A 57,671-nucleotide genomic window follows, 5' to 3' on the forward strand; every position below is an offset into this window, starting at 1 on the left:
TTCTATAACCCCAAGCGTCGACACAGCAGTGCTATGCAGCTGTCGCCAGTAGAGTATGAGAAACGCTATTTTCTGAGCTTGGAGAGTGTCTAGGGAACCCGGGGCGATTCAGTGTGGGCTGATGGGGACGTTTCAAGTTTCTAACCACTGCTACCGGATGACAACTGACATAAATGCTAGGTTTGTACGAAAAGCCTTGATACGTGGTCATGCTGCGTTGAAAACAGCCTCGGAATGCTCATTTACAACCCGTAAACTCCGCTTCCTCGGTTGTTTTCGCCTTGCCTGACCTGCGTCTCAAGATTTTTCATACAGAGCCTAGGTAATCCACCAGCTTGAGCAACATCGCATCACACCCCTGCAACTGCTCGACACTGACAAACTCATCCGGCTTGTGCCCCTGGTCCATGCTGCCAGGCCCGCACACCACGGTCGGGATACCTGCCTGGTCAAACAACCCGCCTTCTGTACCAAACGCCACCGTACCGAATTCATCGGTACCACTGAGCAACGCCACCAGCTGCGCCGCCTCACTGTCGGCAGGTGTCGCCAGCCCCGGGTAGGCGCTCAGCGGCGCCAGGCGAATATCACTGGCCGCATTGACCTTGCGCATACGTGGCAGCAACTCGGCTTCTGCATAGGATTGCAACTGGTCGGCCACTGCCTGCGCCTCAAACCCCGGCAAGGCCCGCACTTCGAAGTCGAACTCGCACTCCGCCGGCACGATGTTCAGTGCCCTGCCCCCTTTGATCACCCCGGTCTGCACCGTGGAGAACGGTGGGTCGAAGCGCTCGTCGTGATGCTGTGGCAAGGCCAGTGCGTCACCGATGTCACCCAGTTTGCCAATCAGCTTCGCCGCATACTCGATGGCATTCACGCCATAGGGCGCATAGGCCGAGTGGCAGGCCGCGCCATGCACCTGGCAGCGCATCGCCAACTTGCCCTTGTGTCCCAGCACCGGCTTGAGCTCGGTGGGCTCGCCAATGAGGCACAGGCGCGGCTTGTGCGGGCGCTGTTCCAATGCGGCCAGCATCGAGCGTACACCCAGGCAGCCCACTTCCTCGTCATAGGAGAATGCCAGGTGCACCGGCATGCGCAGAGGTTGAGCGAGGAACGCGGGCACGGCGGCCAGCACCGAAGCGATAAAGCCCTTCATGTCGGCCGTGCCACGGCCATACAGGCGCCCATCACGTTCGCTCAGGGCAAACGGCTCGACGGTCCAGGCCTGCCCATCCACCGGTACCACATCGGTGTGCCCCGACAACACCACGCCGCCAACGTTTTGGGGGCCAATGGTGGCGAACAGGTTGGCCTTGGTGCCTTCCGGGTTGTGAAACAGCTCGCACTCCACCCCCAGCTCGGCCAGGTAATCGCGGATGAAGCCGATCAACTCAAGGTTGGAGTCCCGGCTGACCGTAGCAAAGCCGATCAGCCGGGCCAGCAGCGCGCGGCTGGCAAATTCACTCATCGCCCGGGACCCCATAGCTGGGTGCAGCGGTCGGGTTGAGGGCGCGGGTGACGTAATCCTGCATTTGTGGGCGATAGGCCTGCCAAAGACCGTCGAGCACGCCGATCGGGTCGGTATCAGCCCAGTCCACGCGCAGGTCCACCAATGGCCAGGTCAACTCGCCGGCAATTTTCAACGCCGCCGAGTGCACCGGCCCGGCTTCACCACCCGCAGCCATCGCCGCGTGCATGGCGGCCAGCAAGCGGTCGGCCAGGTGGCCGCCAGCCTGCTCGAACGCCACGACCATCGCTTCGATCACCTGGGTCGAGGACAACAGATTCCCGGCCGCCGCACACTGTTCACCGGCCACAGCGTTGTGCGTGCCCAATGCCTCGCGCCCGGTAAACAGCGCCACCTGCCCCTGGCTGTCGATCACGGTAACCTGGCGGTACTCGCTCCAGCCATTGGCGCTGAGCACCCGGTCCAGCGCGGCGGCGGGTGGCAACTGGCCCTGTTCAAGGGCATCGAGAATCTGCGGGCCAAGCGCCGGCAAGGTGATGTTCTGGGTGGAAACGGCGCCAACACCGGCACGCACCCAAGGGCAACGGGCACCCACGGCAATGCTCGACGAACTGATGGCGATGCCAACCTGGCCGGTTTCCTGGCAGCGGCCAATGATGGAGAAGGTCATGGTAATGCTCCTGTTGTCCTGTGCGATGCAGGGCATTCTGGGTGGAACCTTTCGGTAGGCGAAACCAACTTTTTCCGAGGGGTTAGACAGGAAAAAACTTTGCTCAGGCAGAGAGCGAACGCCGCCCGCGCGGCGCATCGCGAGCTGCGCTCGCTCCTACGTTTGTTTCAGGCCAGTTTCTCCTGTGCGAGGCCACAGAACTCGGGGCCTTCGCCGTTTTATCGGCAAGCACCAGCTAAATACTATTTTCGCCATTTGTGCCACATCCCTAGTCTGGCCCCAGGCAACGGCGGTCCTCCAAACCGACCTGACAAAAACCGCCTGAACAAGGGCTCGGACATGACACTGAACAACCTCGAAATCGACACCCTCGTCGTCGGCGCCGGCCAGGCCGGCGTGGCCATGAGCGAACACCTGAACAAGCTTGGCGTGCCGCACCTGGTGCTGGAGCGCAACCGCATCGCCGAAGCGTGGCGCACTGGCCGCTGGGACTCGCTGGTCGCCAACGGCCCGGTCTGGCACGACCGCTTCCCGGGCCTGGCATTCAACCTCGACGCCGACGCCTTCGCCGGCAAGGACCAGGTGGCTGACTACTTCGAGCAGTACGTACGCAAGTACAACCTGCCCGTGCGCACCGGCATTGAAGTGAAGCGCGTGGTACGCAACAGCGACCGCCCGGGCTTTACCATCGAAACCAATGAAGGCGTGATTCGCGCCAACCGTGTGGTTGCGGCAACCGGCCCGTTCCAGAAGCCGGTTATCCCCGCCATTGCGCCAAAGGACAGCAACCTGCACCAGATCCATTCCGCCGCCTACTACAACCCTCAGCAACTGCCAGAAGGCGCAGTGCTGGTGGTAGGTGCCGGCTCCTCTGGCGTGCAGATCGCCGAAGAGCTGATGCGTGCGGGCCGCCAGGTGTACCTGTCGGTCGGCGCCCACGACCGCCCGCCGCGTGCCTACCGCAACCGCGACTTCTGCTGGTGGCTGGGCGTGCTGGGTGAGTGGGACGCAGAAATCGCCAAGCCTGGCCGCGAGCACGTGACCATCGCCGTCAGCGGCGCCCGTGGCGGCCACACCGTAGACTTCCGCGCCCTCGCCCATCAAGGCATGACCCTGGTCGGCCTGACCCAGTCGTTCGAGAACGGCGTGGCGCGCTTCCAGGACAACCTGGTCGAGAACATCAACCGTGGCGACGAAAACTACCTGGCCCTGCTGGATGCCGCCGATGCCTACATCGAACGCAACGGCCTGGACCTGCCAGAAGAGCCCGAAGCCCGCCAGCGCCTCGCCGACCCGGAGTGCATGGTCAACCCGCTGCAGCAACTGGACCTGGCCAAGGCCGGTGTCAGCAGCATCATCTGGGCTACCGGTTACGGTGTGGATTTCAGCTGGCTGCAGGTAGACACCTTCGACGCCAACGGCAAACCCCAGCACCAGCGTGGCGTAGCTCGTGAGCCCGGCGTGTACTTCCTGGGCCTGCCGTGGCTGTCGCGCCGTGGCTCGTCGTTCATCTGGGGCGTGTGGCACGACGCCAAGCACGTCGCCGGCCACATCGCCACGCAACGCACCTACCTGGCCTACCGCGACCGCGAACAGCGCGACGCGGATGAGCAGCAAGACAACACCATCAGCAACGTCAGCACCCTCGGAGCCCACTGATGCCTACTCATACCCGCATCCGCATGTTCAACACCAAGGAAACCTACCCCAACCAGACCCTGGACAACGACCTGTGCCAGGCCGTGCGGGCCGGTAACACCATTTATGTGCGCGGCCAGGTCGGTACCGACTTCGAAGGCAAGCTGGTGGGCCTGGGCGACCCTCGGGCGCAGACCGAGCAGGCGATGAAAAACGTCAAGCAACTGCTTGAAGAAGCCGGCTCGGACCTGTCGCACATCGTCAAGACCACCACCTACATCACCGACCCGCGCTTCCGCGAGCCGGTGTACAAGGAAGTGGGCAAGTGGCTGAAGGGTGTGTTCCCGATTTCCACCGGGCTGGTGGTGGCCGGGTTGGCCCAGGCCGAATGGCTGATGGAAATCGATGTGATCGCCGTGGTGCCGGATCAGGCGTGACCGGCAACACCGATGCCATCCAGCGCGCTGGATATTTCGCGGGCACGCCCACAGGTACACCGTAGGCTTAAGGCTTGTGCAGTCCCTGTGGGCGTGCCTGCGATGGGCCGCAAAGCGGCCCCCAACGATCTGCTGACAAGTATCAAGCTCTAGGCAAACCCGAACAATCGGCGGGGTGTGTCCCACATCACTGCACGGCGCGTGCGGGCATCCGGCATCAGGCACTCGGCCAGTTTCAGCAACGGGCCGTAGTCCACCCGCGAGCACTGGCGAATGAACGGCCAGTCCGAACCCCATACGCAGGCCTCGGGGCCAAAGGCTTCGAGCAGGGCGTGGACGTAGGCACTGCTCTGCTCCAGCAAGGCATCGACGGCGGCGAACTTCTGCATGCCCGACAGTTTCACGCTGGCCCGGCCACTGTCGGCCAGCCGCAGCAAGGCCTGGAAGCCAGTTTGCTGCACCCCGGCGGCTACATCCGGGCGGCCACAGTGATCGATCAACAGACGTGCCCGGGAGCCTTGCAGCAGACCATGCAGGTCCAGCAACTGGTCTTCGCACACCTGAATCTGGGCAAACAGGCCAAGCTCGGCGACCTTGCCGAGCAACCCGTCAACGTTCTTGAGGCTGGCCACCCCGTACAACGCGGGGTTGAAGGCGATACCGACCACCCCTTGCACCTGCAGCGCAGCCAGCGCATCGAGAGGGATACTTGCCTCGACCACCGCCACGCCCTTGAACCGCCCTTGCCCGGTGGCCAGGGCGTGCAGCAGGCAGCGGTTGTCGGTGTGGTAGCCGCTGTTGGGGCCGACGAGCAAGGCATGCTGTACACCGTAGGCGTCCATCACCCGGGTGAACTGCTCCTGGGTCGCCACCTCCTGGCCAGAGGGCGCATAGGGTGCTTCGGGGTGGTAAGGGAAACGGGCGGGGTCAAACAAATGGTTATGGCAATCGATCTTCGGTTCGTCAAAGATGTTCACGCAGCACTCCCGGCAAGCACCGCTGCGCTTGCCTACAGATCTTGTTATTGTTCGCCGCCAGGGCGATTGGGCTGTGTTCAAGATACTGCGTGGCCGGGTTTGACGCTCATACCCAGATGGCGAAGACCATAACCGAAGGTAATAGACATGCTGCTTGGCAACGAAGGCGCAGACGCGAGCCCCATGGTGTTCAAACTGCGGCACATGGAAGTGTTCCGTGCGGTGATGCTGACCGGCTCAATCAGCGCGGCGGCCAAGCTGCTGTACGTGTCGCAGCCGGCCGTGAGCAAGCTGATCCAGTACATCGAGGGGCGCCTGGCTTATCGCCTGTTCGAGCGCATCAACAACCGCCTGGTGCCCACCGCCGAGGCGCAGGTGCTGTTCCGTGAGGTCGAGCGGGTGTACCAGGCGGCGCTGGAGGTGAATGAGTGTGCGCTGTCATTGGGTGCCGGCGGCCACCACAAGCTGCGTATCTCTTGCAGCGCCTCGCTGTCGACGGTGGTCATCCCGATTGCCCTGGCGCAGCTCAAGCGCGAGGCGCCTTCGCTGGACATCGAGTGGCAAACCTCGCTGATGGGCGAAATGCCCAACCAGATCCTGTCGAAAAAGGTCGACCTGTCGATTGCCGCCCTGCCCGTGGTGCACGATCACCTGCATTCGCAAGCCTTCATGCGCGGGCGCATGGTGGTGGTGATGCCACCCGACCACGCCTTGGCCGGGCATGGCTCGCTGACCTTGCAGCAGCTGGAAGGCCACCCGCTGCTGCTGTTCAGGCCCGACATGCCGTTTGGCAAACTGCTGGCCGGGCACATCGAGCGGCGCGGGCTGCAATTGAAATCACTGTTGTCGTTCACCAACGCCAACGAAGCAGTGGCCCTGGTGAAGCAGGGCATGGGCATCAGCGTGATCGACGAATTCGTGGCGCAGGACAGTGGGTTGGCGGTGGTGCCGCTGGCCGATGAAATTCACTTTGATATCAGCTTTGTCTATTCGCGGTTCGAGCCGCCGTCGCATGCGGCGATGCATTTGATGCGGGTGTTGCAGGGACAGGCGCAGAAGCTGGGGCGGGCGATTGCGCCGAACTGACACAAGTGTTGGGGCTAACACACCCCTGTGGGAGCGGGCTTGCCCGCTCCCACAGGTTCCGCAAAAGACTTGCCGGACGTGTTCAGAAACCGACTGTAGCCGACAACAAGTAGGTACGCGGCGTGGATAGGGTCAACCCCGGCTCACTGTCATCCGAAGCCCCCGCCGAGCTCCAGTAACGATCATCCAGCACATTCTCGACACTGGCCCGTAAGGTCACCTCGGTAGCGTCCACCTTGAAGGCATAGCGCGCGCCCAGGTCGTAACGCTCCCAGCCATCAATCTGCTTGCTGTTGTTCTGGTCCAGGTACTGCGAGCTGGAATGAATGCCCCGCGCCGTCAGGGTCAGCCCACTCACACCGGGCACGTCCCATTCGGCGCCGAGGTTGACGTTGTACTCGGGCGTGGCCGGCGCGCGGTTGCCATCGTAGGCACCACCCACGGTATCGGTCAGCTCGCTGTCGATGTACATGACCCCACCCAGCACCCGCACGCCTTGCACCGGTTCGCCGAACACGCTCAACTCGATACCACGGTTGTCACGCTTGCCATTGGGCCCGAACACCCGCGAGGTGGCGTTGGTCTCGTAGGCCGGCTGGCGAATGCGGAATGCGCTGGCCGTGAACGCAACCTGGCCCAGGTCGTACTTGGCCCCTACCTCAACCTGCCGGCTGGTGAACGGCGGGAAGATCTGGTCTTCGTTGATCGACGTCGACGGCGCGATCTTGCCCTGGCTCAGGCCTTCCATGTAGTTGGCGTACAACGACAGCTGGTCGGTGACCTTGAGCAGCACGCCGCCCGAGGGCGAGACCTTTTCTTCGTCGTAGGCGGTCTCACCTTTGACGCCGTCGCTCCAGTCATCCACCTGCACCCGCTGCCAGCGCGCGCCCAGGGTCAACAGCAGGCGGTCGTCGAAAAAACCGAGGGTGTCGGCCAGGGCCACACCGGAGAAGCGGTTTTCTGTGTAGACCTCGGGATCGATGCGGGTGGGTGTGCCCGGGGTCGGGGTCGCCACCGGGTTGTAGAGGTTGCTGGGCGCCGAGGCATAGCGGGCGCCGCCGTTGGTGAAGTCCATGTAGAAGTAGGTGGCGGCCAAGTTCAACTCGTGGCTGACCGGCCCGGTGTGAAACCAGTTGCGAAGGCCGGCCATGGCGGTACGCACCGACTCGTCCCGGGTGAAGTCACGCGGCTGCACGGTGAAGTCGCCGGCATCGTTGGTGATGGACACGTTGTGCCGCAGGAAATCATGGTTGCTTTCACGCGCACCGACCGCGCCATAGGCCAGCAGCGACTCACTGACGTCGTATTCGGCATGCAGTGCGCCAAAGGTGTCGTTGGTGCGCGCCTTGCTCCAGGCCTGGGCGTAGTTGCGCCGCACATCGTCGGCTTCCGGCACCTTGGCGTTGGCGCCGATCAGCACGCGCTCCTGCGGCGCATCGGTGTCACGCTCGGTATGGCCAAGGTCTGCCGACAGGCGCAGGCGCTCACCGCGAAAATCCAGGCCCAGTACCGCCATTTCGCGATCGACACGTTGGTGGTCCCATTCGGTATCGCCCGCCTGCTTCACAGCATTCAAACGCACGCCGAACTGCTGGCCTTCGCCAAAACGTCGGCCAACATCCACCGCGCCACCTGCTTGGCCAGCCGATGCATAGCTGCCGGTAAACTCGGTGATCGGCTTGTCTGTGGCCCGCTTGGGCTGCACGTTGATACCGCCGCCCACGCTGCCACGCGGCGAAATGCCGTTGATCAACTGACTGGGGCCTTTGATGATATCGACCCGATCGGCCATTTCCATGTCGATCGAGTAAGTCGGCAAGATACCGTACAGGCCATTGTAGGCCACATCACTGTTGAACAGGCTGAAACCGCGAATGGTGAATTGCTCGAAACGCCCGCCCGCCGGGTTGGTAGCGCGCACCGACGGGTCGGTGGCGATGAGTTCGCCCAAGGTCCGCGCTTGCTGGTTCTTGACCAGTTCGCTGGTGTAACTCGTGATGCTGAACGGGGTTTCCATGAAGTCGCGCGAACCCAGCAGGCCCTGCGCGCCCTGGCGTGCCACCTGGCCACCGGCGTAGGGTAGCGTTTCGCTGCCAGCCGCCCGGCCACCCACGATGCTGATCGGGGCAATTTCCAGCGCACCGCTTGCATGCGGCGCCGGCACCAAGGTGAAGGCACCCTCACCTACCGGCAGCAACTGCAGGCCGCTGCCACGCAGCAGTTGCATGAAGCCTTCTTCGACACTGTAGCTACCTGACAGGCCGCTGCTCTGCCGACCCTGAACCAGCGCAGGGTCCAGCGAAAGGCTGACACCGGCCTGGTCGGCAAAGCGGGTCAGTACGGCGCCCAGGCTCGCGGCCGGCACCTCATAGGCACGCCGCGCCGGCTCATCGGCCCAGGCGGGCGCAGACAACAACAGGCTCATGGCGAACAACGGACGCATTGCGCGCGCCAGCGGGCGCAGGCGGCAAGACATTACTGCAGACATTGAACAAGGCTCCCCTTTGTTTTCTTCTACCGGTAATGACCGGCGAGTGAAAAAAAGGGGACAGCCTCACGCACGATTTTCTCGTGCGCCCAGGCTCACCCAGTAACGCGTGCGTGTTCGCACCTGTAACGGCAGGCTGGCGGCCAGCAAGGCCAGCACCCGGTCGGTGTCGTCAAGGCGGAAGGTGCCGGTCACGCGCAGGCGCTCCAGTTCCGGGGCCCAGCGCAACACGCCAGGGCGGTATCGGCGCAGTTCATGCAGCAGTTCGCCCAAGGGGCGGTCATCCAGACGCAGCACACCTTCGCGCCAGCCCAGTCGCCATTCGTCCAGGCCTGTCACCGGGCCGAAGCCGGCCACGTGCAGGTTGGCCTGCTGCCCGGCTTGCAGCACCTGTGCCGGGCCACGCAGCGGCTGCAGGCTGGCTACACCTTCGACGATCGATACCCGGCAAGCCTGATCGATCAGCCGCAGGCATACCTCGCCGCCACCGAGTACTACCTGGCCATAGGGCACCTGCAACGTCAGGCTCAGGTTAGCGGGCACCTTGATCGCCACTTCGCCGCGCAGCAATGTCAGGCGGCGTGCCCCCAGATCGATATCCACTGCACTGTCGGTGTTCAGTTGCACGGAGGTGCCATCGCTCAATAGCACCTGCCGACGTTCGCCTACCGAGGTGTGCATGTCGGCAGTCCAGGCGTCCAGAGGCAGCTCACGGCTGACCAGCCAGGCTGTCGGCAACAGTGCGGCGATACCCAAGGCTTGCTTGAGCAGCGCGCGGCGGCCGGCGTCCGGGCGGTCAAGGGTGGCCATGGCCAGTGTGCCGGGTAACGCGGTAAAGCGCTGGCGCAACAATGATGCCTTTTGCCAGACGTCTTCATGCAGGCTGCTGCTGGCCCGCCATTGTGCCAGGCGCAGCAAGTCGGTCTCGCTAGCGTCGCCAGAGTCCAGCAGCGCCAGCCAGCGAGCGGCAGCACGCACAGCTTCGCGGGTTTCGGGGGAATGGGGGATCATTGCAATTCGGCCAGCAGGCAATGTTCGTAAGCCTGCGCCATGTAGCGTTTCACCGAGCGCTCGCAAACGCCCAGGCGCTTGCCGATTTCGGCGTAACCCACGCCTTCGAGCTGACTCCAGAGAAAGGCCTTGCGTACCGGTGCCTTCAGGCCATCGAGCAATTCGTCGAGTGCTTGCAGGGTTTCCAGCAATATCCAGCGTTTTTCTGGCGAGGGCACATGCTGCTCGGGCAAGGTGGCCAAGGCATCGAGATAAGCCTGTTCCAGGCTACGTCGCTGGTGGAAGTTGCTCAGCAGGCGCTTGCCGACTGTCAGCAGATAAGCCCTTGGCTCACGTATGTCTGCCAAGGGCTGGGCACTGGCCAGTACCCGCAGAAAAGTATCCTGGCTGAGATCGGCGGCATCCCAGGCATTGCCCAGGCGCCGGCGTAGCCAGGTTTCGAGCCAGCTGCGGTGCTCCCGGTACAGGGCAGGCAGGCTAGGGTCCGTTGGCGGCGCGGCGTCGATCATGAGGATGGCCCTGCGGCGGCGTAAATAGGATTCATTCTAATTTACGTTGCGACGCAGGGCCAAGCGGTTTGTTACCTGTCAGGCAATCGCTGCATCCACCAGCACCTGCGCTTCCTGCACCAGACGCTGCAGGTGCGCCTCGTCGATGAAGCTTTCGGCGTAAATCTTGTAGATGTCTTCAGTGCCCGATGGGCGCGCAGCGAACCAGCCATTGGCGGTCATCACCTTCAGCCCGCCAATCGCCTGGCCGTTGCCCGGCGCGTGGCTGAGGATCTGCACGATAGGCTCACCGGCCAGTTCGGTCGACTTGACCTGCTCTGGCGCCAGCTTGCTCAGCAACGCCTTCTGCCGCGCATCGGCCTTGGCTTCGACCCGGGTAGCGTATGGCTTGCCCAAGGCTTCGGTCAGATCAGCATAAGCCTGGCTCGGGTTGCGCCCGGTGCGGGCGGTCATCTCGGCAGCCAGCAAGGCCGGGATCAGCCCGTCTTTGTCGGTGGCCCAGACCGAACCATCGCGGCGCAGGAACGACGCACCGGCACTTTCTTCGCCACCAAAGCCCAGCGAGCCGTCGAACAGCCCTTGGGCAAAGAACTTGAAGCCCACCGGCACTTCGTACAGCTCACGGCCCAGACGCTGAGTAACGCGGTCGATCAGGCCGCTGGACACCACGGTTTTGCCAACGGCTGCATCGCTGCGCCATAGCGGGCGGTGGCGGTACAGGTAGTCGATGGCCACGGCCAGGTAGTTGTTCGGTTGCAGCAGGCCGTCCGGGGTGACGATGCCGTGGCGGTCGTGGTCCGGATCACAGGCGAAGGCCACGTCGAAACGCTCGCGCAGGCCGATCAGGCCCTGCATGGCGTAGGGCGAGGAAGGGTCCATGCGGATCTGGCCGTCCCAGTCGACGGTCATGAAGCGGAAGGTGGGGTCTACCTCGGTGTTCACCACTTCCAGGTCCAGCTTGTAGTGTTCGGCAATGGCCGACCAGTAGCGCACCCCTGCCCCACCCAGCGGGTCGACGCCCAGGCGCAAGTTGGCGCTGCGGATGACGTCGAAGTCGATGACGTTTTCCAGGTCCGCTACATAGCTGCTGACGTAGTCGTGACGCTGAGTGGTCGGTGCCTGCAGCGCCTGGGCATGGTCCATGCGCTTCACGCCTGCCAGGTTCGCTGCCAGCAGTTCGTTGGCCTTGGCCTCGACCCACTTGGTCACATCGCTGTCGGCCGGGCCGCCATTGGGCGGGTTGTACTTGAAGCCACCGCTTTGCGGCGGGTTGTGCGACGGGGTGATGACGATGCCGTCGGCCAGGCCCTGCTGGCGGCCACGGTTGTGACAGAGGATGGCGTGGGACACAGCCGGCGTGGGCGTGTATTCGTCGTCCTTCGACAACCTGACTTGCACGCCGTTGGCCGCCAACACTTCCAGCGCGCTGGCCGTGGCCGGGGCCGACAGGGCGTGGGTGTCGGCGCCGATGAACAGCGGGCCATCGATGCCCTTTTCCTGGCGGTACAGGCAGATGGCCTGGGTGATGGCCAGCACGTGGTATTCGTTGAAACTCAATTCAAGCGAAGTGCCCCGGTGCCCCGAGGTGCCGAAGGCCACCCGCTGAGCCGCCACGGCAGCGTCAGGGCGGCCGGTGTAATAGGCGGTGAGCAGTCGGGGAATATCGACCAGCACGCTGGCCGGAGCCGGCTTGCCTGCCAAAGGACTGAGCGTCATGCAAAAACCTCGAGTTCAACAGATGTTGGTGTTGGAACGTGCAGTGTACTGAGAGTTGCAAGGGTGTGCGATGGGTGCCAGCAAAGAACAAGCTAGAGTAGAGACCATACCCACCGTGAATGAGGCCCCATGGCTTTCCACCGCCTGACCCGAACCCACCCCCGCCTGAGCTTCGCCGCAGCGGCAGGCCTGATTGGCGCCTGGCTGATCCCTGCCGGTGACGCCGTGCAACACATCCTCGCTGGCTGGAACCTGGGCGTCTGGCTGTACCTGTTGCTGGTGCTGTGCCTGAGCTGGGGCGCCAACCCGGAAAAGGTCCGCAAGGTTGCCCGCGTCGAAGACGAAAACGCAGGCCTGGTCCTGCTCACCGTTTGCATTGCCGCCATCGCCAGCCTCGCCGCAGTCACCCTGCAACTGCTGTCCAGCCGTGGGCTGCAAGGCGCAGACCTGGCCCTGCACTACCTCTACACCGGCCTGACCGTGGCCGGTTCCTGGCTGCTGATTGGCTGCATCTTCAGCCTGCATTACGCCCGGTTATTCTACACCGGGCAGAACCATGAACCACCGCTGCGCTTCGCCGATGGCGAGCGCAACCCGGACTATTGGGACTTTCACTACTTCTCGTTCACCATCAGCGTGGCCGTGCAAACGTCTGACGTGGGCGTTGCCGGGCGGGGGTTGCGGCGGGTGGTGCTGGCGCATTCGCTGGTGGGGTTTGTGTTCAATACGGCGATTTTGGGGTTCACCATCAACATTGCTGCAGGCTTATTGGGATGAATCGACCTGGCATATTTGCCAGTAGACAACCTGCAGAGCATTTGCAAACTATAAGGCTTGGTATCTCCACAATGGACCAAGCCCCATGCAAAACTACAACTATCCAGATAGATTATTTTTTTATGGCCAGAAGCACCTCGCCACCATTACCGGAACTGCCCCAGTGCAACTTCTTCGCACCGACATGACCGTGCTGGCCGAGCGCTACGAAGCGACATCCACTACTTCAATAATCCAAAGCGATCGCGCCTCCAGTGTATTAGGCACTTCCTTAGCGCATTTAAATCGAACCTATACCCCCTATGGACTCGATCATACGGCACCAACTTTCTTGGGTTTCACCGGCCAACCAACCGACCCTGTCACTAGGTGCTATCCACTTGGCAATGGACATCGCTTTTACAATCCTGCAATGATGCGCTTTCATCAGCCAGATACGCTTTCTCCTTTCCATCGTGGAGCAACTAACAGCTATACCTATGCCTTGGGTGATCCCGTGAACCTGCATGACCCTAGCGGACAACTCCCACAATTCATCGTTACAGGTGTAACGAGGACGGTTCGATTAATCAAACGGGTTTTAAGAGAAGCCATAAACCAAGCACTTGCCCCACCTGCAATAGTCAAAGATTATTTACAACCTATTTTAAGTACGATTGTAGCAACGGCAGAAAACGCCTCACGTCAATTGTTACCTGCAGCTACACCACTGCCCCTAAGGCTAGCCGTACAAACTGGAGTTGCGGCCGGAGTAGGTGCCTCGATTGCTACAGCAGCGATTTCATATTCACAAACTGGGACGATGTTGAGTGTGTCGCCATGGGAAGCAATCGGAATCTGGTATATGGGCAGCGCCACTCCAGAGCAACAGATAGCTCTCGGGTTCCAAATCCGACAACCTCAGGTCCCTGACCACATGAACAAGTTCTTGGCTTCTTGAAACCGGCTGCATCAAGCTAATACGATGCGCACATCTACAGCTTCCTAGCTGTTCATCCTACCGCTCGTCCGAAAAAGCAATGTGCACCAGATGTCGACGACCATGGCAGATCGGGTTGGCTTAACTGCCTCAAGCCTGCGAAGAAAACGTTTGCCTTTCTAATGGTAACCAAACGCCAGCCATCACAAGGTTGTGACCCTCGTCATGAATTAGTACATTTGTCGTATTTGCAGCCGAGAATCGCGCGTGGCAGGTGCTATGTTTACCTTCCCGGCGACCGCATCGATGTGGCCACCCGTTCACCACGTCCAGGTACGGACAAGGAGGCTGGCATGAACAAAATGACGTTCCCCAACGCCTGCCAGGTGATGCGCTGGCATTTTCACCCGCTGGGCTTCGAGGCGATCATGGATGCGCCACGCAGCATGGTTGCACGGCTGTTCGACCGCGCCACCGGCGAAACGCTACTGGCCATAGCCGGTATCCCCTGCACGGCAGTCATGGCTGCCGCCGACGTTGAACGCATCATCGAAGCCGTCGAGGCGGAGATGGACGCGTTCATACCCAGCTTCACCTTGCGCGATGCCGTTTAACCCGTGGCGGTATCTTGCGGCCGCAATGCTTGCAACTTGCTCATGAACTGTTCGGCGGGCACTGGCTGGCCCAGCAGGTAGCCTTGCAGCGAATCACACCCCAGTCGGGTCAGGAAGTCTTGCTGCTTGTCGGTCTCCACCCCTTCGGCAACGATGCGCAGGCCCAGCGCCTGGCCCAAGGCGACGATGGCCGAGACAATCGCCGCATCGTCACTGTCCTGCTCCAGGTCACGCACGAAGCCACGGTCGATTTTCAGTTCGTTGGCCGGCAGGCGCTTGAGGTACATCAGGCTGGAGTAGCCGGTGCCAAAGTCATCGATGGACAGGTCCACCCCCATGTCGGACAGGCGTTGCAGCACGGTCAGGCTGGCATCGGCGTCGTGCATGGCGGTGGTTTCGGTGATTTCCAGGGTCAGGCAGTTGGCCGGCAGGCCGTTCTGTTGCAGGGCCCGGGCCACGCTCTCGACCAGCCCGGCATGGCAAAACTGGATGGCCGACAGGTTCACGGCCATGCGCCAGCCTTGGTGCCCTTGATCCAGCCACTGGCGCATCTGCCGGCAAGCTTCGTCCAGCACCCACTCGCCGATCGGGATGATCAGGCCGGTCTTCTCCGCCAGGCCGATGAAGCGGTCGGGCAGCAACAGCCCCTGCTGCGGGTGCTCCCAACGCAGCAAGGCTTCGGCACCAATAGGCTCGCACGCCTGGGCGTCGAACTTTGGCTGGTAATGCAAACGGAACTGACGGTGCTCCAACGCCTGACGCAGGTCTTGCAGCAGCTGCAATTGCTGGCGGGCGTTACTGTTCATCGACACATCAAAGAAGCTGTAGCCGTTCTTGCCGGCGCTCTTGGCGTGGTACATGGCGGCGTCGGCATTGCGCAGCAGTTCGTGCTGGTCCTGGCCGTTTCCGGGGTACAGGACGATGCCCAGGCTCGCCGACAGTTGCAGGTCGTGTTCGGCCACGCGGAATGGCCGCGACACCAGGTTGACCTGCTTGACCGCCACGTCCATGGCATCGTTCGGCTCCTGCAATTCCACCAGCAGCACGAACTCGTCACCGCCGATGCGCGCCAACGTGTCCTGGCTGTGCAAGTGGCCGCGCAGCCGCCCCGCCACGGCCTTGAGCAGCAGATCGCCAATGTGGTGACCAAAGGCATCGTTGACCGGTTTGAAACCGTCCAGGTCGATGAACATCAGGGCAAAACAGCCGCCCTGCTCCGCCACCTTGGCGATAGCCTGCTCGATACGGTCGGCCAGCAAGGTACGGTTGGGCAGGTCGGTGAGCGTGTCGTGCAGCGCCAGTTGGGTAAGTTCCTGGTTGGCCAGGGTCAGCGAACGGGCCAGTTCGGCGGTGCGTGCTTCAAGGCGAGCGTCCAGCACCGAGGTGAGCAAGGCCACGGCCAACACCGCCAAGGTAGTGATCAACACCAGGTAAACCAGGCTGTCGCCCTGCAACCCGCCTGCCAGTGCACCGCAGAAACTGCCTTCGGGGAAGTTCGCCGCCGCCATGCCGGTGTAATGCATGCCGACGATGGCAAACCCCATCACCACTGCCGCCAGCCCGCGGATCTCCCGCACGTAGGGGGTGTGTTTGCGCAGACGGAAGGCGATCCACAACGCCGCCGCAGACGCACCCACGGCAATCAGCAGCGAGGCGCCAAATAGCGTCGGGTCATAGTCGATGCCCGGCAGCATGCGCAGCGCGGCCATGCCGGTGTAGTGCATGCAGGCGATGCCGGCACCCATGATAAGCGCGCCGAAGGCCAGTTGCAGGCACGGGAGGCTCGGCTGGCTCACCAGCCACAGGGCAAAGCCCGAGGACAGCACGGCGGTCAGCAGCGAGAACGCGGTAAGCGCCAGGTCATAACCCAGGTCGACAGGCAGGCTGAAGGCGAGCATACCGATAAAGTGCATCGACCACACGCCGATGCCCATGGCCAACGCGCCGCCCCCCATCCACAAGTAGGCAGCCCGGCCCTTGGCCGTGGCGATGCGGCCGGTCAGGTCAAGGGCGGTATAAGACGCCAAAATCGCCACGCACAGCGAAATCAGCACCAGCGAAGAGGAGTAGCTACCGGTCAGCATTGGGAGTTCCAGCGACGGGACAGGGGGCCCGGCAAAAGCTGACGATTGTACTCAAGCTTAAGCGAAACGCACGGGGTTTTTGCGAATGGGAATGGATCCAATAGTTCGGCCCAACATTCTCCCTGTGGGAGCGGGTTCACCCGCAAACACCGCCGAAGCCGGTGCCATAAAACGCGCTGGCTTCTTCGCGGGTAAACCCGCTCCCACTGGATGTTTGCAAGTTTGCAGAAACCGATCAATCCTGCTCGGCAAATGCCTTTTCGGCGTCCCAGCCGCCTCCCAGCGCAGCCACCAGCTGCACACTGGCCACCAGGCGCCCTTGCAGCAGGTTCAACACACTGCGCTCGTTGCTCAACGCCGTAGTCTGCACGTTCACCACATCCAGGTAGCCGATCAACCCTGCGCGGTACTGGTTCTCGGTCAGGCGCAGCGACTCGCGGGCGGCATCCAGCGCTTCCTGGCGCACCACCGCCTCATCGCCGTACACCTTCAACTGCACCAGCAGGTTTTCCACTTCCTTGAAGCCGTCGAGCACGGTCTGGCGGTATTGCGCCACGGTCTGGTCATACGCGGCCACCGTGCGGTCCACCTCGGCGCTGCGCTTGCCGGCGTCGAACAGGGTCAGCGCCAGTTGCGGGCCTACCGACCAGTAGCGGTTGGGCAGCTCGATCCAGTTGCTGAAGCTGCTGCTGGAATAGCCGCCGCTCATGCTCAGGCTGAGGTCCGGGAAATACGCCGCCCGCGACACGCCGATGTTGGCATTGGCGGCCATCACGTTACGCTCGGCGGCAGCGATATCCGGGCGCCGTTCCAGCAACTGCGAAGGCAGCGAAACCGGGATTTGCGGCAGCGCGGGAATGTCCTTGCTGTCGGCCAGCGCAAAGTCGGCCGGGGTTTTGCCCAGCAGCACGGCAATGGCATTTTCGAACTGCGCGCGCTGCCAGATCAGGTCGATCAGGTCAGCCTGGGTGCTCTTGAGCTGGGTACGAGCTTGCGCCACGGCATCTGGCCCGGCGACGCCGGCGCGATACTGGTTTTCGTTCATCCGCAACGAGCGCTCGTAGGCCGCCACAGTGGCTTCCAGCAGGCGCTTTTGCTCGTCTATCACCCGCAGTTGCAGGTAGTTCTGCACCAGCTCCGATTGCTGGCTCAAACGAATCGAGGCGAGGTCGGCGAAGCTGGCTTCGGCACTGGCCTCGTTGGCATTCATGGTTTCGCGCAGCTTGCCCCACAGGTCGATTTCCCAGCTCACGCCCAACTGCGCGTTGTAGGTGTTGCGAATACCGCTGCTGTTGTTGGACAAGCTCGAACTGGAACTGCCGGTGCCCTGGGCCGAGCGGTTCTTGCTGGCGTTCAGGTCCAGGCTGGGGAACAACGCCGCGCGGCTGCTGCGCACCAGCGCTTGGGCCTGGCGGTACTGGGCTTCGGACTGCGCTACGGTCTGGTTGCTGCGGTTCAGTTCCTCAACCAGCGCATTGAGCCCGGCATCGCCGTAGATTTCCCACCAGGCGCCGCGGGCGATGGCGTCGGATGGCGCGGCCTGGGTCCAGCCTTCGGCGTGCTTGAACTGCGCCGCCGAGCTGTTCAGTTCGGGGCGATGGTAGTCCGGGCTCAAGGTACAGGCACTGAGCAGGGCTACGCACAACCCGGCGCCGAGCAGGCGCGAGCCACGCCCACGGGTCAGCGTTTGCAGGGCACGATGAAGTGGGGTCTGGGCAAAAGTCATAGCGGGTTTTCCAGGGCGGCGTCGGTGCGCACGCCGCGCCAACGGTTGAAACGGTGGCGCAGGCGGTCCAGGTACAGGTAGACCACCGGCGTCGTGTAAAGGGTGAGGATCTGGCTGAACACCAGGCCACCAATGATGGTCAGGCCCAGCGGCTGGCGCATTTCCGCGCCCTCGGCGTGGCTCAGCAGCAGCGGCAAGGCGCCAAGGATGGCCGCCAGGGTGGTCATCAGGATCGGCCGCAGGCGCAGCAGACAGGCCCGGCGAATCGACTCCTCGGGTGACAGCCCCTGGTGGCGCTCCAGCTGCAAGGCCAGGTCGATCATCAGGATGGCGTTTTTCTTCACCACGCCAATCAGCAGGAACAGCCCCAGCAGCGAGATCAGGCTGAACTCGCCCCCCGTGACGTACAACGCGAGCAAGGCCCCGACACCGGCTGAGGGCAGTGTCGAAAGAATGGTCAGCGGGTGAATGTAGCTTTCGTACAGGATGCCCAGCACCAGGTACACCAGCACCAGCGCACCGAGGATCATGAACGGCTGGCCTTCCTGGGTCTTGGCAAAGGCATCGGCAGTGCCCCCCAGCTTGGCGATCACTTCCTCAGGCAAGCCCAACTTGGCCACCGCGCGCTCCAGCGCAGCCATGGCCTGATCAGGGCTGTAGCCTTCCGCGACGTCGAAGGCAATGTCTTCGGAGGCGAACTGGCCTTCGTGGCTGACGCGGTCGTTGGCCAGGCTGTTCTCGTAGTGGGCGATGGTGGACAGCGGCACACGGGCGCCGTCGGCGGTGATCACCTGCACTTGCTCCAGGGTACTTGGGTCCCAGGCGTATTTCGGGTTGATTTCCAGCACCACCTGGTATTGGTTGAGACTGTCGTAGATGGTAGAGATCTGCCGCTGGCTGTAGGCGTTGTTCAACACCGTGGTAACCATGTCCATGTCGATGCCCAGGCGCTTGGCCTGGTCGCGGTCGACCACCAGGGTCACCTGCTGGGTGCCGGCACCGTCACGCGCATCGATAGCGGTGAGCTCCGGCAGTGCACGCACGGCTGCGACCACTTTCGGGAACCACTCACGCAGCGCTGCCAGGTCGCCACTCTGCAGGGTATACAGGTACTGCGACGAGTTCTGGTCACGGCCACCGCCGCCCAGTTGCAGGTCCTGGTCGGCCATCAGGAACAGGCGCCCGCCAGGCACTTTGGGCATTTCCTTGCGCAGGCGCTCGATCACCTTCTGCGCATCGATCTTGCGCTCGCTGATCGGTTTCAGGCGCACCAGCACCATGGCGTTGTTGGTACCGCTATTGCCACCGATGAAACCTGCAACGCTCTGCACTGCCGGGTCAGCGAGCAAAGCACGGCGGTAAATTTCCATCTTCGGCTGCATCACGGTGAACGACAGCCCGTCGTCACCACGGATGAAGCCCATCAGCTGGCCGGTGTCCTGCTGCGGCATCAACGTCTTGGGCACCACTACATACAGCGCGATGTTGATGCCGATGGTGGCCAACAGGCTGAGCAGGGTCAGGCGCTTGTGGCGCAGGGCCCAGCCCAGGCTGCGGTCGTAGACGTTAACCATGCGCTGGTGCAGTTTGTCGCTCCAGCGTTGCAGGCGTGTCTGCTCGGCCTGATGCGGTTTGAGCCAGCGGGCGCAGAGCATGGGCGTCAGGGTCAGCGATACCACCAGCGACACGATGATCGCCGTCGCCAGGGTGATGGAAAACTCCTGGAACAGGTTGCGCACAATGCCGCCCATGAACAGGATGGAGACGAACACCGCCACCAGCGACACGTTCATCGACAGCAAGGTGAAGCCTACTTCCTTGGCGCCGAGGAAGGCCGCCCTCATCGGCGGCTGGCCGTCCTCGATGTGCCGCGAGATGTTTTCCAGCACCACGATGGCATCGTCCACCACCAGGCCGGTGGCCAGAATCAGCGCCATCAGCGACAGGTTGTTCAGCGAGAAACCGCACAGGTACATGACCGCGAACGTGCCCACCAGCGACACCGGCACGGCCAGGCTGGGGATCAGCGAGGCGCGCAGGCTGCCGAGGAACAGGTACACCACCAGGATCACCAGCACCACCGCAATCAGCAGGGTGTGCTCGGCCTCTTTCAGGGTGGCCTTGATCACGGGCGAGCGGTCCATGGCCACGTTCAGTTGCACGCTGGCTGGCAACAACGACTGCAGGGCCGGCAGCTGTGCCTTGATCTGGTCAACCGTTTCGATGATGTTGGCGCCGGCCTGGCGGTTGACCACCAGCAGCACGGCCGCCTGGTCATTGAAGAAGCCGCTGTTGTAACGGTTCTCGACGCCGTCGGTGATGGTCGCCACGTCGGACAGGCGCAGGATGGTACCGTTTTGCTGGCGGATCACCACCGGCTCGTAGTCCTTGGCCGTTTCCAGCTGGTCGTTGGCGCGCACCTGCCAGTTGCGCTCAGCGTCCTCGACAAAGCCCATGGGGCGACGCTGGTTGGCGTTGGACACCGCCGTGCGCACTTCGTCCAGCGACAGGTTGTACTGGTTGAGCAGTTGCGGCTCGACGGCGATGCGCACCGCCGGCAGCGAGCTGCCGCCGATCTGCACCTCCCCTACCCCCGACACCTGGGCCAGGCTCTGCGCCAGGATGGTGTCGGCCAAGTCGTACAACTGGCCTTTCTGCAGCACATCCGAGGTCAGCGACAACACCATGATCGGCGCCTGGGACGGGTTGATCTTCTTGTAGGTGGGCATGCTGCGCATGCCGCTGGGCAGCAGGTTGCGGGTAGCGTTGATCGCCGCCTGCACCTCGCGCGCCGCACCGTCGATGTCCCGGCCCATCTCGAAACCGATGATCACCCGGGTCGAGCCCTGGTTGGAGCTACTGGTCAGCGTGGTGACGCCGGCGATGCTGCCCAGCTTACGCTCCAGTGGCGTGGCCACGGTAGACGCCATGACCTCAGGGCTGGCCCCGGACAGGTTGGCCGACACCACGATCACCGGGAAGTCCATTTCCGGCAGCGGCGCAACTGGCAGCAGCTTGAAGCTGACGCCGCCCAGCAGCATGATCGCCAGGCTCAACAGCATGGTCGCCACCGGGCGACGGATGAAAGGACCGGACAGGTTCATGCCTCGGCCTGCTTCGCGTCAGTGGCCGGGCGCCAGCGGCGGGCCAGGCGGTCGAAGTAGAGGTAGATGACCGGGGTGGTGAACAGCGTCAGCACCTGGCTGACCAGCAACCCGCCCACCATCACCAGGCCCAGAGGCTGGCGCAGCTCCGCGCCGGAACCGGTGGCGAGCATCAGCGGCACAGCACCGAACAGCGCGGCCAGGGTGGTCATCAGGATCGGCCGGAAGCGCAGCAGCGCCGCCTGGTAGATGGCATCGCGCGGGCTCATGCCTTGGTGGCGCTCGGCCTCCAGGGCGAAGTCGATCATCATGATCGCGTTCTTCTTCACGATACCGATCAGCAGGATGATACCGATGATGGCGATCATGCCCAGGTCGTTGCCGCTGATGAGCAGCGCCAGCAAAGCGCCCACTGCTGCCGACGGCAAGGTCGAGAGGATGGTCACAGGGTGAATGTAGCTTTCGTACAGCACGCCCAGCACGATGTACATCGTCACTACCGCCGCCAGGATCAGCAGCAAGGTGCTCGACAGCGATGCCTGGAAGGCCTGCGCCGCACCCTGGAAGCGGGTTTGCACACCCAACGGCATGCCGATGTCCTTCTGCACCTGCTCGATCACCTGCACGGCTTCACCCAGCGATGCGCCGTGGGCTAGGTTGAACGACAGGGTCACCGCCGGGAACTGGCCGATGTGGGCAATGGCCAACTGGGCCTGGCGCTGCTCGATACGCGCCAGCGCCGACAGGCGCACCTGGCCGCCATCGGTGGCCTTGACGTGAATCGACTCCAGCGCTTGCGGGCCGATAACTGCCGCGTCCTGCGACTGCAGTACCACACGGTACTGGCTGGCCTGGGTGTAGATGGTGGAGATCTGCCGTTGGCCAAAGGCGTCATACAGGGCATTGGTGATCTGCGACACCGTGATGCCCAGGCGGCCGGCCATGTCACGGTCAATCACCAGGTAGACCTGCAAGCCCTTGTCCTGCAGGTCGCTGGCCACGTCGGTCAGTTCGGGGCGTTGCTGCAGCGCCTGTACCAGCTTGCTGCTCCATTGCGCCAACAGGTCGGCGTCGGGCGACGACAGGCTGAACTGGTACTGGGTGCGGCTGACACGGTCTTCGATACTCAGGTCCTGCACCGGCTGCATGAACAGGCGGATGCCCACCAGCCGGTCGAGTTGCGGCTGCAGACGGCGGATGACCTCGCTGGCGGTGACATCCCGTTCGCCATGGGGCTTGAGGTTGATCAGCACGCGGCCACTGTTGAGCGTAGCGTTGTCGCCGTCGACACCGATGTAGGACGACAGGCTTTGCACCGCCGGGTCCTGCAGGATCACCTTGCTCAGGGCCTGCTGGCGTTCGCTCATGGCGGCAAACGAGGTGGATTGCGGCGCTTCGGAGATACCCTGGATCACCCCGGTGTCCTGCACCGGGAAGAAGCCCTTGGGCACCACCATGTACAGGAACACAGTCAGCGCCAGGCTGGCCACGGCGACCAGCAGTGTCAACGGCTGGTGCTTCAGCACCCATTGCAGGGCACTGCCATAGTGCTTGATCAGCCAGTCGATCCAGGCACCACTGGCACGGTAGAAGCGCCCCTGCTCTTCTTCCTTGGGCTCGCGCTTGAGCAGCCGGGCGCACATCATCGGCGTCAGGGTCAGCGACACCACCAGGGAAATCAGGATGGCCACCGCCAGGGTAATGGCGAACTCGCGGAACAGCCGGCCGACGACATCGGCCATGAACAGCAGCGGGATCAGTACCGCGATCAGCGAGAAGGTCAGGGAAATCAGGGTGAAGCCGATTTGCCGGGCGCCCTTGAGCGCTGCCTGCATGGGCGTCTCGCCCTCTTCGATATGCCGTGAGATGTTTTCCAGCATCACGATGGCATCATCGACCACAAAGCCCGTGGCGATGGTCAGGGCCATCAGCGTCAGGTTGTTGACCGAGAAGCCGGCCAGGTACATGACGCCGAAGGTGCCGATCAGCGACAAAGGCACGGCAATCGAAGGGATAATGGTGGCACTGAAGCGGCGCAGGAAGAGGAAGGTGACCATCACCACCAGGGCGATGGCGATCAGCAGTTCGTGCTGTACGTCCTTCACCGCAGCGCGGATGGTCTGGGTGCGGTCGGTGAGCACCGACACATCCAGACCGGCCGGCAGGTTGTCGGTGATCGACGGCAACAGTTCCTTGATGCGGTCGACCACTTCGATCACGTTGGCGCCCGGCTGACGCTGGATGTTCAGCAGCACCGCATGGTTTTCGTTGGCCCAGGCGGCCAGGCGCTCGTTCTCCGCGCCGTCGACGATTTCGGCCACGTCTTTCAGGCGCAGCGGCGCACCGTTGTTGTAGGCCAGGATCAGGTTGGCGTATTGCTCGGGGGAACGTAGCTGGTCGTTGGCATCGAGCATCGACACCCGGGTCGGGCCGTCGAAGTTGCCCTTGGGCTGGTTGACGTTGGACGCGCCAATCAGCGTGCGCACGTCATCCAGGTTCAGGCCGTTGGCGGCCAAGGCATCGACGTTGACCTTGATGCGCACTGCCTGGCGCTGGCCGCCGGCAATGCTGACCATGCCCACGCCACTGATCTGCGCGAGCTTTTGCGCCACGCGGGTGTCGACCAGGTCGTTGAGCTTGGGCAGCGGCATGGTTTTGCTGGAAATGGCCAGGGTCAACACCGGGGTGTCGGCCGGGTTGACCTTGTTGTACACCGGTGGTGCTGGCAGGTCGCTGGGCAGCAGGTTGCTGGCGGCGTTGATCGCGGCCTGCACCTGTTGCTCGGCAACGTCCATGTTCATGTCGAGGTTGAAGCGCAAGGTCAGCACCGACGCGCCGCCGGAGCTGGTCGAAGCCATTTGCTCAAGGCCAGGCATCTGCCCGAACTGGCGCTCCAGCGGTGCGGTGACTGCACTGGTCATGACCTGCGGGCTGGCGCCGGGGTAAAGGGTCATGACGCGGATGGTCGGGTAATCCACCTGCGGCAAGGCGGAAACCGGCAGCAGCTTGTAGGCGATCAGGCCGGCCAGAACGATGGCCAGCATGCTCAGCGTGGTGGCGACCGGCCGCAGAATGAACAGACGCGAGAAGTTCATGCGCCCGCCTTGCCTGCTGCTTTGCCCGGTTGTGCTTCACCGGTTTGCGCCGAGTCTTTGGCCTCTTGCCCTTGCAGGTGCTGGCCCGGGGTGGTCGGCACTTGTGAGCTGTCTTCGACCACTTCGACCTTGGTGCCTTCGCGCAGGCGGTCGGTACCTTCCAACACCAGCCGGTCACCGGCCTTCAGGCCGTCGAGAATGACGCTGTTCTCGCCATCGCTGGCGCCCACTTTGAGCTTGCGCACGTTAACCGTGTTCTCGGCATTGACCACGTAGGCGAAGCTACCGTCGTTGCCGAACTGGATGGCCGCCGCCGGGGCCATGACCACCTGCTTGAGGGTATCGGCCAGCAAGCGCACGTTGACGAACTGGTTGGGGAACAGGGCCAGGTTCTTGTTCTCGAAGCGGCCTTTGAATTTGAGGGTGCCAGTGGTGGTGTCGATCTGGTTGTCGATACTGCCCAGCACGCCGGTAGATTGCAGTTTGCTGTCATTGCGGTCCCAGGCCTCGACCGGCAGGCTGGCGCCGCTGCGATAGCGCTCCAGCACGGTGTTCAGCTCGGTTTCCGGCAGGGTGAAGGCGACGTTGATCGGCTCGGTCTGGGTGATGACTACCAGTGCGGTGGTGTCGTTGGCCGCCACCAGGTTGCCCAGGTCAAGCTGACGCAGGCCGACTCGGCCGCTGATCGGCGCACGGATCTGGGTGAAGTCGAGGTTCAGGCGGGCATCGTTGACCTGGGCCTGGTTGGTCTTGACCAGCCCCTGGAATTGCGCCACCTGTGCTTCGGCGGTGTCGAGCGTTTGCTTGGCAATGCTGTCTTCGGCGTACAGGCCTTTGTAACGGGCCAGGTCGACCTGGGCGTTCTTCAACTGTGCCTGGTTTTGCGCCAAGGTGCCTTCGGCTTGCTGCAGGGCGATGCGGTACGAGCGCGGGTCGATTTCGGCAAGCAAGTCGCCGGCCTTGACCTGCTGACCTTCCTTGAAGTGGATTTTCACCAGTTCGCCAGCCACGCGGCTGCGTACGTTGACGGTGTTGGTCGCGGTGACCGTGCCCAGGGCCTTGTAGTACAGCGGGAAATCACCCACCCGCACCGGCTCGACGCGCACGGGTACAGCTTCGCTGGAGCCGCCAAAGCCCGGGCGACCGCCCATCATGCCCATGCCCTTGCCGCCGCGCCCGCCGCCACTGGCTTCTTTATGCGCAGGCGTTGCTGCAGGCCACAGCCACCAGGCCAGTGCAGCCACCAGCAGCAGGATCAGCAGGCCGACGAGCCAACGACGGGGGGAACGGGAATTGAACGCTTGCATGGGTTGAACGAACCTTGTTCGGAATGGCGACTTGGGGAGGGTGAACGATAAGCAATGGCATCGTTTAAGCAAAGGCCCTTTACCAGAGGTTTACCTTAGGCTGACGTTGCCAAGACGCGGAATTTTAAATGAAAACGGCCCGGAGAGCGTTCCGGGCCGTTACAGGGTGTTGCCTGGAGCGGTGGCGGGCTGAAAGGTTTCTTTTTCTGTGCCCGCGAAGAGGCCGGTACAGGCAATAAATGCCCGCCCTGCCCCACGCAGTCCTTACTTCAGTACAGCCAGGGCTGCATCGTAGTTCGGCTCGTCAGCAATTTCGCCAACCAGCTCGCTGTGCAGCACCTTGTCGTTCTCGTCCAGCACCACCACGGCGCGGGCAGCCAGGCCGGCCAGCGGGCCGTCGGCGATGGCGACGCCGTAGTTTTCAAGGAACTCGCGGCCACGCAGGGTCGACAGGTTCTTCACGTTGTCCAAGCCTTCAGCACCGCAGAAGCGGGCCTGGGCGAACGGCAGGTCGGCGGAGATGCACAGCACGACAGTGTTGGCGACATCGTTGGCCTGGGCGTTGAACTTGCGCACGGAGGTAGCGCAGGTTGGGGTGTCGACGCTCGGGAAAATGTTCAGCACTTTGCGCTTGCCGGCGAAGTCTTTCAGCGACTTGTCAGCCAGGCCTTCACCGACCAGGGAGAATGCCGGAGCCTGGGCGCCGGCCTGTGGCAGGTTGCCGTTGACCTGAACCGGGCCGCCTTTGAGAGTCACTTGAGCCATGACGAAATCCTTATACTGGGTTTGAAAAGGACACTGAGTTAAGCATGAAGCCGGCCGGGTGCCTATGGGTCCGGTGAAATTGTTCTATTTCCAGACACTTTTTGTGGACAAAAAAAATACCCGGTTTGCGACAGGCAACCCGGGCATTCTTTATTGCAGGAGGCGAATCAGCCCAGCAGGCCGTACACCACCGAAGTCAACGCAACCAGACCGACCACCACCACGAACACGTTGGAGGCCGCGCCGCTGTACTTGCGCATCGACGGTACACGGTGAATGGCGTACATCGGCATCAGGAACAGCAGCACCGCCAGGATCGGGCCGCCGAGCGACTCGATCATGCCGAGGATGCTCGGGTTGAGGGTGGCAACGATCCAGCACACCACCAGCATCAGCGCGGCGACCACGCGGTCCAGGGTTTTGGCACCCGGGCGCGCGCCGGTCTTGGTGATGATGCCTTTCAGGCCTTCGCTGGCACCGATGTAGTGACCCAGGAACGACTTGGCGATAGCCACGAAGGCGATCAGCGGCGCCGCGAAAGCGATGGTCGGATTGCTGAAGTGGTTGGCCAGGTACGACAGGATCGACAGGTTCTGTGCCTTGGCTTCGGCCAGCTGGGCGCTGCTCAGGGTGAGCACGCAGCTGAACACGAAGAACAGCACCATCACCACCATCAGCAGGTGGGCGCGGCGCAGGATCTGGCCGCTGCGCTCATCGGCGTGCTCGCCGTAACGGCGCTTCTGGTCCACCGCAAAGGCCGAGATGATCGGCGAGTGGTTGAACGAGAACACCATCACCGGAATGGCCAGCCACAGGGTGTGCAGGAACGCCGAGGCCGGCGGCACCTGGGTGGCGCTGTCGAGGATGCCACCGGTCCAGTGCGGCACCAGGTACAGGCCCAGCAGCGCCAGGGCGACGATGAACGGGTACACCAGCAGGCTCATGACCTTGACCGTGGCCTGCTCGCCGCAACGCACGATGGCCAGCAGGCCGAGGATCAGCACGAACGACAGGATGGCCCGTGGTGGCGGCGCCATGTGCAACTGGTGCTCCATGAAGCTGGACACGGTGTTGGTCAGCGCCACGCTATAAATAAGCAGGATGGGGAAAATCGCGAAGAAATACAGCACGGTGATCGAGGCACCGGCGGTGCTGCCGAAATGCTCTTTGACCACCTCGGTGATGTCGCCACCGTTGCGCCCGGAAAGGACGAAACGGGTCAGGCCACGGTGGGCAAAGTACGTCATCGGGAAAGCCAGTATGGCCAGGATCAGCAGCGGCCAGAAACCGCCAAGGCCGGCGTTGATCGGCAGGAACAAGGTTCCGGCGCCAATGGCTGTGCCAAACAGGCCCAGCATCCAGGTAGTGTCGTGACGCGCCCAGCTGCCAAGGGTGGCGGGGGTCGATTCTGCAAAGCGTTGTTCAACGCTTGGGGCCTGCTCATTCATTCCGGGTGAAGCTCCACTCGCAAGACTGCAACAGGCTGAGAATGGCGAAATAGTGCCTTCGCCCAACTCAACCGGAAAAGAGGGGCGCGATTGTGCACGGAAAGGTTGCACTTGCGAAGCCCCTTTCCGAGGGGCGGTTGCACTTGTCTTTACAAGCGGGTTGTGCCGACAGGAAATGCAAGGGGCCGCGCAGGCCCCTTGGTGGTGTTACTTCTGAACAGCAGCGAACGCTTCGGCAACCCGTTGCAGGTTGGCCGGGCGCAGGCCGGACATGCACACGCGGCCGCTGTCGATCAGGTATACGCCAAATTCGTCACGCAGGCGGCGCACTTGCTCCACGCTGAAGCCGGTGTAGCTGAACATGCCCCGCTGGCGCAGGAAGAACTGGAAGTCCTGGCCTGGCAGCAGCTTCGCCAGAGCATCGACCAGCGCCTGGCGCATGTCGAGGATACGCTTGCGCATCACTTCGACTTCTTCGGCCCATTGGGCATTGAGGCCGGCATCGCTCAGCACGCCAGCGACCAGCTGGGCGCCGAAGTTGGGCGGGCTGGAATAGTTGCGGCGTACGGTGGCCTTGAGCTGGCCAAGGACGCTCTGGGCAGTGGCGTCGTCGTCGCACACCACTGACAAGCCCCCTACCCGCTCGCCGTACAGCGAGAATATTTTCGAGAACGAGTTGCTGACCAGGCACGGCACACCGGCACGAGCCATTTCGCGGATGGCGTAGGCGTCTTCCACCAGGCCTTCGGCGAAGCCCTGGTAGGCGATGTCGAGGAACGGGATCAGTTGGCGTGCCTTGACCACTTCAACCACTTGTTGCCACTGGTGTTGTTCCAGGTCGGCGCCGGTGGGGTTGTGGCAGCAAGGGTGCAGCAGTACTACGCTGTTGGCCGGCAGGGTCTGCAGGGTGGCCAGCATGCCGTCGAAGTCCACGCCACGGGTGGCCTGGTCGAAGTACGGGTAGGTGTGCACCTTGAAGCCGGCGCCTTCGAAGATGGCGCGGTGGTTGTCCCAGGTCGGGTTGCTGACCCAGACTTCGGACTGCGGGAAATAGCGCTTGAGGAAGTCGGCACCGACTTTCAGGGCGCCGGAACCACCCACGGTCTGCACGGTGGCCACACGGCCGCCGGTCACAGCCGGGTGATCGGCACCGAACAGCAGTGCCTGGATCGCCTGTCGGTAGCTGGCCAGGCCTTCCATTGGCAGGTACAGGGAAGCTTCGTGGTCCTGGCCGGCGATGCGTTTTTCCACCGCATCCACAGCCGCCAGTTGCGGCACCACGCCGGCCTCATCGTAGTACAGGCCGATACTCAGGTTGACCTTGTCGGCGCGCGGGTCGGCCTTGAAGGTTTCCATCAACGAGAGGATCGGGTCGCCGGCATAGGCATCGACATGTTTGAACACAGCGTGCAGCTCCTTGGATCAGGACAGTACGAAAAGTCAGCGTTGAGCATACCCGGAGTGCGGGTTCAGGAACATCCACTATTGTGCAAGGTTGTCTATGCAACATTGCATGGCTGGGAATTTGTGCTGGATTCTTCGCGGGCAAGCCCGCGAAGAGACCGGGTTAGCCAAGCAACTCCTTCAGGCCGAGCAACTCCTGCTCGGTCACCGCCACCCCCTCCTCCTCGGCCACCTCTCGCTCGCGGTATCGCCGCTCACCCGGCATGCGGGTCAGGCCCACCGACTGCATCTGTTCCACCAATTCGCGGCTGCGCTGGGCAAACCGCTCGCCCTCGGCCTTGTGCGGGTCGATGACGATGATCAGCTGCCCCGTCCATGGCGTTTTCGCCCCGGGGTGCCCGGACCAGTCGAACTCCCAGGAAAAATGCCCGCCCGTCAGCGCCGCCGCCAGCAACTCGACCATCATCGACAGCGCCGAGCCCTTGTGCCCACCAAACGGTAGCAAGGCCCCACCCTCCAGAATCGCCAGCGGGTCGGTGGTCGGCTCGCCGTTGGCATCCACACCCATGCCTTCCGGTAGTTGCTGGCCGGCACGCGCAGCAATCTGCACGTCACCGTGGGCCATGGCGCTGGTGGCCATGTCGAAGACGATCGGGTCATGTTCGGCGCAAGGCGCAGCAAACGCAATGGGGTTGGTGCCGAACAGAGGCTTGCGGGCCCCATGCGGCACCACGCAGGTCATGCTGTTGACCACGCTCAGGGCCACCAGGCCCTCTTCGGCGAACGGCTCTACATCCGGCCACAGTGCCGCAAAGTGGTGCGAGTTGTGGATCGCCAGTACGGCAATGCCGGCATTGCGGGCCTTGGCCACCAACAATTCACGGGCAGCAGCCAGCGCGGGCTGGGCGAAACCACCAGCGGCATCGACACTGACATAGCCGGCAGCCACATCACTGACCTTCGGTGTGGCCTGCCCGTCGACCCAGCCACTGGCCAGGGTCGAAACATACCCAGGCATGCGGAATACCCCATGGCTATGCGCGCCATCACGCTGGGCACTGGCGCAGTTGTGAGCCAGCACCCCGGCCACGCGCTCGCTGCAGCCATGGCGCTGGAAAATAGCCTGCAACAGGCCCTGCAGTTCGGTAAAGGGCACACGCACGACGGTGCCGTTGGAAGGTGCGGACATCTGAAGCTCCTTGTTGGTATTGGAATGGCTACAGCGTTGCAACGACAAAAACTTTCCTGCAAGTGACAGCAATCTGTCAAATGTTGACTTGATGACAGAAAACATTCATTTTCTTTCCCAAGCCTTACCCCTGGAGCCACAGCATGAGCCAACCGATCAAGCAACGCCTGGAAAACAGCCTCGAAGGGGCCGCTGCCTCGGGCCGCAAGATCGCCACCTACATGCTTGCCAACCTGCACGAACTGCCGTTCCAAACTTCGGCCAGCATCGCCGCCAAGCTGGGCGTCAGCGAATCCAGCGTCGGGCGCTTCTGCCGCTCACTGGGTTATGCCCACCTCAAGGCGCTTAAGCAAGACCTGCAGAACGACCTGGGCGACGGCCCCTGGCTGGTGGGTGACCGCTTGCAAGATTACCGCCAGAACCAGGACGCCAGCGACAACGCCGGCAGCCTGGAGCTGGAGATCGCCGCCCTGGTGCGCGTGCACGAGTACCGCCAAAGCCCGGCCTGGCACAGCGTGGCGCAACGCCTGGCCAGCAAGCCACGGGTGTTCATCGCCGGCTTCCAGACCGAGCGCGGCGTGGCCATGTGCATGAGCCACTTGCTGCAATACCTGCGCGATGGCGTGCAACTGGTCGATATCAGCGCCGGGCACTTCGGCGACGTGTTGCTGGGCCGCGCCGAAGACAGCGCCCTGGTGGTGTTCGAAGCGCGCCGTTATTCCCGCCACGCCCTATTGCTGTGCCAGAAGGCACGCCAGGCGGGCATCGCGGTCACCCTGGTGACCGACACCTTCTGTGACTGGGCCGATGCCAACGCCGACGAGGTGTTCCGCATCCCCACCGAGTTCAATCTGTTCTGGGAATCCACCTCGACGATGCTGTCGTGGGTTCACCTGATGGTCAACGAGGTCTGCAAGAAACTCGGGCCTGATGTTGAAAAACGCTTGGAAGCGACTGCCGCTCTACATAACGAGTTCGTCGGCTACACCTCGTGGTCGGCGGGCAAACAACAATAGCAAGAGTGCAATGAGGTGCGAGATGAACAAGACCATGGCCTTGGTGGGTGCGTGTGCCCTGCTGCTGACGGGTACCGCCAGTGCCGAAACCCTGCGTTTTGCCACCGAGGGCGCCTACCCGCCCTTCAACTATGTCGATGCCGATAACAAACTGCACGGCTTCGACATCGACATCACCCACGCCCTGTGCGAACAGATGAAAGTCGAGTGCACGCTGGTGGCCCAGGACTGGGAAGGCATCATCCCCGCCCTGATGGCCCGCAAGTACGACGCTATTGTCGCCTCGATGATCGACACCGAAGAACGTCGTAAGAAAATCGCCTTCACCGACCATTACTACCGCACCCCGCTGACCGTCGCCGTCGCCAAGGACAGCAAGATCGACAGCGCCCAGACTGACTTCGTCGGCTACACCGTCGGCGCCCAGTCCTCGTCCACCCAGGCTATCTACGCCGAAGACGTGTATGGCAAGGCCGGTGCCGACGTGAAGCTGTACCCGACCATGGACGAAGCCAACGCCGACCTGGCCGCCGGGCGCCTGGACGGGGTGATTGCCGACAAATTCCCGCTGCACGAGTGGATGACCAAGAACGGTGGGGATTGCTGCAAGATCCTCGGCGACGTGGCAAACACCAAAGCCGATGCTGCCATTGCCGTGCGCAAGGACGACGAGGCCCTGCGCCAGCGCCTGAACGTTGCACTGCAACAGATCGTGGCCAACGGCACCTATCAGAAGATCGCCAGCAAGTACTTCGCTTTCGATATCTACAACTGACCTTCAAGCCCGCATTGCCTGACCGGGCCCTATCGCCAGCCAGCTCCCACAGGTTGCTCACTGACCTGAAGAACAGAGGTGTACCTGTGGGAGCCGGCTTGCCGGCGATGAGGCCGGTGAGGTCAACACAAGGTGTTTGTCATGCTCGATCAATTGTCCTTGCTGTCCTTCGCCAGTGGAGGCTGGGGCCAGGCGCTGCTGGCCGGCGCGCTGGTTACGGTTTCCCTCGCCCTGGCCTGCCTGCCCATCGGCCTGCCGCTGGGCCTGCTAGTTGCCCTGGCCGCACGCTCGCGCAAACGCCTGCCACGGGCCTGGGCCACCACGTTCTCTACCGTGTTCCGCGGCCTGCCAGAGCTGCTGACGTTGCTGATCATTTATTACGGCTGCCAGATTGCCGCGCAGAAGATCCTTGCCGCCATGGGCTACGAGGGTGAGTTCCTGATCAACACCTTCCTTGCCGCGATGATTGCCTTCAGCCTGGTGTTCGCCGCGTTCTCCAGCGAGATCTGGCTCGCAGCCTTCAAGACCCTGCCCAAAGGCCAGCTGGAAGCCTGCTCGGCACTGGGCCTGAGCAAGCGCACCGGCTTCTTCAAGGTGCTGCTGCCGCAACTGACCCGCATCGCCCTGCCCGGCTTGTCGAACAACTGGCTGTCGCTGCTCAAGGACACCTCGCTGGTGTCGACCATTTCGCTGGTCGACCTGATGCGCCAGACCAACCTTGCGGTCAGCGTGACCAAGGAGCCCATGTTCTTCTACGGCGTCGCCTGCCTAGGTTACCTGCTGTTCGCGGCACTTTCCGGGCGCGTGTTCGCCTACATCGAACGGCGCAGCAACCGCCACCTGCAAGGAGCACGCGCATGAGCTTCGAACAACTGCTGGCACTGGTGCTCGACCCCGACCTGCTGGAGCGCTACGGCCCGCGCTTTCTTGATGGCCTGCTGGTGACCGCCAAGCTGGTGGGCATTTCCTTCAGCCTGGGCGCCGTACTCGGCCTGTTGCTGGCCCTGGCACGTATGTCGCGCAGCCTGGTACTGCAGCGCATGGCCGCCAGTTACGTGTACTTCTTCCGTGGCTCGCCGCTGCTGGCCCAACTGTTCCTGCTGTATTACGGCCTGGGCTCGCTCAAAGGCTTCTGGCAGGACGTGGGTCTGTGGTGGTTCTTCCGCGAGGCGTGGTTCTGCACCTTGCTGGCATTCACCCTGAATACCGCCGCCTACCAGGCCGAGATCTTCCGCGGCAGCCTGATGGCCGTGGCCCCCGGCCAGCATGAGGCAGCCCGGGCGCTGAACCTGAAACGCTCGACCACCTTCTTCAAGGTGATCCTGCCGCAGTCGCTGCTGGTGGCCATCGGCCCGCTGGGCAACGAACTGATCCTGATGATCAAGGCCAGCGCGATTGCCTCGCTGGTGACCATCTATGACCTGATGGGCGTGACCAAACTGGCCTTCTCGCGCAGTTTCGACTTCCAGATCTACCTGTGGGCCGCTGTGCTCTACCTGGTGATCGTCGAACTGGTGCGGCGCCTGCTGAAACACCTGGAAGCCCGCCTGGGCCGCCACCTGAACTGACCGAAGGATACGTTCCATGCATTGCCAGACCCTTGTCCTCGGCGCCGGCATCGTCGGCGTCAGCACCGCGCTGCACCTGCAGGCCCGCGGGCGCCAGGTGATCCTGATCGACCGCGACGAACCGGGCAGCGGCACCAGCCACGGCAACGCCGGGCTGATTGAGCGCTCCAGCGTCATCCCCTATGCTTTTCCCCGGCAACTAGGCGCATTGCTGCGCTACGGCCTGAACCGCCAGCCCGATGTGCGCTACAGCCTGGCGCACCTGCCCAAGGCCGCGCCGTGGCTGTGGCGCTACTGGCGTCAGTCAGCCCCTGGTCGGCTGGCCGGTGCCGCCGCTGACATGCTGCCGCTGGTGCAGCGCTGCGTCGAAGAACACGACGTGCTCATCGCTGCTGCCGGCCTTGAAGGGCTGGTGCAGGCCAAAGGCTGGATCGAAGTGTTCCGCGACCCGGCCCTGTTCGAGCAGGCCAAGGCCGACGCCAAGGGCCTGAGCCGCTATGGCCTGCAATTTGAAATCCTTGAATGCGGGCAACTGCAGGCCCGCGAGCACCAGCTGGACGCCACCGTGGTCGGCGGCATTCACTGGCTCGACCCGAAGACCGTGAACAACCCCGGCGCCCTCACCCGTGGCTACGCGACGCTGTTCCAGCAACGCGGCGGGCAGTTCCTGCATGGTGATGCACGCAGCCTGCGCCAGGCCAACGGCCAATGGCGGGTCGAGAGCCGCCGCGGCCCGATTACCGCCGACGAAGTGGTGGCCTGCCTCGGCCCACAGTCGGCCGACCTGTTCAGCGGCCTGGGCTACCAGATCCCGCTGGCGATCAAGCGCGGTTACCACATGCACTACAGCACCCGTGACGGCGCGCAACTGGAGCATTCCATTTGCGATACCCAAGGCGGCTACGTCCTTGCACCAATGGCGCGCGGCGTGCGCCTGACCACCGGCATCGAGTTCGACGCAGCCAGCGCGCCCGGCAACCAGATCCAGCTGGGCCGCTGCGAGGCCCTGGCGCGCAAGCTGTTCCCGGCCTTGGGCGAACGCCTCGATGACACGCCGTGGCTGGGCCGTCGCCCGTGCCTGCCCGACATGCGCCCGGTGATCGGCCCGGCACCGCACCACCCCGGGCTTTGGTTCAACTTCGGCCACGCCCACCACGGCCTCACCCTGGGCCCGGTCAGCGGTCGACTGGTGGCCGAGCTGATCACCGGCGAACACCCCTTCACCGACCCCGCGCCCTACAGCGCGACCCGTTTCGACTGAACCCACGCGGGAGAAAAACAACATGACCGCACCACTGAGCCTTGCCAGCCTTGCCCCCGAGCCCGACCCACGCCAGGTGCTGATCCGCATCGAAGGCCTGAACAAGCACTACGGTGCGTACCACGTGCTGCACGACATCGACCTGCAGGTGCGCGAAGGCGAACGCATCGTGCTGTGCGGGCCGTCCGGCTCGGGCAAATCGACGCTGATCCGCTGCATCAACCGCCTGGAGGTGGCCCAGCAGGGCAGCATCAAGGTCGACGGCATCGACCTCGCCGCCACCACCCGTGAAGCGGCGCAGGTGCGCAGCGATATCGGCATGGTGTTCCAGCATTTCAACCTGTTCCCGCACATGAGCGTACTGGACAACTGCCTGCTGGCCCCTACCAGCGTGCGCGGGCTGTCGCGCAAGGACGCCGAGGAACGGGCGCGCATGTACCTGAAGAAGGTGGGTATCGAAAGCCACGCGCACAAGTACCCCAGCCAATTGTCCGGTGGGCAGCAGCAGCGCGTGGCAATCGCCCGGGCGCTGTGCATGAAGCCGAGGATCATGCTGTTTGACGAGCCAACCTCCGCACTGGATCCGGAAATGGTCGCCGAAGTGCTGGATGTGCTGGTGCAACTGGCCGGCACCGGCATGACCATGCTGTGCGTCACTCATGAAATGGGCTTTGCCCGGCAAGTGGCCGAGCGGGTGCTGTTCCTTGAGGGTGGGCATATCATCGAGGACAGCCCGCCGCAGGTGTTCTTCAACCAGCCGCGCACCGACCGGGCCAAGGCGTTTCTGGCGCAGATACTGCACTGAAATCTGCTCTGACCTCTTCGCGGGCGTGCCTGCGAAGAGGCCGGCACAAGCAACACTTTATTGCACCGCTGCAAAGACCCGACTGCATCGTTAAATATTATTGACCGACACCCCCGCCAAACCCACGCCGCTCCAGGCCCGCATCGGTTTCAGCCCCCAAAAACCGGTGCATTCCCCGCGTTAAAGCCCTCTTTAGTCGTTTGACATATCGAACGGCTCTGGCAAGCTATCTACATGCCCCGACCGGAATCGTCGCCTCTGACGAGCCGGCAGTGCTCGGGGCTACAGGCTGCACCCAAGGCTTCGCGCCGTGCACCTGCACAACAACGACAGGCTGAACCTGTCCCAAGGTGACATATGTCCAACAGCAACATTGGCAACAAGCAACCTTCCCTGCGCAAACCCGTCGTCCTGATGACCATGGGCAGCCAAGAGCGCAAAGGCCATGACTATCAGGTCATGACCCACAAATACATCACGCCGCTGGTCGAGTTCTCTGATTGCGTTCCGGTGCTGGTGCCCACCTGCTGCGGCACTGAAGACCTCGAGACCTACCTGGACATGGCCGACGGCGTGTACCTGACCGGCGCTGGCAGCAACATCGACCCGGCCCTGTACGGCCAGGAAAACCAGACCCCAGGCAAAGGCCAGGACCAGAACCGCGACCTGTTCGACATCCCGCTGGTCAAGGCGGCGATCAAGCGTGGCCTGCCAATCTTCGGCATCTGCCGTGGCATGCAGGAAATCAACGTGGCCCTGGGCGGCGACATCTACCAGAAGGTGTACGCCGAGCCGGGCTTCAACGATCACCGGGAAAACCCGGAAGACCCGGTTGAAGTGCAATACGCTCAGGTTCATGGCGTGAAAATCCAGCCAGGCAGCTGGCTGCAAGACACCCTGGGTACCGACGAGATTCGCGTCAACTCGTTGCATGGCCAAGGCCTGCGCAAGCTTGGCGCCGGCATCGAAGCCATCGCCCACGCCGAAGATGGCCTGGTCGAGGCCATTCACGCCCCGAGCATTTCGCCGTTCCTGTTCGCCGTGCAATGGCACCCGGAGTGGCAAGCGGCGAAAAACCCTGATTCGATCAAGATCTTCCAGGCATTCGGCGATGCTTGCCGTGCCCAGGTACGCAAGGCGCAGATCAAGCGCCAGCACGCTGCCTGACCTACCGTTTCCTCTGCTTTGATCGCGGGGCGGCGCAAGGCCGCCCCCGTTTCCCCGGTCACCCTCTGCTGGTCCCAGAACACTTCCCGTGGATGCGGGCGGCGGGCTTGTGCCTGTCTCCGCGATCGTTTTTCCCCTCCCTCTCAAGAGATACGATGACTGATTGCAGATAGGCTGCCATCGGTATCTCCTGCGCCTTCAGTTGTTACTTGTACCGGCCTCTTCGCGGGCAAGCCCGCTCCCACAGGGGGCTGCGCTGGTTTCAAAGGTGGTGCTGCACCTGTGGATGCGGGCTTGTCCCGTGAACAGGTCAGGACAGGCAATAACCCTTCTTCCCTGCCCCACTGCAAAAAAATCTCGCAAAGGGACTAGTCACCGCACAAGTTGTACGATAACTTACCTCCAGCGCAGAATAACACCCTTCACCCAAGCGCCACAGGATGCCTACAACAATGACTCCACAAGAACTGAAATCCATCCTCTCCCACGGCCTGCTGTCTTTCCCGGTCACCGACTTCAACGCCCAGGGCGATTTCAACCAGGCTGGCTACATCAAACGCCTGGAATGGCTGGCCCCGTATGGCGCCAGTGCCCTGTTCGCCGCTGGCGGCACCGGTGAGTTCTTCTCCCTGGCGGCCAGCGAATACAGCCAGGTGATCAAGACCGCCGTCGACACCTGTGCCACTTCGGTACCGATCCTCGCCGGCGTGGGTGGCTCCACCCGCCAGGCCATCGAATACGCCCAGGAAGCCGAGCGCCTGGGTGCCAAGGGCCTGCTGCTGCTGCCTCACTACCTGACCGAAGCCAGCCAGGACGGCGTTGCCGCCCACGTTGAAGCGGTGTGCAAATCGGTAAAAATCGGTGTGGTGGTGTACAACCGCAACGTCTGCCGCCTGAACGCCGACCTGCTGGAAAAACTGGCCGAGCGCTGCCCGAACCTGATCGGTTACAAAGACGGCCTGGGTGATATCGAGCTGATGGTGTCGATCCGTCGCCGCCTGGGCGACCGTTTCAGCTACCTGGGTGGCCTGCCGACCGCCGAAGTGTATGCTGCTGCCTACAAGGCCCTGGGCGTACCGGTGTACTCCTCCGCCGTGTTCAACTTCGTGCCGAAGACCGCCATGGACTTCTACAACGCCATCGCCCGTGACGACCACGCCGCCGTGGCCAAGCTGATCGACGATTTCTTCCTGCCGTACCTGGACATCCGCAACCGCAAAGCCGGCTACGCCGTCAGCATCGTCAAGGCCGGCGCCAAAATTGCCGGTTACGACGCAGGCCCGGTGCGCACGCCGCTGACCGACCTGACTGCCGAAGAGTACGAAATGCTCGCTGCCCTGATGGACAAGATGGGTCCGCAATAAGCGAACCCCTGCGGCCTGCCTTTGCCGCACCCGGAGTGGGAAGCCCCACTCCGGTTACAATTCGTGAGCCCGCACAAAAATAACTAGTGGGAGTATTACCAGCATGCAAGCGACGAAGAAGACGCATGTGCGCTACCTGATCCTGTTCATGCTGTTTCTGGTGACCACGATCAACTATGCCGACCGCGCCACCATTGCAATCGCAGGCTCCAGCCTGCAGAAAGACCTCGGCATTGACGCCGTAACCCTCGGTTATATCTTCTCCGCCTTCGGATGGGCTTACGTGGCTGGCCAGATTCCTGGTGGCTGGCTGCTCGATCGTTTCGGTTCCAAGAACGTCTACGCCTTCAGCATCTTCACCTGGTCGCTGTTCACCCTGCTGCAGGGTTTTGTCGGTGGCCTGCCAGTTGCCTGGGCCGTAGTGACCCTCTTCACCCTGCGCTTCCTGGTAGGTTTCGCCGAAGCCCCATCGTTCCCGGGTAACGCGCGCATCGTCGCCGCTTGGTTCCCCACACAGGAACGGGGCACGGCTTCGGCCATCTTCAACTCGGCACAGTACTTCGCCACCGCGCTGTTCGCTCCGATCATGGGCTGGATCGTGTTCAGCTTTGGCTGGGAGCATGTGTTCGTGGTCATGGGCGCACTGGGGATCGTGTTCTCCATGGTGTGGCTGAAGACCATCCACAACCCGCGCCAACACCCCCGCATCAGCCAAAGCGAGCTTGAGCACATCGAGCAGAACGGCGGCCTGGTGGACATGGACCAGAAGCGCGGCAACGACGGCCCGAAATGGGGCTACATCAAGCAACTGCTGACCAGCCGCATGCTGCTGGGCGTGTACCTGGGCCAATACTGCATCAACGCCATCACCTATTTCTTCCTCACCTGGTTCCCGGTGTACCTGGTGCAGGAGCGCGGCATGACCATCCTCAAGGCCGGCTTCATCGCCTCGCTGCCGGCGGTTTGCGGCTTCATTGGTGGCGTGCTGGGTGGCGTAATCTCGGACTGGCTGCTGCGCCGGGGCAACTCGCTGACCTTTTCGCGCAAACTGCCGATCGTCTGTGGCCTGTTGCTGTCGACCACCATGGTGTTCTGCAACTACGTCGACGCCGAATGGATGGTGGTCGGTTTCATGACCCTGGCGTTCTTCGGCAAAGGCATCGGCGCGCTGGGCTGGGCAGTGGTGGCAGACACCTCGCCCAAGCAGATCGCCGGGCTGTCTGGCGGCCTGTTCAACACCTTCGGCAACATCGCCTCGATCACCACCCCTATCGTGATCGGCTACATCATCAGCGCCACCGGCTCGTTCAAGTGGGCGCTGGTATATGTAGGAGCCAACGCCCTGGTGGCCGTGTTCAGCTACCTGGTGATCGTCGGCCCGATCAAGCGTATCGAGCTGCGCGACGATGCCCCAAAGCCACAGGCTGAGCCTGCCGCCAACGGCGAACTGGCCAGCTCGCGCCACTGAGTGAACACGCCCGCGCCGGGTTACCCGGTGCGGGCGGATGTACAAAAAGCCTGAGAACCTGACAAGTAGGGCCCAAACATGCAGTTGATCGAACATTCCGACTCGCCCCGCTACGTCCGCCTGCACGACGACGATAACGTCGTGGTGGTTGTAAACGACGGCGGCCTGGGCGAAGGCGCCCGCTTCGCCGACGGCCTGACCCTGATCGAAGGCGTGCCGCAGAGCCACAAGGTGGCCACCGTGGCCATCACCAAGGGCGAACCCGTGCGCCGCTATGGGCAAATCATCGGCTACGCGCTGGAAGACCTGCGCCAAGGCAGCTGGGTGCAGGAAAGCCAGCTGGCCATGCCGGCCGCACCAGAGCTGGACAGCCTGCCGCGCTGTGACGCTGTCCCACAGCCTTTGCCCCCCCTTGAGGGCTTCACCTTCGAAGGCTACCGCAACGCAGACGGCACCGTCGGTACCCGCAACATCCTCGGCATCACCACCACCGTGCAATGCGTAACCGGCGTGCTGGAGCATGCGGTCAAGCGCATTCGCAGCGAACTGCTGCCCAAATACCCCAACGTCGACGACGTGGTGGCCATCACCCACAGCTACGGCTGCGGCGTGGCCATCAACGCACGCGACGCCTACATCCCGATCCGCACCGTGCGCAACCTGGCGCGCAACCCCAACCTGGGTGGCGAGGCGCTGGTCATCAGCCTGGGTTGCGAAAAACTGCAGGCCGGCCAGGTGATGCACGACAACGACCCGTCGGTAGACCTCAGCGACCCGTGGCTGTACCGCCTGCAGGACGCCAGCCTGGGCTTTGTGGAAATGATCGAACAGATCATGGAATTGGCCGAAACCCGGCTGAAGAAACTCGACCAGCGCCGACGCGAAACCGTACCCGCCAGCGAGCTGATCCTTGGCATGCAGTGCGGCGGCAGCGACGCCTTTTCGGGCATTACCGCCAACCCGGCACTGGGCTACGCGTCCGACCTGCTGGTACGCGCCGGCGCCACCGTGCTGTTCTCGGAAGTGACCGAGGTGCGCGACGCCATCTACATGCTGACCTCTCGTGCCGAAAACCAGGACGTCGCCGAAGCCCTGGTGCGCGAGATGGACTGGTACGACCGCTACTTGCAGCAAGGCGCTGCCGACCGCAGTGCCAACACCACGCCGGGCAACAAGAAAGGTGGCCTGTCCAATATCGTCGAGAAGTCGCTGGGTTCGATCGTCAAGTCCGGCAGCGGCGCCATCCAGGGCGTGCTTGGCCCTGGCGAGCGGGTAAACCGCAAAGGCCTGATCTTCTGCGCCACCCCGGCCAGCGACTTCGTGTGCGGCACCCTGCAACTGGCCGCCGGCATGAACCTGCACGTATTCACTACCGGCCGCGGCACCCCGTATGGCCTGGCCATGGCACCGGTGGTCAAGGTATGCACCCGCAGCGAACTGGCGCAGCGCTGGCCCGACCTGATCGACATCGACGCCGGGCGCATCGCCACAGGCCGTTCGACCATCGAAGAGCTGGGTTGGGAGCTGTTCCATTACTACCTGGACGTGGCCAGCGGCCGCAAGCAGACCTGGGCCGAACAGCACCGGTTGCACAACGACATCACCCTGTTCAACCCGGCACCGATTACCTGATGCCGAGGGCTCACTTGATCGTAGAACGCACCTCCTTCCCTGTGGGAGCGGGCATGCCCGCGAACACCGGCAAAGCCGGTGCCATGCACCAAGTTGCCCGCTCCCACAGGTCATGTGACAAACCGCCAGATTTACTCTCAACCTACAGGAGCACTCCATGCCTGAAATCCTCGGCCACAACTTCATCGCCGGCCAGCGTAGCGCCGTCAGCCAACAGCGCCTGCAGAGCCTGGACGCCAGCACTGGCGAGGCCCTGCCCTACAGCTTTGCCCAGGCCACTGAAACCGAAGTGGACCAGGCCGCCAAAGCCGCCGCCGCTGCCTTCGCCGAATTCCGCCAACTGGCCCCGGCGCGGCGCGCCGAATTCCTTGAAGCCATTGCTGCGGAACTGGACGAACTGGACGACGCTTTCGTCGCCATCGTCTGCCGCGAAACCGCCCTGCCCGCCGCCCGCATTCAAGGCGAGCGTGGCCGCACCAGTGGCCAGATGCGCCTGTTCGCACAGGTGCTGCGCCGGGGTGACTTCCTCGGTGCCCGTATCGACCTGGCCCTGCCCGAGCGCCAGCCGCTACCGCGCGTAGACCTGCGCCAGATGCGCATAGGCGTTGGCCCGGTCGCCGTGTTCGGCGCCAGCAACTTCCCGCTGGCCTTCTCCACCGCCGGTGGCGACACCGCCGCCGCCCTGGCTGCCGGTTGCCCGGTGGTGTTCAAGGCACACAGCGGCCACATGGCCACCGCCGACCTGGTCGGCTGTGCCATCGTGCGCGCCGCCGAACGTACCGGCATGCCCAAGGGTGTGTTCAACATGGTATTCGGTGGCGGCGTGGGCGAGTGGCTGGTCAAACACCCGGCCATCCAAGCTGTCGGCTTCACCGGTTCGCTCAAAGGTGGCGACGCCCTGTGCCGCATGGCTGCCGAGCGCCCGCAACCCATACCGGTGTTCGCCGAGATGTCCAGCATCAACCCGGTGATCGTCCTTCCGGGCGCCCTCGCCAAACGTGGCGAGGCCATCGCCCGAGAACTGGCCGGCTCCGTGTGCATGGGCGCCGGCCAGTTCTGCACCAACCCGGGCATGGTCATCGGTTTGCAATCGACTCGGTTCAGCCAGCTGCTGGCAGACCTTGGCCAGCACCTGAACGCCCAGGCCGGCCAAACCATGCTCAACGCTGGCGGCCTGCGCAGCTACGTCGGCGGCCTGGAACACCTGCACGCCCACGCGGGTATCCAGCACCTGGCTGGCCAGCCACAGGAAGGCAGCCAGGCCCGCGCCCAGCTGTTCAAGGCCGACACCAGCCTGCTGGTGAATGCCGACCCGCTGCTGCAGGAAGAAGTGTTCGGCCCAACCACCGTAGCGGTCGAAGTGCAGGACAACGACCAGCTGCGCGCCGCCCTGCTCGGCCTGCGCGGCCAGCTGACCGCAACGCTGATCGGCGAGCAGGAGGACTTCGAGGCCTTTGCCTGGCTGGTGCCGCTGCTGGAGGAGAAGGTCGGACGCATTCTGGTCAACGGTTACCCGACCGGTGTCGAAGTGTGTGATGCGATGGTCCACGGCGGGCCCTACCCGGCCACTTCGGATGCGCGCGGCACGTCGGTAGGTACCTTGGCCATCGACCGCTTCCTGCGACCGGTGTGCTACCAGAACTACCCGCAGGCGCTACTGCCTGAAGCACTGCGCGACGGCAACCCATTGGGTCTGCGCCGCCTGGTAAATGGTCAGTGGCGTGACGGGGCGATCTGAGTGATTGCCTGATGCAAGAAAGCCCCGCGCATGGCGGGGCTTTCTTTTGGCAGTGTCCGCAGGCAAGGGAAACGTCAGGCCCCTTGCGCCTCAGCCTGTTCATGCACCTGACGCAAACGCTCCCGGCTATTGCTCAGGTGCATGCGCATGGCCATCTTCGCCCCTTCGCTGTCACGCCGGGCAATGGCTTCGTAGATCGCTTCGTGCTCATGCATCAACCGGCTCATGTAATGCGCCTGGTCATCATGGGCCAATCGCGCCGAATTCAGCCGGGTACGCGGGATGATGCTGGTACCCAGGTGGTTGATGATGTCGGCGAAGTAATGGTTGCCGCTGGCCTGTGCAATGCGCAGATGAAACTGGAAGTCTGCCGACACGGCATCGTTGGCATGGGCCGCCCCGTCGTTGAGTTCGTCCAGCGCCGCGCGCATGCCTGCAAGCTCTTCATCGCTGCGCCGCTGTGCCGCCAGGCCTGCCGACTCGATCTCAAGGGCAATGCGCAATTCCAGCACTGCCAGCACTTCACGCAGGGTGACCACGGTGGCCGGGTCGATGCGAAAGCCCCCTGTGGCCGGCGCGTCCAGCACGAAGGTGCCGATGCCATGACGGGTCTCGACCTGCCCGGCGGCCTGTAGCCGCGAGATCGCCTCACGCACCACGGTGCGGCTGACGCCCTCCTCAGCCATGATCTGCGATTCGGTCGGAAGCTTGTCGCCACGCTTGAGCTGGCCACTGCGAATGCGCTCGGTCAACACCGTGACCAGTTCCTGGGCCAGACTACGCGGCTTGCGCCGGGTCCTTGCCTGTACCTGCTGCTCTGTCATTGCCCTGTGTTTCACCTTGAAAGACAGCGCTCATCATAGCGCATGCAGTTGTACGATCACATACACCCGGTGCGGTATTTATTGCGCATCCCTGTCGCCCCACCTCGGGAAAAGCTGGCCCAAAGCCAGTGCAAGCCTGTACTGTGCGCCTTTGCGCTCACTCATCCATGGAAGGAAGACCCGGCATGAAAGTCCACGACCGCCTGCTGCTCGCCAGCGGCCTGCTGATCCCCCTCTGGCTGCTGGCCGGTGTATGGCTCACTGCCCAGGCCTACCCCGGCTACGACCACCTGCAACAGGCCATGAGCCAACTCGGCGCCGTTGGCTCGCCAACCCATAGCTGGTCGCCACGGGTCAACAACTTCCCCTTGGCCGTACTGTTCGCACTGTTTGCCTGGGGCCTGGCGCGGCGCTGGCGTCACTCCAGACTTGCACTGCTGAGTGCGGGCCTGGTGTTGCTACACGGTGTCGGCAGCCTGGGCACCGGCTGGTTCCCCTGCGACCAAGGGTGCGCTCCGGCGCAGCCGTCTACCTCTCAGCAACTGCATAACCTGTCTGGCCTGCTGATGTTCCTCTCATTGACCCTGGCCAGCGCCTTGTGGGCCTGGCTGGGCAATCGCATTGCAGGCTCACCGGCTCTGTCGTTGTTCTCCCTGGCCTGCGTGGTACTCGCGATCGTTACCGTCGCCCTGATGGGCCAGGCGGTAGAAAGCGGCCAGTTGTTCGGCCTGTACCAACGCCTGAACTATGGCGTGTCGGTGATCTGGGTCGCCGGCCTGGCCTGGGCCAGCCTGCGCAAGCCTGCCACCAACCCGCTGCGCATGGCGGTGATCTGACGGCAAACTGCTGGCCCCCGGTCTTGAAAAGGGAAGGCAAACTTCCTTCCTCTTCATATGCTTAGGACAGCAACATGCGAGTACTTCTAGCATCGTTGGCCGGTTGCCTGCTGGCCACGCTCGCTTTCGGCGCCCAAGCCCGGGCGCCAAGCCAGAACGATCGCCACACCTGCACCTGGGGGGCGCAGATAGCCGCCGAAGCCCAACAGGCCAAGCTTTCCGGGGTAACGCTCTATGCCACGCGAAAGAAGCTGCAGGTACGCAAATTCCCCAAACCGTGGATGCGCATGACCGCCTTCGGTATCACCGAACAGACCTACAACAGCCGCTCGCGGCTAAAGCCGTCGGCAATCAGGCAGACTTACTATGAACAATGCGTTCAGCATGCTGTGGCAAGAAGATAATTTGTTATTTATCAGATGTTTATGTGATAAACCTTAGAATAAGTCTTGAATAACGATAGCCCGCATCACGGCCGTCAAGGGGCTCCGGCCTTGAAGCCTGATAAAGCCATTCACCCCATGGATGAACTGCGCAAGATCGACTTCAAGTTGCGGCACCGGCCGGTGTCGCCGTCGTCCAGGTGCCCTCCACCAGCAGCACGCCGCATAAAATCAGCACCACCGGACACATACAGAGCCCTCCAGAACACCCCCTACCCACAGCCACCAACGCCCCTGCAGCGCCTTGCCCATGTACGGTGCAGGCACCCTGAGAACCATGAAAATCAGCCATGCAACGCAATAATTCAATCGCTGTCGCAGCCATGTAACACAGACACTGTTGACTTACTAAGGCACCAAGATAAACTGCGCCTTATGAATATTCTTGAGAACAAGCATCACATCATGCTCGACGCACTGGCAGAGGCCCCTGCCGACGCCAGGCAAAGCGTGCGCCTGTGTTTCGAACTGCTGTCCGCGGCTGCGGCAATCAACCGCGTGTGCGCGGTGCGACTGGCTCGCCATAACCTGTCAGAGGGGCGTTTCGCCATCTTGCTGACGTTGCAAGCGGCTGGCGGACGCTTGTCGCCGCTGGAACTGGCGACGCGTCTGGCGATCACTTCGGGCACCGTCACCGGCCTACTCGACGGCCTGCAAGGCGACGGCTTCATCAAGCGCCGCAAGGATGCCCATGACCGTCGCAAACTGAGCATCAGCCTTACCCCGGCAGGTGTTGCTGTCCTGGACGCGGTATTCGCCGAACACACCGACTGGATCGGCACGATCATGCACACGCTGGACCACACACAACGGGAAGCCCTTTCCGCCACGCTACAGGCACTTTCGGCTAGCCCTGCCCTGGCATTGCCACCCGACAAGGACTGAAGCCAATACACCCGTCAAACCACATGGAGGTGGATGATGTTGCAGAATCAGAGCGTACTGGCACGAATCGGCAGGAAGCCGCGCGTGCACAGCGAGCGCGACCAGGTAAGGCGGCGCCAGGCCTGGCTTGAAGCCTGCCTGCCAGCAGCACTTTACCGGCGGCTGTTCATTCACCGCCTCTCCAACCACCCGCTAGCCATTGAAGGCTTCAGCTTTCGACCGGTGCAGAATCTGTACGAACTTGAGCAGGCCCTGCGCCTGGTCAACGACAGCTATGCCCGTCGCGGCATTGCTACCGTGTGCCGCGCCGGCATGCGCTTCTCACCCTTTCACCTGCTACCTGGCACCACCACGTTCGTGGCACTGAAAGGTGACCAGGTGGTGGGGACCGTATCTCTGATCGAAGACTCGCCGCTCGGTTTGCCGCTGGAAGACGTGCATGTCAATGAAGCTGTGTTGCAACGCCTGGACGGTGGCCGCCTGGCCGAAGTCGGCACCCTGGCGGTCTGTAGCCACTACAAAGGCAAAGGCGTGCCCCTCATGCTGTACAACGCCATGTTCCGTTGGGCCATGGACCATCGCCGGGTAAATAGCCTGCTGATCGCCGTGCACCCTCGCGCGGCCAGCTTCTACCGCAACGTGCTGTTCTTTTCGCCCATTGGCCCTGTGCAGACCTACACCAAACTCAACAATGCCCTGTCGCTACCCCTGGCGTTGAACCTGAACCAGGCACGCCAGGTTTTCGCCAAGGTCTACCAGCACCCAGGCCTTGGCTTTACCGTCGAGCAGCAGCACACCGATCTTTTCGACTTCTTCTGCGCCCGGCATTTCCCGCACATCCAGTTGCCCGTCACGCCGCCTCAAACCCACTGGAGCACTGACGAAGTGCTCACCCACATGGCACGTTGCGGCACTTCGCCGCGCCATCTGACGCCGCGGGTACGGCGGGTTCTGCAATTGGATTGAGCAGCCCGCCCCGCGCTCCACACCACACGACTTTCATGGAGGATACGTTCATGGACATGGGATTGCTGCGCGCGATCTACAGGGAAATTACCCTCAAGCACCCGCTGGTGCGCACGCCTGAGCCTGATCTGGTAATGGCCGACGACGCCTGTGTCTCGGCTTACGCCGACAGTGCAGGCCAAGGCCAGGCGCTGTCCGGTACGTACCTGTACCACTGCGCCCAGATGTGTGCACTGATCAAACCCGGCGATGTCGTGCTGGACATCGGTTGTGGCCCGGCCAGCCTGTTGCTGCAACTGGCCCGCCTGAACCCGAGAGCCGAATTCATCGGCACCGACCTGTCAGCCACCATGCTAGAAGTGGGGCAGGCCTCGATTCGCCAGCAAGGCATCGACAACGTCGAACTGCGCGAGGAAGACATGACTCGCCTGGCCGGTATCGCCGACCGTAGCGTTGACGTGGTGATCTCTTCGATGGCGCTGCATCACCTGGCCGACCTTGCTCAGCTGGAAGCCACGTTTCGCAACATCGCACGCGTGCTCCGCAATGACCGGGCCATCTACCTGAACGACTTTGGCCGGCTCAAGTCGGTAGAGTCGGTGGACTATTTCGTCAGCCGCGCCAGTGATGGGGCCGACCAGGCCACACTGCTCGACTACCGCAATTCGCTGTTGGCTGCTTTCTCTCTGGAAGAATTCCAGACCCTTGCCGCCAGCTACCTGGGCCCCTGTGCCAAGGTTTACAGCACGGCGGTCAGCCCTCTGATGATGGTGATCCGCACACCCAAGCGGCGCTGTGTGGCAGCGATGAAGGGCGAATTTCGGCGACGCTACCGCGATTTGCCACGCAGCCGTCGGGCCGATGTCGACCAACTGCGGCTGTTCCTTGGCATGGGAGGCCTGGCAAGTGCGTTCTGAGCCGCAGGGGCTGCAAGCCGCCTTGGCAGCCTGGCGCGCGGTGCTGGGTGACGCCCATGTACAGAGTGACGCCAGCACGCTGCGCCAGCTGAGCCAGGACACCATGCGCTCGCCCGCCCATGCCAGTGCCAGGCTCAGGCCAGCCAACAGCGAGCAGGTAGCTGCCTGCCTGGCCATTGCACACCTGCACGGTGTCGCGGTGCATCCGGTCAGCACAGGCCACAACTGGGGCTATGGCGGCGTTGCAACGCTTCACGAGCGCTGCGTGCAACTTGACCTGTCGCGCATGGATAAGATCCTTGCCTTCGACGAGACTCTGGGCGTGGTCACCCTTGAACCAGGCGTTACCCAAGCCGCGCTGGCCGATTACCTGGCCAGTCGCAACCTGCCATTCCTTACGCCAGTCACCGGCGCAGGACCCACCTGCAGTGTGTTGGCCAACGCGCTGGAGCGCGGCTTTGGCATCACACCGTTAACGGACCACTGGCAAGCAGTCATGGGCCTTGAAGCCATTCTGCCCGATGGCCAACGCTATCGCTCGCCGATGTGGGCAACGGGCACAACCGCCTGCTTCAAATGGGGCATCGGCCCCTACCTGGACGGCCTGTTCAGCCAGAGCGGGCTGGGGGTGGTGACAAACATGTCGATCGCCTTGGTCAAGCGCCCACAGGTCGTGCAACCGTTCTATTTCTGGGTGGATTCGGCAGCACAGCTCCCGGCCGCCCTCGATGGCATCAAGCGCATTCTGGAACGTTGCGGCAGCCAGGTGGGCGGCATCAACCTGATGAACAGCACGCGTCTGCTAAGCATGGCCTACGATACCCGGCCCCTTACCCAACTGAATCAGGCCGAACGCAACGCCGCCGCGCAATCGCTGGCATTACCCGCCTGGATGGGGGTAGGTTCGATCTACTGCGAACAGGCGCAGCTGGCCTCGCTCAAGGGCATCATCCGCAGCGAACTGCGGCGGTTCTGCAGCCGTTACCTGTTCCGCAGCGAACGCCAGCTGGCGCTGGCGGAGCGTGCCTTGCGTCTGCTGCCGGGGACCTGGTCCAGGCGTTGGCAACTGACCTTGAGCAAACTGCGCATGGGCGTTGAGCTGATGGAAGGCCAGCCGAACCAGTTGGCACTGCCGCTGGCTTACGCCGCAGGTGCGCAACCGCAGCAAGGCACCTTGCTTGACCCGGCCCGGGACAACTGCGGCCTGATCTGGTACGCGCCTATCCTGCCTCTGCGCAGCCAGCAGGTAGCCACCTTCGTCTCGCACATGGAACAGGCTTGCGAAACCCATCGCATGCCCTGCCCGGTTACCCTCACCACCTTGTCGGGCCGCGCAATCGACTGCACCGTGCCGCTACTGTTCGACCGCAACGATGCCCCCGGCAGCAGCCGCGCCGAAGACTGCTACCGGCAGTTGTTCCGCACGGGTAAAGAGCAAGGCGTACTGCCCTACCGGCTTCCCCTGGCCTTCATGGGCTTGCTGAGCGAAACACAAGCGTCTGCCTGGCAACTCGGACAGCGCATCAAGGATGCGCTGGACCCAGAGCACCTGCTCGCGCCAGGGCGTTACTGCCCGTTGGCGCCAGCCCTCCACTGCCAACCTGCTGTGATGGAGCCTCAGCAATGACTGATGATCGCAAGTCCCTGATCGACCTTGGCCAACTGCCAACCCGCAACCTGGCCGAATGCCTGGCCGTGGATCAGGCGACACTGGCCAATGCCCTGGTCACCCGGTTACCTGCGGCGCTGGTCGCGCAACTGGCTGCCTGCGCTGATCAGGTTCAGACGCTGGGCCTGTCAAAAAAGATTGCAGCCATTGGCCTGGCGCTGGGCCAATGGCTGGAACATGCACCCGCCCCCCTGCGCCAGGAGGTGTTCGAGCAATGCTGTGCGCACCCGTCCGACACCGTTCGCAGCTGGGCAGCCTTCGCTCAGGCACACCTTTCGCGCACGCTGCCTGCACAAGACGCCCTGCTGGCGCAGTTGCGCTTTGCCCGCGATGAGCATTTTGGTGTACGCGAATGGGCCTGGATTGCCCTGCGCCCACGCCTGGCACAGCAGTTGGACACCGCCCTGCCGTTGCTCAGCCGCTACGCAGGCGACGCAGACCCGCTGGTGCGACGCTTTTGTATCGAAATCCTGCGTCCACGTGGCGTCTGGTGTGAGCACATAGCCGCGCTCAAAGAACAACCGGAAGTGGCCGAGCCGTTGCTGGTGCCGCTGTTGGCCGAGGCTGAAAAGTACGCCCAGGACTCGGTCGCCAACTGGCTTAACGATGCCAGCAAAACCCGACCCGATTGGGTGCTCCAGCTGTTCCAGCGCTATCCCCCCGGCTGCAAGGCCTCGCAGCGAATCCACGCCCGAGCAACCCGAAGCCTGCCCCAGTGAATCACCACAAGGAGAGAAGCATGTCACTCAAGGAAAAACTCGACGCCATCAAACAGCAGATGGGCCAACTGCCCGCCGACGTGCTGGAAAAATTCAGCACGTCGCTACAGGCCTTGATCGCACGCCACCCCGAAGCCCATGCACTGAAAGCCGGTGACCGCGCACCACTGGCCGTGTTGAAGGATGCGGATGGCAAGGCGGTAGACCTGCATGCCTTGCTGACACGCGGCCCATTGGTGCTGGTTTTCTATCGCGGCCTGTGGTGCCCGTTCTGCAATGCCGCGCTTGGCGAATACCAGCAGATGGTGGGTGACCTGGCCGCCAGCGGTGCCACCTTGGTGGCTGTCTCCGCCCAGAGCCCTGCCGCCACCGGGAAAACCCGTGAAGCCCTGGGGGTGCGCTATCAACTATTGAGCGACCCCGGCAACCAGTTGGCGCGCCAGTACGGCATCGTCTTCGAACTGGAACCGGAGCTCGAGGCGGTGTACCGCTCACTCGGTGCAGACCTCAAGGCCCTCAATGCCAGCGACGACCTCAGTTTGCCGATGGCCAGCGCATTCGTCATCGGCCAGGACGGTCACATACGCCGGGCGTTCATCAATGTCGACTACTCCGAGCGCGCCGAACCCCAGGCACTGATCGAAGCCGCCAGCCACTGAGCGCCACTCCCCGGCACCGGTTTTCCCGGTGCCCCACCCCATCACGGACTGATGACATGAAACGTATCGCTATCATGGGGGCCGGCGTGGCCGGCCACCTGGCTGCCCTGTACCTGCGCAAGCGCTTGCCTGGCGTAGAAGTGACGCTGATCGGCCGCCCGGACCGCAAGCGGCCGATCGTCGGTGAGTCGACGGTCGAGCTGACCACCCACTTTTTCAAAGGTATCGGCCTGGGCAGCCTGCTTGAAGAAAAGCATTACCACAAATACGGCCTGACCTATTACCTGAAACTGCGCAACAACCCGGAGTGCCGTAACTACGTGGTCCATGAGGCACCTGGAGTGATCCGCATGCCCGCCTACAACCTCAACCGCTTCAGCTTCGACAAAGACCTGCGTGCCATCGTGGCCGACCAGCAGGTGCAATTGATCGAGGCCGACGTGGCTGCGGTCGACCTGCACGAAGGCGAGCACACCCGTCACCGCCTGACCCTGCGCAGCGAAGCGCAAACCTGGCAAATGGACGCCGACTGGGTGGTCGACGCCACCGGCCGCAACCGTTTCATGGCCAAGAAGCTGAAGCTGCACAAAGAGCCGACCTACCAGCGCAGCACGTTCTGGTTCCGCCTTCGCCAGTTTGATCGCAACATCCTGCACAGCATCAACACCCACAAGGACAAGCATCACTGTTTCGACCCGTACTACGTCACCCATCACTTCTACGGCAAGGGCTACTGGATCTGGCTCATACCCATGCGCAGCGAAGACGGTGCCGACATGATCAGCATCGGTATTACCTACCGCCCGGACATGATCAACGAACGGATTGGCACGCTGGAAGCCTTCAAGGAAAGAGTCATGGCAGACCACCCGGTGATCACCGAGCTGATGGCATCGGGCGAAGTCATCGACCAGCACGCCATGTACAACTACATGTACGAGGCCAACCAGTACTACTCCACCGATGGCTGGTTCCTGATCGGCGATGCAGCGTTCACCTTCGACCCCGCCAACAGTGCTGGGCTGGCCTATGTAGCCCAGCAGATACCGCAAGTGGCCGCCATGATCGAGAAAGACATCCAGGGCACGTTGACGCCCGCCTATGTCAATTGCCTGGAGTCGCACATCCAGGCGCAACTGGCGCTTCAGGACACCTGGAGCAAGTGGTACGAGGTAATGGACGACCCGTTCCTGATGGGCTGGACGCTGCTGTTCGCCAACATGGCGTACTTCCATGTGGTGTTGCCCATGTATGTCAGCGGTGACTTTCTGGACGGCCATCAGGCCCAGCAATTCGCCGATTTGTTGCCACGCTACACACGGGACCTGCAGCCATCACCGCTGCCCTTTGCCTGCCTGTTACGTGAAGTACGCCGTTCCAATCCTGGCATCAGCCCGCAGATGATCCCCAACCTGTATTCGCGTACCATCAACTTCGCCCTGTACAAGGCCGACAACCAGGCCCGGCCGCGATACGCCGCCAGCTACTTCCTGCGCTCGGCGCTGCTGCGCTTACGCTTGATGCGCATGGTGCGCTGGAGTTTGGCGCCTCGCCACCTGAAACTGCTGGCGCGGCATAGCCTGGGCACGCTGCAGGACTTGGGACGCGCTACCAGCCTGCGGCTGATGCCTTCACTGTTTTACAAGTACGGCGAGGCGCCCGAGCTGCTCAAGTCGCCGTTCGGCAGCGACGGCGGCTTCCTCGACCTGGCGCGCCACTGATGGGCGTGCCCATGGCCGAAGCCGGCGGCGACGCACTGGTGGCTCTTAGCGGTGTGCGCCTGGCTGCCGGGGTCCGTGATGGCACGCTGTCGCCGGTAGCACTGGTCGAACACAGCATCCGCCGCTGCCAAACCGTGCAACGGCGCTGCAACGCGGTGGCAGTGGCGCTGTACGACCAGGCGCGGCGGGCCGCCGAAGTTGCCGAACGCCAGCGAGACCAAGGCGTCCCGCTGGGTCGACTGCATGGCGTGCCCTTCAGCTTCAAGGAGGGCCTGGGGCTGGCCGATGCGCCCAAGACGTGCGGCTCACGCCGCCGACAGCACAAGGTTGCCGGGTTTACCGCCACCGCCGCGCAACGTCTGATCGATGCGGGCGCCATTCCGGTCGCACTGGGTAACCAGGCCGAGATGGCGCTATGGCCAGAAACCGATAACCCTGTCTACGGCCGCACCAGCAGCCCCTACCGGAACGACCGGAGTGCCGGTGGCAGCAGTGGCGGTGATGCCGTGCTGGTAGCCAGCGCTTGCGTGCCTTTCGCGCTGGGTACCGACGGCGGTGGCTCGGTGCGAATCCCGGCTGCCTGCAACGGCATTTTCGGCCTCAAGCCATCACGGGGGTTGGTGCCACTGACCGGGCATCTCCCCTTGGACGAACGCGGCCTGGGGCAGCCGAATGCCATGGCCATCGCCAGGCACTTTGCTGCCGGCCCATTGTGTCGGCATGCCGAAGACCTGCCCGTGCTGCTGGAGATCATTGCCGGGCCTGACCAACTGGACCGCAATATTATCGACAGCTACGTACACCGCCCGCCGCCTGCAGCATTGCAACGCCTGTACCTGTGCCAGCCCGAGCGCCTGGGCTGGGGAAGCCGGATTTCGCCGGCCGTGGTTCAGGCACTGGATGACGTGGCCCACCACTATCAAAGCCAAGGCACCCATGTCGAGCGCTGGCTACCCCACGCACTGAACGATGCGTTCGCCATCTGGTTGGCCGTGCTCAAGCAGGAAACCGGCGTGCGCCTGGCCGACATTCTCGGTGACGGCCAGCCTGTGGCGCATTTGGCGCATGCCTGGCAAGCACTGCTCGGCCAACCGCAGCATGCCGCCGGACCTTGGCTGGCAACCGTGCTCGACAGCCTGGGCGAATGCCTGGGTAACCCCGGCCTTGCAAGGCAGCTACCCAAACGCGATGCCCTGTTACACGCGCTGACCGAACGGCTGGATGGCAACAGTGTACTGGTCCTGCCAGCGTTGCCCGGCACCTCGCCCGAGCATGGCCATGCCCTGCGCTACCCGGGGGATATCGGCTACACCGCGTTGTTCAACGTACTGGGCCTACCGGCCCTGACGGTACCCATGGGGCGCCTCGATCAAGGCTGCCCGGTGGCCCTGCAGCTGGTGGCCGGCCCCGGCCAGGAGCCTGTGCTGCTCGACGCAGCACGCTCACTGGAGCTCGCATTCGGTGGCTGGATCGCGCCGCCCTTCTGACCCAACACACTCGGGACACCATCATGCCCAATACCCTTCACGCCAGTACCGTGCAGCTCGCGCCAACGGCGCCGGCACAGTCAGCCGTTGGCTCCCAGGCCGAACACCTGACCCTGATGTTTCTGTTGCAGCTCATCGTGATCTTCAGTGTTTCGCGGCTGATCGCCTGGTTCAGCACCCGCCGCTTGGGCCAAACGCCAGTCGCCGGCGAAATCCTTGCCGGGCTGGTGCTAGGCCCAAGCCTGCTCGGCTACTTTTTTCCTGAGCAACTGGCCGCGCTGTTCGTACCGCAAACGGCCACTGCCTTCGTGGTCACTGCACAAATCGGCCTTATCCTGCTGATGTTCCAGGTCGGCCTGGAGTTCGAGTTCGGTGCGCACCTCAAGGGCCGCAAGCGTTCGGTCATCATCATCAGCATGGGTGGGCTGCTGGTACCCTTTGCCAGCGGCATGCTCACCGCCGAGTACTTCTGGCAGCAAATCAGCGGGGACAGACCGCCCCTGCTGGCGTTCCAGCTGTTCTTCGCCACGGCACTTTCAATTACCGCTCTGCCCATCCTCGGGCGCATCTTCATGGAATTGGGCCTTTCGCGCTCGCGAGTCGCCACCCTTACCATCGGTGCGGCGGCAATAGACGATGTCTGCGGCTGGCTCATCCTTGGTGGCGTTACATCGCTGATCGCCTCGCAGTTCAACCCTTGGGCTTCGTTGGCCCGGGTGCTGGCGCTGGGCTTGTTCATTGTGCTGGTGATCGGCCTGGTGCGACCACTGATCATGCGCTGGATCCTCGGCGACCTGGAGCGCCGACCGCTGACGGCCCAAGGCATATCGCTGATGCTGATCATCCTGCTGGCCAGCGCGACCGTGACCAACCTGATCGGCGTGTTCTCGATCATCGGCGGTTTCATTCTCGGCGTTGCCCTGCACACTGAACGCCGCTTCGTCCAGCAGTGGAATGCCAAGGTCAGTGGCGTGGTCAACGCATTCTTCTTGCCGATATTCTTCGCCTACACCGGCCTGCGCACGGATGTGGGTGCCCTGGAAGGCACGACCGCACTGTGGAATTGCCTGCTGATCTGCCTGGTGGCCTTCGCCAGCAAGTTTTTCGGTGCCTACGGAGCCAGCCGCCTGCTTGGCGAAAGCCGCCGTGATGCGGCGCTGATAGGCGTGTGCATGAATACCCGGGCGCTGATGGAGCTGGTCGTGCTGAATGTCGGCTATGACCTGGGCGTACTTCCCAAGGAGTACTTCACCCTGTTGGTGATCATGGCCATCATCAGTACTTTCATCGCCTCCCCCTTGATCCGGCTGCTCACAGCACATTCTCGCACCCCACGTTCGACCTCGGAGGCAACCGAGGTCGGCAGCGGCTGAAATCAGCGTGAGGTTTCGACACGCAGCACTTCGGTGTAGATCGCGTCGACAGTCTGACCGACCTTGAGGTTCTTCATGCGCGCCTGCAGGTCCGGGTTCTCGACCTTGACCACCTGCAGCTTGCCCTCTGGCGGCAGCAGGCTTACTTCATGTTTGGCGAGGTCGATCTTCTTGATCTGCGAGGTAACCCTGACCTGGCGGAAGGCCTCGCCGCCCGGGTTGGGGTTTTGCGCCGTGGCGCGAATGGTGCCGGACTCCTCACTGGCCTTCGGCGCCCCGCCCACATCCGTGTTGAGCACATAGGCCACGGCACGGGTCACGAAGATGTCGACCTGGTCCCCCACCTTGAGGTTGGGTAGGGCCTTGGCCTTTTCAGTCAGCTGGAACGTCACATCCTTCCTGTTATCTGGGCCCTTCACCGTGACCTGGCGGTTGGCCAGGTCGATGGCGGTGACCTGCGTGGTCACGTGACTTTCCAGCGCCTCGCTGGCAATCGGGATATCTGCAGCGTGCGCGGTGAGGCTGGTAGCGGACACCAGTGTGGCCAAAGCAACAGCACGCGCAAAGGAGCGAATCGGGTTCATAGGCCTGCTTCCATGTGATCAAGACCGGATAGGGACGCGAAATGTTCGCGCGCCAACAAGCATAGACCCTGTCCGCCAACCTGCTGGCGCGACGTATTTCGTCCCATTTTCGTCATGCCCACCCTTGTAATAGCAAAAGCGAACTCTTTAAGAACGTGTTCGACCGGGATTACTATGCCTCGGCACATGGCTCGGTAGACCTGGTTACCCCAGGGGCGCCCCGTACGCTTGAGGCAAGCTTCAATTATCGCTTCTGATACCGAATGGGGCCGCCTTGCGCAGCCCCGAAAGGTTCAGCGATTACGCGTCACCCGCCACACCGTATTCGCCAGGTCGTCAGCGATGATCAACGCCCCACGCGGGTCCACCGTTACCCCTACCGGTCGCCCACGGGTCTTGCCATCCTCACCCCGGAAGCCAATGGCGAAGTCGATCGATTCCCCCGTGGGCTTGCCATCGCGGAACGGCACGAAGATCACCTTGTAGCCCACCGGATTTGGCCGGTTCCAGCTGCCGTGTTCACCCACGAACACACCCTCGGCGAAACGCTCGCCCATGGCCGGTATCGAAAAATCGACACCCAGCGCAGCAACATGCGAGCCAAGGCTGTAATCCGGCTTGATCGCCGCCGCCACTTTGTCCGGGTTCTGCGGCCGCACCCGCTCGTCGACGTTCTGCCCCCAATAGCTGTAAGGCCAACCATAGAAGCCCCCCTCACGCACCGAGGTCAGGTAATCCGGCACCAGATCGGGGCCTAGCTCATCACGCTCGTTGACCACCGCCCACAATTGCCCGGTCTGCGGCTGGATGGTCAAGGCCGTCGGGTTGCGCAAACCGGTGGCATAAGGACGGTGGGCGCCCGTCTCGGCATCGACCTCCCAGACCATGGCGCGGTCGGCCTCTACCTCCAGGCCCCGTTCGGTGATGTTGCTGTTTGAACCAATGCCCACATACAGGTAGCGGCCATCCGGGCTGATCGTCAGCGCCTTGGTCCAATGGTGGTTGATTTCGGCAGGAAGGTCAGTGAGCTTGGTGGGCGCTCCATCAGCCTGGGTCTGGCCGTCCCGGTAGTCAAAGCGCACCAGCGCATCCTGGTTGGCCACGTACAGTTTGCCGTCGGCGAAGGCCAGACCATACGGCGCATTGAGGTTTTCCGCAAACACCGTCTGCACCTCATAGGTGCCATCACGGTCGGCATCGCGCAGCAAGGTCAGGCGGTTGCCGCCTTTGACCTGGGTGTTGCCTTTGGCCTTGATCTGGCTGGCGATCACATCCTTTGGCTTGAGCTTGGCTGCACTGCCGCCCCGCCCCTCGGCGATCAGAATGTCACCGTTGGGCAGTACCAGGCTCTGCCGCGGTATC

Annotated in this window: 47 protein-coding genes and 1 pseudogene (1 of these 48 running past the window's edge); 28 read left to right on the top strand and 20 right to left on the bottom strand. The window is 62.9% G+C overall.

Annotated features, from left to right (window positions below; translation table 11 throughout):
* Positions 1-307: 307 nt before the first annotated feature.
* Both argE and ACF8MI_RS26225 read right to left on the bottom strand, forming a co-directional pair.
* Complete coding sequence (gene argE / locus ACF8MI_RS26220; protein WP_060497008.1) at positions 308-1,468, bottom strand: acetylornithine deacetylase; 1,161 nt, start codon at positions 1,466-1,468, stop codon at positions 308-310.
* Positions 1,461-2,138, bottom strand: a complete 678-nt coding sequence (locus tag ACF8MI_RS26225) for a DUF1028 domain-containing protein (protein WP_019098373.1) — start codon at positions 2,136-2,138, stop codon at positions 1,461-1,463. The genes argE and ACF8MI_RS26225 overlap by 8 nt, the downstream gene beginning before the upstream one ends.
* A 339-nt stretch (positions 2,139-2,477) precedes the next feature.
* On the opposite strand from ACF8MI_RS26225, the gene ACF8MI_RS26230 reads away from it, so the two are divergent.
* Positions 2,478-3,797 carry an NAD(P)/FAD-dependent oxidoreductase gene (locus ACF8MI_RS26230; RefSeq protein WP_156867478.1) on the top strand — a complete coding sequence of 440 codons (1,320 nt, stop codon included), beginning with the start codon at positions 2,478-2,480 and terminating at the stop codon, positions 3,795-3,797.
* Positions 3,797-4,213: a RidA family protein gene (locus tag ACF8MI_RS26235; RefSeq protein WP_016713864.1), complete on the top strand. Its 417-nt coding sequence runs from the start codon at positions 3,797-3,799 to the stop codon at positions 4,211-4,213. The genes ACF8MI_RS26230 and ACF8MI_RS26235 overlap by 1 nt, the downstream gene beginning before the upstream one ends.
* Positions 4,214-4,362: 149 nt before the next feature.
* Here the strand turns inward: ACF8MI_RS26235 and ACF8MI_RS26240 are convergent, their stop codons facing one another.
* Positions 4,363-5,190, bottom strand: coding sequence for an amidohydrolase (locus tag ACF8MI_RS26240; RefSeq protein ID WP_060497011.1), 828 nt, complete (start codon positions 5,188-5,190; stop codon positions 4,363-4,365).
* A 147-nt stretch (positions 5,191-5,337) separates the two neighbouring features.
* On the opposite strand from ACF8MI_RS26240, the gene ACF8MI_RS26245 reads away from it, so the two are divergent.
* Complete coding sequence (locus tag ACF8MI_RS26245) at positions 5,338-6,276, top strand: LysR family transcriptional regulator (RefSeq protein ID WP_060497012.1); 939 nt, start codon at positions 5,338-5,340, stop codon at positions 6,274-6,276.
* An 82-nt stretch (positions 6,277-6,358) separates the two neighbouring features.
* Here the strand turns inward: ACF8MI_RS26245 and ACF8MI_RS26250 are convergent, their stop codons facing one another.
* From ACF8MI_RS26250 to pgm, 4 genes are all read right to left on the bottom strand, one after another.
* The gene (locus ACF8MI_RS26250) at positions 6,359-8,764 is read right to left on the bottom strand and encodes a TonB-dependent receptor (RefSeq protein WP_200929411.1); all 2,406 of its coding nucleotides are present in this window, start codon (positions 8,762-8,764) and stop codon (positions 6,359-6,361) included.
* Between the two features lie 66 nt (positions 8,765-8,830).
* Positions 8,831-9,775 carry a FecR domain-containing protein gene (locus ACF8MI_RS26255; RefSeq protein WP_104834605.1) on the bottom strand — a complete coding sequence of 315 codons (945 nt, stop codon included), beginning with the start codon at positions 9,773-9,775 and terminating at the stop codon, positions 8,831-8,833.
* Positions 9,772-10,284 carry a sigma-70 family RNA polymerase sigma factor gene (locus tag ACF8MI_RS26260; protein WP_060497015.1) on the bottom strand — a complete coding sequence of 171 codons (513 nt, stop codon included), beginning with the start codon at positions 10,282-10,284 and terminating at the stop codon, positions 9,772-9,774. The genes ACF8MI_RS26255 and ACF8MI_RS26260 overlap by 4 nt, the downstream gene beginning before the upstream one ends.
* A 78-nt stretch (positions 10,285-10,362) precedes the next feature.
* Entirely contained in the window at positions 10,363-12,000 is a 1,638-nt protein-coding gene (pgm, locus tag ACF8MI_RS26265) for a phosphoglucomutase (alpha-D-glucose-1,6-bisphosphate-dependent) (protein ID WP_104834604.1), read from the bottom strand.
* A gap of 129 nt (positions 12,001-12,129) precedes the next feature.
* On the opposite strand from pgm, the gene ACF8MI_RS26270 reads away from it, so the two are divergent.
* The 3 genes from ACF8MI_RS26270 to ACF8MI_RS26280 all read left to right on the top strand — a co-directional run bounded on the left by ACF8MI_RS26270 (position 12,130) and on the right by ACF8MI_RS26280 (position 14,310).
* A complete protein-coding gene (locus tag ACF8MI_RS26270; protein ID WP_104834603.1) occupies positions 12,130-12,777 on the top strand; it encodes a DUF1345 domain-containing protein in 648 nt (215 codons plus the stop codon).
* A gap of 85 nt (positions 12,778-12,862) precedes the next feature.
* Complete coding sequence (locus tag ACF8MI_RS26275; RefSeq protein WP_104834602.1) at positions 12,863-13,717, top strand: RHS repeat-associated core domain-containing protein; 855 nt, start codon at positions 12,863-12,865, stop codon at positions 13,715-13,717.
* 332 nt (positions 13,718-14,049) lie between these two features.
* Positions 14,050-14,310 (top strand): DUF1652 domain-containing protein, encoded by a 261-nt coding sequence (locus ACF8MI_RS26280; protein ID WP_019098363.1) that lies wholly within the window; start codon positions 14,050-14,052, stop codon positions 14,308-14,310.
* On the opposite strand, the gene ACF8MI_RS26285 is transcribed toward ACF8MI_RS26280, so the two are convergent.
* From ACF8MI_RS26285 to ACF8MI_RS26325, 9 genes are all read right to left on the bottom strand, one after another.
* Positions 14,307-16,394 carry a bifunctional diguanylate cyclase/phosphodiesterase gene (locus ACF8MI_RS26285; RefSeq protein WP_200929413.1) on the bottom strand — a complete coding sequence of 696 codons (2,088 nt, stop codon included), beginning with the start codon at positions 16,392-16,394 and terminating at the stop codon, positions 14,307-14,309. The two genes, ACF8MI_RS26280 and ACF8MI_RS26285, sit on opposite strands and share 4 nt — an antisense overlap.
* A 235-nt stretch (positions 16,395-16,629) precedes the next feature.
* Complete coding sequence (locus tag ACF8MI_RS26290; protein ID WP_060497019.1) at positions 16,630-18,120, bottom strand: efflux transporter outer membrane subunit; 1,491 nt, start codon at positions 18,118-18,120, stop codon at positions 16,630-16,632.
* Positions 18,117-21,224 carry an efflux RND transporter permease subunit gene (locus ACF8MI_RS26295; RefSeq protein ID WP_104834599.1) on the bottom strand — a complete coding sequence of 1,036 codons (3,108 nt, stop codon included), beginning with the start codon at positions 21,222-21,224 and terminating at the stop codon, positions 18,117-18,119. The genes ACF8MI_RS26290 and ACF8MI_RS26295 overlap by 4 nt, the downstream gene beginning before the upstream one ends.
* Positions 21,221-24,319 carry an MdtB/MuxB family multidrug efflux RND transporter permease subunit gene (locus ACF8MI_RS26300; RefSeq protein WP_200929414.1) on the bottom strand — a complete coding sequence of 1,033 codons (3,099 nt, stop codon included), beginning with the start codon at positions 24,317-24,319 and terminating at the stop codon, positions 21,221-21,223. Before ACF8MI_RS26300 ends, ACF8MI_RS26295 begins: the two co-directional genes overlap by 4 nt.
* Complete coding sequence (locus tag ACF8MI_RS26305) at positions 24,316-25,626, bottom strand: MdtA/MuxA family multidrug efflux RND transporter periplasmic adaptor subunit (protein ID WP_200929415.1); 1,311 nt, start codon at positions 25,624-25,626, stop codon at positions 24,316-24,318. Before ACF8MI_RS26305 ends, ACF8MI_RS26300 begins: the two co-directional genes overlap by 4 nt.
* A 264-nt stretch (positions 25,627-25,890) precedes the next feature.
* The gene (tpx, locus tag ACF8MI_RS26310; protein WP_060497023.1) at positions 25,891-26,391 is read right to left on the bottom strand and encodes a thiol peroxidase; all 501 of its coding nucleotides are present in this window, start codon (positions 26,389-26,391) and stop codon (positions 25,891-25,893) included.
* Positions 26,392-26,558: 167 nt separating this feature from the next.
* Positions 26,559-27,839 carry a serine/threonine transporter gene (locus ACF8MI_RS26315; protein WP_060497024.1) on the bottom strand — a complete coding sequence of 427 codons (1,281 nt, stop codon included), beginning with the start codon at positions 27,837-27,839 and terminating at the stop codon, positions 26,559-26,561.
* A 207-nt stretch (positions 27,840-28,046) separates the two neighbouring features.
* Positions 28,047-29,243 (bottom strand): amino acid aminotransferase, encoded by a 1,197-nt coding sequence (locus tag ACF8MI_RS26320; RefSeq protein WP_016713845.1) that lies wholly within the window; start codon positions 29,241-29,243, stop codon positions 28,047-28,049.
* A gap of 163 nt (positions 29,244-29,406) precedes the next feature.
* Complete coding sequence (locus ACF8MI_RS26325; RefSeq protein ID WP_060497025.1) at positions 29,407-30,432, bottom strand: Ldh family oxidoreductase; 1,026 nt, start codon at positions 30,430-30,432, stop codon at positions 29,407-29,409.
* 143 nt (positions 30,433-30,575) lie between these two features.
* On the opposite strand from ACF8MI_RS26325, the gene ACF8MI_RS26330 reads away from it, so the two are divergent.
* The 11 genes from ACF8MI_RS26330 (at position 30,576) to ACF8MI_RS26380 (ending at position 43,226) form a co-directional block, all read left to right on the top strand.
* Positions 30,576-31,448: a MurR/RpiR family transcriptional regulator gene (locus tag ACF8MI_RS26330; protein WP_104834596.1), complete on the top strand. Its 873-nt coding sequence runs from the start codon at positions 30,576-30,578 to the stop codon at positions 31,446-31,448.
* A gap of 22 nt (positions 31,449-31,470) precedes the next feature.
* A complete protein-coding gene (locus ACF8MI_RS26335) occupies positions 31,471-32,223 on the top strand; it encodes a transporter substrate-binding domain-containing protein (RefSeq protein ID WP_060497027.1) in 753 nt (250 codons plus the stop codon).
* A gap of 141 nt (positions 32,224-32,364) precedes the next feature.
* Positions 32,365-33,084 (top strand): ABC transporter permease, encoded by a 720-nt coding sequence (locus tag ACF8MI_RS26340; protein ID WP_060497028.1) that lies wholly within the window; start codon positions 32,365-32,367, stop codon positions 33,082-33,084.
* Positions 33,081-33,791 carry an ABC transporter permease gene (locus tag ACF8MI_RS26345; RefSeq protein ID WP_060497029.1) on the top strand — a complete coding sequence of 237 codons (711 nt, stop codon included), beginning with the start codon at positions 33,081-33,083 and terminating at the stop codon, positions 33,789-33,791. Before ACF8MI_RS26340 ends, ACF8MI_RS26345 begins: the two co-directional genes overlap by 4 nt.
* Positions 33,792-33,807: 16 nt before the next feature.
* Positions 33,808-35,052 carry an FAD-binding oxidoreductase gene (locus tag ACF8MI_RS26350; RefSeq protein WP_060497030.1) on the top strand — a complete coding sequence of 415 codons (1,245 nt, stop codon included), beginning with the start codon at positions 33,808-33,810 and terminating at the stop codon, positions 35,050-35,052.
* Between the two features lie 22 nt (positions 35,053-35,074).
* A complete protein-coding gene (locus ACF8MI_RS26355; RefSeq protein WP_060497031.1) occupies positions 35,075-35,857 on the top strand; it encodes an amino acid ABC transporter ATP-binding protein in 783 nt (260 codons plus the stop codon).
* Between the two features lie 357 nt (positions 35,858-36,214).
* Positions 36,215-37,024 carry a gamma-glutamyl-gamma-aminobutyrate hydrolase family protein gene (locus tag ACF8MI_RS26360; RefSeq protein WP_016713837.1) on the top strand — a complete coding sequence of 270 codons (810 nt, stop codon included), beginning with the start codon at positions 36,215-36,217 and terminating at the stop codon, positions 37,022-37,024.
* Between the two features lie 452 nt (positions 37,025-37,476).
* On the top strand, positions 37,477-38,388 hold the full coding sequence (kdgD, locus tag ACF8MI_RS26365) for a 5-dehydro-4-deoxyglucarate dehydratase (protein ID WP_016713836.1): 912 nt from the start codon (positions 37,477-37,479) through the stop codon (positions 38,386-38,388).
* Positions 38,389-38,491: 103 nt separating this feature from the next.
* On the top strand, positions 38,492-39,856 hold the full coding sequence (locus ACF8MI_RS26370; protein ID WP_060494126.1) for an MFS transporter: 1,365 nt from the start codon (positions 38,492-38,494) through the stop codon (positions 39,854-39,856).
* 78 nt (positions 39,857-39,934) lie between these two features.
* On the top strand, positions 39,935-41,488 hold the full coding sequence (garD, locus tag ACF8MI_RS26375) for a galactarate dehydratase (protein ID WP_200929416.1): 1,554 nt from the start codon (positions 39,935-39,937) through the stop codon (positions 41,486-41,488).
* Positions 41,489-41,645: 157 nt separating this feature from the next.
* Complete coding sequence (locus ACF8MI_RS26380; protein WP_060497035.1) at positions 41,646-43,226, top strand: aldehyde dehydrogenase (NADP(+)); 1,581 nt, start codon at positions 41,646-41,648, stop codon at positions 43,224-43,226.
* 74 nt (positions 43,227-43,300) lie between these two features.
* On the opposite strand, the gene ACF8MI_RS26385 is transcribed toward ACF8MI_RS26380, so the two are convergent.
* Complete coding sequence (locus ACF8MI_RS26385; RefSeq protein WP_060497036.1) at positions 43,301-44,050, bottom strand: FadR/GntR family transcriptional regulator; 750 nt, start codon at positions 44,048-44,050, stop codon at positions 43,301-43,303.
* 185 nt (positions 44,051-44,235) lie between these two features.
* On the opposite strand from ACF8MI_RS26385, the gene ACF8MI_RS26390 reads away from it, so the two are divergent.
* Positions 44,236-44,886, top strand: coding sequence for a DUF998 domain-containing protein (locus ACF8MI_RS26390; RefSeq protein WP_104834593.1), 651 nt, complete (start codon positions 44,236-44,238; stop codon positions 44,884-44,886).
* A gap of 74 nt (positions 44,887-44,960) precedes the next feature.
* Complete coding sequence (locus tag ACF8MI_RS26395) at positions 44,961-45,290, top strand: hypothetical protein (RefSeq protein WP_060497038.1); 330 nt, start codon at positions 44,961-44,963, stop codon at positions 45,288-45,290.
* Between the two features lie 142 nt (positions 45,291-45,432).
* Here the strand turns inward: ACF8MI_RS26395 and ACF8MI_RS26400 are convergent.
* Positions 45,433-45,608: pseudogene (locus ACF8MI_RS26400) on the bottom strand (EamA-like transporter family protein); the annotation flags it as partial.
* A gap of 96 nt (positions 45,609-45,704) precedes the next feature.
* Here ACF8MI_RS26400 and ACF8MI_RS26405 point away from each other — a divergent pair.
* From ACF8MI_RS26405 to ACF8MI_RS26445, 9 genes are read left to right on the top strand one after another with little or no spacing between them, the layout of a single operon-like run.
* Complete coding sequence (locus tag ACF8MI_RS26405; protein ID WP_060497040.1) at positions 45,705-46,214, top strand: MarR family winged helix-turn-helix transcriptional regulator; 510 nt, start codon at positions 45,705-45,707, stop codon at positions 46,212-46,214.
* Positions 46,215-46,250: 36 nt separating this feature from the next.
* Positions 46,251-47,180 (top strand): GNAT family N-acetyltransferase, encoded by a 930-nt coding sequence (locus ACF8MI_RS26410; RefSeq protein ID WP_060497041.1) that lies wholly within the window; start codon positions 46,251-46,253, stop codon positions 47,178-47,180.
* 50 nt (positions 47,181-47,230) lie between these two features.
* Entirely contained in the window at positions 47,231-48,097 is an 867-nt protein-coding gene (locus ACF8MI_RS26415) for a class I SAM-dependent methyltransferase (protein WP_200929418.1), read from the top strand.
* On the top strand, positions 48,087-49,724 hold the full coding sequence (locus ACF8MI_RS26420; RefSeq protein WP_060497043.1) for an FAD-binding oxidoreductase: 1,638 nt from the start codon (positions 48,087-48,089) through the stop codon (positions 49,722-49,724). The genes ACF8MI_RS26415 and ACF8MI_RS26420 overlap by 11 nt, the downstream gene beginning before the upstream one ends.
* Positions 49,721-50,485, top strand: coding sequence for a hypothetical protein (locus ACF8MI_RS26425; RefSeq protein ID WP_060497044.1), 765 nt, complete (start codon positions 49,721-49,723; stop codon positions 50,483-50,485). The genes ACF8MI_RS26420 and ACF8MI_RS26425 overlap by 4 nt, the downstream gene beginning before the upstream one ends.
* A 20-nt stretch (positions 50,486-50,505) precedes the next feature.
* Entirely contained in the window at positions 50,506-51,144 is a 639-nt protein-coding gene (locus tag ACF8MI_RS26430; RefSeq protein WP_060497045.1) for a peroxiredoxin-like family protein, read from the top strand.
* Between the two features lie 56 nt (positions 51,145-51,200).
* Positions 51,201-52,865: an NAD(P)/FAD-dependent oxidoreductase gene (locus tag ACF8MI_RS26435; protein WP_104834591.1), complete on the top strand. Its 1,665-nt coding sequence runs from the start codon at positions 51,201-51,203 to the stop codon at positions 52,863-52,865.
* The gene (locus ACF8MI_RS26440; RefSeq protein ID WP_060497047.1) at positions 52,865-54,352 is read left to right on the top strand and encodes an amidase; all 1,488 of its coding nucleotides are present in this window, start codon (positions 52,865-52,867) and stop codon (positions 54,350-54,352) included. Before ACF8MI_RS26435 ends, ACF8MI_RS26440 begins: the two co-directional genes overlap by 1 nt.
* Before the next feature lie 23 nt (positions 54,353-54,375).
* A complete protein-coding gene (locus ACF8MI_RS26445) occupies positions 54,376-55,725 on the top strand; it encodes a cation:proton antiporter (RefSeq protein WP_060497048.1) in 1,350 nt (449 codons plus the stop codon).
* A gap of 2 nt (positions 55,726-55,727) precedes the next feature.
* Here ACF8MI_RS26445 and ACF8MI_RS26450 read toward each other — a convergent pair whose 3' ends face one another.
* Positions 55,728-56,309 carry a hypothetical protein gene (locus tag ACF8MI_RS26450; RefSeq protein ID WP_060497049.1) on the bottom strand — a complete coding sequence of 194 codons (582 nt, stop codon included), beginning with the start codon at positions 56,307-56,309 and terminating at the stop codon, positions 55,728-55,730.
* A 293-nt stretch (positions 56,310-56,602) separates the two neighbouring features.
* A protein-coding gene (locus ACF8MI_RS26455; RefSeq protein WP_060497050.1) for a sorbosone dehydrogenase family protein crosses the window boundary here: on the bottom strand, positions 56,603-57,671 show its 3' portion. It continues 224 nt past the right edge of the window; 1,069 of the gene's 1,293 nt are visible here — the last part of the coding sequence; its start codon lies beyond the right edge, outside the window; its stop codon occupies positions 56,603-56,605.

It is taken from the genome of Pseudomonas sp. yb_9, from assembly GCF_043103635.1.
Lineage (GTDB): Bacteria > Pseudomonadota > Gammaproteobacteria > Pseudomonadales > Pseudomonadaceae > Aquipseudomonas > Aquipseudomonas monteilii.

Bases quoted from the DNA above. Each gene is read 5' to 3' on its own strand.
- argE (WP_060497008.1), bottom strand. From the start codon at position 1,468: ATGAGTGAATTTGCCAGCCGCGCGCTGCTGGCCCGGCTGATCGGCTTT.
- ACF8MI_RS26225 (WP_019098373.1), bottom strand. From the start codon at position 2,138: ATGACCTTCTCCATCATTGGCCGCTGCCAGGAAACCGGCCAGGTTGGC.
- ACF8MI_RS26230 (WP_156867478.1), top strand. From the start codon at position 2,478: ATGACACTGAACAACCTCGAAATCGACACCCTCGTCGTCGGCGCCGGC.
- ACF8MI_RS26235 (WP_016713864.1), top strand. From the start codon at position 3,797: ATGCCTACTCATACCCGCATCCGCATGTTCAACACCAAGGAAACCTAC.
- ACF8MI_RS26245 (WP_060497012.1), top strand. From the start codon at position 5,338: ATGCTGCTTGGCAACGAAGGCGCAGACGCGAGCCCCATGGTGTTCAAA.
- ACF8MI_RS26250 (WP_200929411.1), bottom strand. From the start codon at position 8,764: ATGTCTGCAGTAATGTCTTGCCGCCTGCGCCCGCTGGCGCGCGCAATG.
- ACF8MI_RS26255 (WP_104834605.1), bottom strand. From the start codon at position 9,775: ATGATCCCCCATTCCCCCGAAACCCGCGAAGCTGTGCGTGCTGCCGCT.
- ACF8MI_RS26260 (WP_060497015.1), bottom strand. From the start codon at position 10,284: ATGATCGACGCCGCGCCGCCAACGGACCCTAGCCTGCCTGCCCTGTAC.
- pgm (WP_104834604.1), bottom strand. From the start codon at position 12,000: ATGACGCTCAGTCCTTTGGCAGGCAAGCCGGCTCCGGCCAGCGTGCTG.
- ACF8MI_RS26270 (WP_104834603.1), top strand. From the start codon at position 12,130: ATGGCTTTCCACCGCCTGACCCGAACCCACCCCCGCCTGAGCTTCGCC.
- ACF8MI_RS26275 (WP_104834602.1), top strand. From the start codon at position 12,863: ATGCAAAACTACAACTATCCAGATAGATTATTTTTTTATGGCCAGAAG.
- ACF8MI_RS26280 (WP_019098363.1), top strand. From the start codon at position 14,050: ATGAACAAAATGACGTTCCCCAACGCCTGCCAGGTGATGCGCTGGCAT.
- ACF8MI_RS26285 (WP_200929413.1), bottom strand. From the start codon at position 16,394: ATGCTGACCGGTAGCTACTCCTCTTCGCTGGTGCTGATTTCGCTGTGC.
- ACF8MI_RS26290 (WP_060497019.1), bottom strand. From the start codon at position 18,120: ATGACTTTTGCCCAGACCCCACTTCATCGTGCCCTGCAAACGCTGACC.
- ACF8MI_RS26295 (WP_104834599.1), bottom strand. From the start codon at position 21,224: ATGAACCTGTCCGGTCCTTTCATCCGTCGCCCGGTGGCGACCATGCTG.
- ACF8MI_RS26300 (WP_200929414.1), bottom strand. From the start codon at position 24,319: ATGAACTTCTCGCGTCTGTTCATTCTGCGGCCGGTCGCCACCACGCTG.
- ACF8MI_RS26305 (WP_200929415.1), bottom strand. From the start codon at position 25,626: ATGCAAGCGTTCAATTCCCGTTCCCCCCGTCGTTGGCTCGTCGGCCTG.
- tpx (WP_060497023.1), bottom strand. From the start codon at position 26,391: ATGGCTCAAGTGACTCTCAAAGGCGGCCCGGTTCAGGTCAACGGCAAC.
- ACF8MI_RS26315 (WP_060497024.1), bottom strand. From the start codon at position 27,839: ATGAATGAGCAGGCCCCAAGCGTTGAACAACGCTTTGCAGAATCGACC.
- ACF8MI_RS26325 (WP_060497025.1), bottom strand. From the start codon at position 30,432: ATGTCCGCACCTTCCAACGGCACCGTCGTGCGTGTGCCCTTTACCGAA.
- ACF8MI_RS26330 (WP_104834596.1), top strand. From the start codon at position 30,576: ATGAGCCAACCGATCAAGCAACGCCTGGAAAACAGCCTCGAAGGGGCC.
- ACF8MI_RS26335 (WP_060497027.1), top strand. From the start codon at position 31,471: ATGAACAAGACCATGGCCTTGGTGGGTGCGTGTGCCCTGCTGCTGACG.
- ACF8MI_RS26340 (WP_060497028.1), top strand. From the start codon at position 32,365: ATGCTCGATCAATTGTCCTTGCTGTCCTTCGCCAGTGGAGGCTGGGGC.
- ACF8MI_RS26345 (WP_060497029.1), top strand. From the start codon at position 33,081: ATGAGCTTCGAACAACTGCTGGCACTGGTGCTCGACCCCGACCTGCTG.
- ACF8MI_RS26350 (WP_060497030.1), top strand. From the start codon at position 33,808: ATGCATTGCCAGACCCTTGTCCTCGGCGCCGGCATCGTCGGCGTCAGC.
- ACF8MI_RS26355 (WP_060497031.1), top strand. From the start codon at position 35,075: ATGACCGCACCACTGAGCCTTGCCAGCCTTGCCCCCGAGCCCGACCCA.
- ACF8MI_RS26360 (WP_016713837.1), top strand. From the start codon at position 36,215: ATGTCCAACAGCAACATTGGCAACAAGCAACCTTCCCTGCGCAAACCC.
- kdgD (WP_016713836.1), top strand. From the start codon at position 37,477: ATGACTCCACAAGAACTGAAATCCATCCTCTCCCACGGCCTGCTGTCT.
- ACF8MI_RS26370 (WP_060494126.1), top strand. From the start codon at position 38,492: ATGCAAGCGACGAAGAAGACGCATGTGCGCTACCTGATCCTGTTCATG.
- garD (WP_200929416.1), top strand. From the start codon at position 39,935: ATGCAGTTGATCGAACATTCCGACTCGCCCCGCTACGTCCGCCTGCAC.
- ACF8MI_RS26380 (WP_060497035.1), top strand. From the start codon at position 41,646: ATGCCTGAAATCCTCGGCCACAACTTCATCGCCGGCCAGCGTAGCGCC.
- ACF8MI_RS26385 (WP_060497036.1), bottom strand. From the start codon at position 44,050: ATGACAGAGCAGCAGGTACAGGCAAGGACCCGGCGCAAGCCGCGTAGT.
- ACF8MI_RS26390 (WP_104834593.1), top strand. From the start codon at position 44,236: ATGAAAGTCCACGACCGCCTGCTGCTCGCCAGCGGCCTGCTGATCCCC.
- ACF8MI_RS26395 (WP_060497038.1), top strand. From the start codon at position 44,961: ATGCGAGTACTTCTAGCATCGTTGGCCGGTTGCCTGCTGGCCACGCTC.
- ACF8MI_RS26405 (WP_060497040.1), top strand. From the start codon at position 45,705: ATGAATATTCTTGAGAACAAGCATCACATCATGCTCGACGCACTGGCA.
- ACF8MI_RS26410 (WP_060497041.1), top strand. From the start codon at position 46,251: ATGTTGCAGAATCAGAGCGTACTGGCACGAATCGGCAGGAAGCCGCGC.
- ACF8MI_RS26415 (WP_200929418.1), top strand. From the start codon at position 47,231: ATGGACATGGGATTGCTGCGCGCGATCTACAGGGAAATTACCCTCAAG.
- ACF8MI_RS26425 (WP_060497044.1), top strand. From the start codon at position 49,721: ATGACTGATGATCGCAAGTCCCTGATCGACCTTGGCCAACTGCCAACC.
- ACF8MI_RS26430 (WP_060497045.1), top strand. From the start codon at position 50,506: ATGTCACTCAAGGAAAAACTCGACGCCATCAAACAGCAGATGGGCCAA.
- ACF8MI_RS26435 (WP_104834591.1), top strand. From the start codon at position 51,201: ATGAAACGTATCGCTATCATGGGGGCCGGCGTGGCCGGCCACCTGGCT.
- ACF8MI_RS26440 (WP_060497047.1), top strand. From the start codon at position 52,865: ATGGGCGTGCCCATGGCCGAAGCCGGCGGCGACGCACTGGTGGCTCTT.
- ACF8MI_RS26445 (WP_060497048.1), top strand. From the start codon at position 54,376: ATGCCCAATACCCTTCACGCCAGTACCGTGCAGCTCGCGCCAACGGCG.
- ACF8MI_RS26450 (WP_060497049.1), bottom strand. From the start codon at position 56,309: ATGAACCCGATTCGCTCCTTTGCGCGTGCTGTTGCTTTGGCCACACTG.